The sequence below is a fragment of the Rhodococcus sp. K11/5 genome (genome assembly GCF_055193735.1).
This window is the reverse complement of record NZ_CM143721.1, coordinates 1,204,811-1,260,408: the sequence shown is the minus strand read 5'-3', so window position 1 is coordinate 1,260,408 and position 55,598 is coordinate 1,204,811. Positions and strand designations below refer to the sequence as shown.

55 protein-coding genes, 4 tRNA genes and 3 rRNA genes (1 of these 62 cut by a window edge) are annotated in these 55,598 nt (G+C 66.6%); 26 read left to right on the top strand and 36 right to left on the bottom strand.

What is annotated here, in order from left to right:
• A protein-coding gene (locus ACY466_RS06135) for an alpha-ketoglutarate-dependent dioxygenase AlkB (RefSeq protein ID WP_463250695.1) crosses the window boundary here: on the top strand, positions 1-272 show its end. The gene continues 358 nt to the left of window position 1, outside the view; only the last 272 of its 630 coding nucleotides appear in the window; its start codon lies off the left edge, out of view; it ends in the stop codon at positions 270-272.
• Here ACY466_RS06135 and ACY466_RS06130 read toward each other — a convergent pair.
• Positions 238-1,323: a 3-deoxy-7-phosphoheptulonate synthase gene (locus ACY466_RS06130; protein ID WP_463250693.1), complete on the bottom strand. Its 1,086-nt coding sequence runs from the start codon at positions 1,321-1,323 to the stop codon at positions 238-240. The genes ACY466_RS06135 and ACY466_RS06130 overlap by 35 nt on opposite strands.
• Positions 1,324-1,589: 266 nt before the next feature.
• Here ACY466_RS06130 and ACY466_RS06125 point away from each other — a divergent pair, with 266 nt between their 5' ends.
• The 3 genes from ACY466_RS06125 (at position 1,590) to ACY466_RS06115 (ending at position 3,367) form a co-directional block, all read left to right on the top strand.
• Positions 1,590-2,387, top strand: a complete 798-nt coding sequence (locus ACY466_RS06125) for a DUF1206 domain-containing protein (RefSeq protein ID WP_463250691.1) — start codon at positions 1,590-1,592, stop codon at positions 2,385-2,387.
• 79 nt (positions 2,388-2,466) lie between these two features.
• Positions 2,467-2,910, top strand: coding sequence for a MarR family winged helix-turn-helix transcriptional regulator (locus ACY466_RS06120; RefSeq protein ID WP_463250689.1), 444 nt, complete (start codon positions 2,467-2,469; stop codon positions 2,908-2,910).
• Positions 2,911-2,944: 34 nt separating this feature from the next.
• A complete protein-coding gene (locus ACY466_RS06115; protein ID WP_463250687.1) occupies positions 2,945-3,367 on the top strand; it encodes an organic hydroperoxide resistance protein in 423 nt (140 codons plus the stop codon).
• Between the two features lie 3 nt (positions 3,368-3,370).
• Here ACY466_RS06115 and ACY466_RS06110 read toward each other — a convergent pair whose 3' ends face one another.
• Positions 3,371-4,258: an oxidoreductase gene (locus tag ACY466_RS06110; RefSeq protein ID WP_463250686.1), complete on the bottom strand. Its 888-nt coding sequence runs from the start codon at positions 4,256-4,258 to the stop codon at positions 3,371-3,373.
• Positions 4,259-4,415: 157 nt separating this feature from the next.
• On the opposite strand from ACY466_RS06110, the gene ACY466_RS06105 reads away from it, so the two are divergent.
• The 4 genes from ACY466_RS06105 (at position 4,416) to ACY466_RS06090 (ending at position 7,334) form a co-directional block, all read left to right on the top strand.
• Positions 4,416-5,276: a pseudouridine synthase gene (locus tag ACY466_RS06105; protein ID WP_463252152.1), complete on the top strand. Its 861-nt coding sequence runs from the start codon at positions 4,416-4,418 to the stop codon at positions 5,274-5,276.
• A 111-nt stretch (positions 5,277-5,387) separates the two neighbouring features.
• Positions 5,388-5,849 carry a hypothetical protein gene (locus ACY466_RS06100; protein ID WP_463250684.1) on the top strand — a complete coding sequence of 154 codons (462 nt, stop codon included), beginning with the start codon at positions 5,388-5,390 and terminating at the stop codon, positions 5,847-5,849.
• A gap of 75 nt (positions 5,850-5,924) precedes the next feature.
• Positions 5,925-7,046, top strand: a complete 1,122-nt coding sequence (locus ACY466_RS06095) for a M4 family metallopeptidase (protein WP_463250682.1) — start codon at positions 5,925-5,927, stop codon at positions 7,044-7,046.
• Positions 7,047-7,049: 3 nt separating this feature from the next.
• Positions 7,050-7,334, top strand: a complete 285-nt coding sequence (locus ACY466_RS06090) for a protealysin inhibitor emfourin (RefSeq protein WP_463250680.1) — start codon at positions 7,050-7,052, stop codon at positions 7,332-7,334.
• Positions 7,335-7,353: 19 nt separating this feature from the next.
• Here the strand turns inward: ACY466_RS06090 and ACY466_RS06085 are convergent, their stop codons facing one another.
• Positions 7,354-7,872: an HAAS signaling domain-containing protein gene (locus ACY466_RS06085; RefSeq protein WP_463250679.1), complete on the bottom strand. Its 519-nt coding sequence runs from the start codon at positions 7,870-7,872 to the stop codon at positions 7,354-7,356.
• Complete coding sequence (locus tag ACY466_RS06080; RefSeq protein ID WP_463250677.1) at positions 7,869-8,213, bottom strand: PadR family transcriptional regulator; 345 nt, start codon at positions 8,211-8,213, stop codon at positions 7,869-7,871. The genes ACY466_RS06085 and ACY466_RS06080 overlap by 4 nt, the downstream gene beginning before the upstream one ends.
• 107 nt (positions 8,214-8,320) lie before the next feature.
• Here ACY466_RS06080 and ACY466_RS06075 point away from each other — a divergent pair, with 107 nt between their 5' ends.
• Positions 8,321-8,695 (top strand): DUF1330 domain-containing protein, encoded by a 375-nt coding sequence (locus ACY466_RS06075; protein WP_463250675.1) that lies wholly within the window; start codon positions 8,321-8,323, stop codon positions 8,693-8,695.
• Here the strand turns inward: ACY466_RS06075 and ACY466_RS06070 are convergent.
• The 5 genes from ACY466_RS06070 to ACY466_RS06050 form a co-directional block, all read right to left on the bottom strand.
• The gene (locus ACY466_RS06070; protein WP_463250673.1) at positions 8,684-9,211 is read right to left on the bottom strand and encodes a DUF421 domain-containing protein; all 528 of its coding nucleotides are present in this window, start codon (positions 9,209-9,211) and stop codon (positions 8,684-8,686) included. The genes ACY466_RS06075 and ACY466_RS06070 overlap by 12 nt on opposite strands.
• A gap of 85 nt (positions 9,212-9,296) precedes the next feature.
• Positions 9,297-9,373: transfer RNA gene (locus ACY466_RS06065), tRNA-Phe, on the bottom strand.
• 71 nt (positions 9,374-9,444) lie between these two features.
• Positions 9,445-9,518, bottom strand: a tRNA-Asp gene (locus ACY466_RS06060).
• A 73-nt stretch (positions 9,519-9,591) separates the two neighbouring features.
• A tRNA-Glu gene (locus ACY466_RS06055) sits at positions 9,592-9,664 on the bottom strand.
• Between the two features lie 108 nt (positions 9,665-9,772).
• Positions 9,773-10,420: a ScbR family autoregulator-binding transcription factor gene (locus ACY466_RS06050; RefSeq protein ID WP_463250670.1), complete on the bottom strand. Its 648-nt coding sequence runs from the start codon at positions 10,418-10,420 to the stop codon at positions 9,773-9,775.
• Between the two features lie 321 nt (positions 10,421-10,741).
• Here ACY466_RS06050 and ACY466_RS06045 point away from each other — a divergent pair.
• A tRNA-Lys gene (locus ACY466_RS06045) sits at positions 10,742-10,814 on the top strand.
• 200 nt (positions 10,815-11,014) lie between these two features.
• Here ACY466_RS06045 and ACY466_RS06040 read toward each other — a convergent pair.
• Positions 11,015-12,247 (bottom strand): MFS transporter, encoded by a 1,233-nt coding sequence (locus ACY466_RS06040; RefSeq protein WP_463250667.1) that lies wholly within the window; start codon positions 12,245-12,247, stop codon positions 11,015-11,017.
• Positions 12,248-12,564: 317 nt separating this feature from the next.
• On the opposite strand from ACY466_RS06040, the gene ACY466_RS06035 reads away from it, so the two are divergent.
• The 4 genes from ACY466_RS06035 to phoU all read left to right on the top strand — a co-directional run bounded on the left by ACY466_RS06035 (position 12,565) and on the right by phoU (position 17,767).
• Positions 12,565-13,533: an acyl-ACP desaturase gene (locus ACY466_RS06035; protein ID WP_463250666.1), complete on the top strand. Its 969-nt coding sequence runs from the start codon at positions 12,565-12,567 to the stop codon at positions 13,531-13,533.
• A gap of 127 nt (positions 13,534-13,660) precedes the next feature.
• Positions 13,661-14,800 (top strand): tRNA dihydrouridine synthase DusB, encoded by a 1,140-nt coding sequence (gene dusB, locus ACY466_RS06030; RefSeq protein ID WP_463250664.1) that lies wholly within the window; start codon positions 13,661-13,663, stop codon positions 14,798-14,800.
• Between the two features lie 372 nt (positions 14,801-15,172).
• Entirely contained in the window at positions 15,173-17,011 is a 1,839-nt protein-coding gene (locus tag ACY466_RS06025) for an LCP family protein (protein WP_463252151.1), read from the top strand.
• Between the two features lie 75 nt (positions 17,012-17,086).
• Positions 17,087-17,767: a phosphate signaling complex protein PhoU gene (phoU, locus tag ACY466_RS06020; RefSeq protein ID WP_463250662.1), complete on the top strand. Its 681-nt coding sequence runs from the start codon at positions 17,087-17,089 to the stop codon at positions 17,765-17,767.
• A gap of 181 nt (positions 17,768-17,948) precedes the next feature.
• On the opposite strand, the gene pstB is transcribed toward phoU, so the two are convergent.
• The 6 genes from pstB to ACY466_RS05990 all read right to left on the bottom strand — a co-directional run bounded on the left by pstB (position 17,949) and on the right by ACY466_RS05990 (position 23,929).
• Positions 17,949-18,725, bottom strand: coding sequence for a phosphate ABC transporter ATP-binding protein PstB (gene pstB, locus ACY466_RS06015; protein WP_463250660.1), 777 nt, complete (start codon positions 18,723-18,725; stop codon positions 17,949-17,951).
• A gap of 11 nt (positions 18,726-18,736) precedes the next feature.
• Positions 18,737-19,645 carry a phosphate ABC transporter permease PstA gene (gene pstA / locus ACY466_RS06010; RefSeq protein ID WP_463250658.1) on the bottom strand — a complete coding sequence of 303 codons (909 nt, stop codon included), beginning with the start codon at positions 19,643-19,645 and terminating at the stop codon, positions 18,737-18,739.
• A gap of 2 nt (positions 19,646-19,647) precedes the next feature.
• Positions 19,648-20,625, bottom strand: coding sequence for a phosphate ABC transporter permease subunit PstC (gene pstC / locus ACY466_RS06005; protein ID WP_463252150.1), 978 nt, complete (start codon positions 20,623-20,625; stop codon positions 19,648-19,650).
• Between the two features lie 143 nt (positions 20,626-20,768).
• The gene (pstS, locus tag ACY466_RS06000; RefSeq protein ID WP_463252149.1) at positions 20,769-21,824 is read right to left on the bottom strand and encodes a phosphate ABC transporter substrate-binding protein PstS; all 1,056 of its coding nucleotides are present in this window, start codon (positions 21,822-21,824) and stop codon (positions 20,769-20,771) included.
• 295 nt (positions 21,825-22,119) lie between these two features.
• The gene (gene mshD, locus ACY466_RS05995; RefSeq protein ID WP_463250656.1) at positions 22,120-23,055 is read right to left on the bottom strand and encodes a mycothiol synthase; all 936 of its coding nucleotides are present in this window, start codon (positions 23,053-23,055) and stop codon (positions 22,120-22,122) included.
• Between the two features lies 1 nt (position 23,056).
• Entirely contained in the window at positions 23,057-23,929 is an 873-nt protein-coding gene (locus tag ACY466_RS05990; RefSeq protein WP_463250654.1) for a winged helix-turn-helix transcriptional regulator, read from the bottom strand.
• 113 nt (positions 23,930-24,042) lie between these two features.
• On the opposite strand from ACY466_RS05990, the gene ACY466_RS05985 reads away from it, so the two are divergent.
• The 5 genes from ACY466_RS05985 (at position 24,043) to ACY466_RS05965 (ending at position 27,263) form a co-directional block, all read left to right on the top strand.
• Positions 24,043-24,822: an LmeA family phospholipid-binding protein gene (locus ACY466_RS05985; RefSeq protein ID WP_463250652.1), complete on the top strand. Its 780-nt coding sequence runs from the start codon at positions 24,043-24,045 to the stop codon at positions 24,820-24,822.
• Positions 24,819-25,268, top strand: coding sequence for a thioredoxin family protein (locus ACY466_RS05980; RefSeq protein ID WP_463250650.1), 450 nt, complete (start codon positions 24,819-24,821; stop codon positions 25,266-25,268). Before ACY466_RS05985 ends, ACY466_RS05980 begins: the two co-directional genes overlap by 4 nt.
• Positions 25,269-25,579: 311 nt before the next feature.
• The gene (locus ACY466_RS05975) at positions 25,580-26,035 is read left to right on the top strand and encodes a DUF4395 domain-containing protein (protein WP_463250648.1); all 456 of its coding nucleotides are present in this window, start codon (positions 25,580-25,582) and stop codon (positions 26,033-26,035) included.
• An 80-nt stretch (positions 26,036-26,115) separates the two neighbouring features.
• Positions 26,116-26,952 carry a sulfurtransferase gene (locus tag ACY466_RS05970; protein ID WP_463250647.1) on the top strand — a complete coding sequence of 279 codons (837 nt, stop codon included), beginning with the start codon at positions 26,116-26,118 and terminating at the stop codon, positions 26,950-26,952.
• Positions 26,953-26,954: 2 nt separating this feature from the next.
• Positions 26,955-27,263 carry a DUF1416 domain-containing protein gene (locus ACY466_RS05965; RefSeq protein WP_463250645.1) on the top strand — a complete coding sequence of 103 codons (309 nt, stop codon included), beginning with the start codon at positions 26,955-26,957 and terminating at the stop codon, positions 27,261-27,263.
• 103 nt (positions 27,264-27,366) lie between these two features.
• Here ACY466_RS05965 and ACY466_RS05960 read toward each other — a convergent pair whose 3' ends face one another.
• Positions 27,367-28,950, bottom strand: a complete 1,584-nt coding sequence (locus ACY466_RS05960; RefSeq protein ID WP_463250643.1) for a cutinase family protein — start codon at positions 28,948-28,950, stop codon at positions 27,367-27,369.
• Between the two features lie 329 nt (positions 28,951-29,279).
• Between ACY466_RS05960 and ACY466_RS05955 the strand changes: the two genes are divergently transcribed.
• Positions 29,280-29,975 carry a heme-binding beta-barrel domain-containing protein gene (locus ACY466_RS05955; RefSeq protein WP_463250641.1) on the top strand — a complete coding sequence of 232 codons (696 nt, stop codon included), beginning with the start codon at positions 29,280-29,282 and terminating at the stop codon, positions 29,973-29,975.
• A gap of 1 nt (position 29,976) precedes the next feature.
• On the opposite strand, the gene ACY466_RS05950 is transcribed toward ACY466_RS05955, so the two are convergent.
• Positions 29,977-30,336 carry a hypothetical protein gene (locus ACY466_RS05950; RefSeq protein ID WP_463250639.1) on the bottom strand — a complete coding sequence of 120 codons (360 nt, stop codon included), beginning with the start codon at positions 30,334-30,336 and terminating at the stop codon, positions 29,977-29,979.
• Positions 30,337-30,734: 398 nt separating this feature from the next.
• Positions 30,735-31,586, bottom strand: a complete 852-nt coding sequence (locus ACY466_RS05945; protein ID WP_463250637.1) for an aminodeoxychorismate lyase — start codon at positions 31,584-31,586, stop codon at positions 30,735-30,737.
• Positions 31,587-31,651: 65 nt separating this feature from the next.
• Between ACY466_RS05945 and ygfZ the strand changes: the two genes are divergently transcribed.
• Both ygfZ and ACY466_RS05935 read left to right on the top strand, forming a co-directional pair.
• Positions 31,652-32,809 carry a CAF17-like 4Fe-4S cluster assembly/insertion protein YgfZ gene (gene ygfZ, locus ACY466_RS05940; protein ID WP_463250635.1) on the top strand — a complete coding sequence of 386 codons (1,158 nt, stop codon included), beginning with the start codon at positions 31,652-31,654 and terminating at the stop codon, positions 32,807-32,809.
• A complete protein-coding gene (locus ACY466_RS05935) occupies positions 32,806-33,483 on the top strand; it encodes an MOSC domain-containing protein (RefSeq protein ID WP_463250633.1) in 678 nt (225 codons plus the stop codon). Before ygfZ ends, ACY466_RS05935 begins: the two co-directional genes overlap by 4 nt.
• A 6-nt stretch (positions 33,484-33,489) precedes the next feature.
• On the opposite strand, the gene ACY466_RS05930 is transcribed toward ACY466_RS05935, so the two are convergent.
• The 5 genes from ACY466_RS05930 to ACY466_RS05910 are packed head-to-tail and all read right to left on the bottom strand — an operon-like array spanning position 33,490 to position 36,965.
• On the bottom strand, positions 33,490-34,599 hold the full coding sequence (locus ACY466_RS05930; protein ID WP_463252148.1) for an ArsO family NAD(P)H-dependent flavin-containing monooxygenase: 1,110 nt from the start codon (positions 34,597-34,599) through the stop codon (positions 33,490-33,492).
• Complete coding sequence (locus ACY466_RS05925; protein ID WP_463250631.1) at positions 34,596-35,012, bottom strand: arsenate-mycothiol transferase ArsC; 417 nt, start codon at positions 35,010-35,012, stop codon at positions 34,596-34,598. The genes ACY466_RS05930 and ACY466_RS05925 overlap by 4 nt, the downstream gene beginning before the upstream one ends.
• The gene (locus tag ACY466_RS05920; protein WP_463250630.1) at positions 35,009-35,431 is read right to left on the bottom strand and encodes an arsenate reductase ArsC; all 423 of its coding nucleotides are present in this window, start codon (positions 35,429-35,431) and stop codon (positions 35,009-35,011) included. Before ACY466_RS05920 ends, ACY466_RS05925 begins: the two co-directional genes overlap by 4 nt.
• Complete coding sequence (gene arsB / locus ACY466_RS05915) at positions 35,431-36,561, bottom strand: ACR3 family arsenite efflux transporter (protein WP_463250628.1); 1,131 nt, start codon at positions 36,559-36,561, stop codon at positions 35,431-35,433. Before arsB ends, ACY466_RS05920 begins: the two co-directional genes overlap by 1 nt.
• Positions 36,558-36,965, bottom strand: a complete 408-nt coding sequence (locus tag ACY466_RS05910; protein ID WP_463250626.1) for an ArsR/SmtB family transcription factor — start codon at positions 36,963-36,965, stop codon at positions 36,558-36,560. The genes arsB and ACY466_RS05910 overlap by 4 nt, the downstream gene beginning before the upstream one ends.
• Before the next feature lie 242 nt (positions 36,966-37,207).
• Between ACY466_RS05910 and ACY466_RS05905 the strand changes: the two genes are divergently transcribed.
• Complete coding sequence (locus tag ACY466_RS05905; RefSeq protein ID WP_463252147.1) at positions 37,208-37,396, top strand: DUF3073 domain-containing protein; 189 nt, start codon at positions 37,208-37,210, stop codon at positions 37,394-37,396.
• Positions 37,397-37,500: 104 nt separating this feature from the next.
• On the opposite strand, the gene purM is transcribed toward ACY466_RS05905, so the two are convergent.
• The 7 genes from purM to purF form a co-directional block, all read right to left on the bottom strand.
• Positions 37,501-38,610: a phosphoribosylformylglycinamidine cyclo-ligase gene (gene purM / locus ACY466_RS05900; protein WP_463250624.1), complete on the bottom strand. Its 1,110-nt coding sequence runs from the start codon at positions 38,608-38,610 to the stop codon at positions 37,501-37,503.
• Positions 38,611-38,777: 167 nt separating this feature from the next.
• Positions 38,778-40,415 carry a dipeptide ABC transporter ATP-binding protein gene (locus tag ACY466_RS05895; RefSeq protein WP_463252146.1) on the bottom strand — a complete coding sequence of 546 codons (1,638 nt, stop codon included), beginning with the start codon at positions 40,413-40,415 and terminating at the stop codon, positions 38,778-38,780.
• Positions 40,416-40,456: 41 nt separating this feature from the next.
• Positions 40,457-41,422, bottom strand: a complete 966-nt coding sequence (locus ACY466_RS05890; RefSeq protein ID WP_463250622.1) for an ABC transporter permease — start codon at positions 41,420-41,422, stop codon at positions 40,457-40,459.
• A 1-nt stretch (position 41,423) separates the two neighbouring features.
• A complete protein-coding gene (locus ACY466_RS05885; protein WP_463250621.1) occupies positions 41,424-42,512 on the bottom strand; it encodes an ABC transporter permease in 1,089 nt (362 codons plus the stop codon).
• 2 nt (positions 42,513-42,514) lie between these two features.
• Entirely contained in the window at positions 42,515-44,125 is a 1,611-nt protein-coding gene (locus ACY466_RS05880) for an ABC transporter substrate-binding protein (protein ID WP_463250619.1), read from the bottom strand.
• A 174-nt stretch (positions 44,126-44,299) separates the two neighbouring features.
• Complete coding sequence (locus tag ACY466_RS05875) at positions 44,300-44,884, bottom strand: ASCH domain-containing protein (RefSeq protein WP_463250617.1); 585 nt, start codon at positions 44,882-44,884, stop codon at positions 44,300-44,302.
• Positions 44,885-44,906: 22 nt separating this feature from the next.
• Entirely contained in the window at positions 44,907-46,478 is a 1,572-nt protein-coding gene (purF, locus tag ACY466_RS05870; RefSeq protein WP_463250614.1) for an amidophosphoribosyltransferase, read from the bottom strand.
• A gap of 199 nt (positions 46,479-46,677) precedes the next feature.
• Here purF and ACY466_RS05865 point away from each other — a divergent pair, with 199 nt between their 5' ends.
• Positions 46,678-47,205 carry a DUF427 domain-containing protein gene (locus ACY466_RS05865; protein ID WP_463250612.1) on the top strand — a complete coding sequence of 176 codons (528 nt, stop codon included), beginning with the start codon at positions 46,678-46,680 and terminating at the stop codon, positions 47,203-47,205.
• 7 nt (positions 47,206-47,212) lie between these two features.
• Complete coding sequence (locus ACY466_RS05860; RefSeq protein ID WP_463250610.1) at positions 47,213-47,530, top strand: hypothetical protein; 318 nt, start codon at positions 47,213-47,215, stop codon at positions 47,528-47,530.
• A gap of 14 nt (positions 47,531-47,544) precedes the next feature.
• Here ACY466_RS05860 and ACY466_RS05855 read toward each other — a convergent pair whose 3' ends face one another.
• Both ACY466_RS05855 and ACY466_RS05850 read right to left on the bottom strand, forming a co-directional pair.
• Positions 47,545-47,931 (bottom strand): sterol carrier family protein, encoded by a 387-nt coding sequence (locus ACY466_RS05855; RefSeq protein ID WP_463250608.1) that lies wholly within the window; start codon positions 47,929-47,931, stop codon positions 47,545-47,547.
• Between the two features lie 34 nt (positions 47,932-47,965).
• The gene (locus ACY466_RS05850) at positions 47,966-49,195 is read right to left on the bottom strand and encodes a DUF4185 domain-containing protein (protein WP_463250606.1); all 1,230 of its coding nucleotides are present in this window, start codon (positions 49,193-49,195) and stop codon (positions 47,966-47,968) included.
• A gap of 215 nt (positions 49,196-49,410) precedes the next feature.
• On the opposite strand from ACY466_RS05850, the gene ACY466_RS05845 reads away from it, so the two are divergent.
• A complete protein-coding gene (locus tag ACY466_RS05845) occupies positions 49,411-50,229 on the top strand; it encodes an Fpg/Nei family DNA glycosylase (protein ID WP_463250604.1) in 819 nt (272 codons plus the stop codon).
• 74 nt (positions 50,230-50,303) lie between these two features.
• Here ACY466_RS05845 and rrf read toward each other — a convergent pair.
• From rrf to ACY466_RS05830, 3 genes are all read right to left on the bottom strand, one after another.
• Positions 50,304-50,420, bottom strand: a 5S ribosomal RNA gene (rrf, locus tag ACY466_RS05840).
• A 158-nt stretch (positions 50,421-50,578) separates the two neighbouring features.
• Positions 50,579-53,715: ribosomal RNA gene (locus ACY466_RS05835) — 23S ribosomal RNA — on the bottom strand.
• A 363-nt stretch (positions 53,716-54,078) separates the two neighbouring features.
• Positions 54,079-55,597 (bottom strand): 16S ribosomal RNA (locus ACY466_RS05830).
• Together the 16S, 23S and 5S rRNA genes form the textbook arrangement of a ribosomal RNA operon.
• Position 55,598 lies beyond the last annotated feature (1 nt).

Sequence of the window (55,598 nt, the reverse complement as noted above, 5' to 3'; positions counted from 1 at the left end):
ACGGGCGCGACAGCGTCGCCTGGCACGGGGACGATCTGGGCCGCGGGGCCACCGAGGACACCCTGGTGGCGATCGTGTCGTTCGGCGCGGCCCGCCCGTTGATGTTGCGGCCGCGGGGCGGAGGCCCGTCGATCAGACGGACACTCGGCCACGGCGACCTCCTCGTGATGGGCGGATCGTGCCAGCGCACCTGGGAACACAGCATTCCCAAGTCCACCCGCGCCACGGGACCGCGGATCAGCGTGCAGTTCCGCCCGCCCGGCGTGCGCTGATCGCCTCGGCGAGGGTACGGACGACACCGGCCGTCTCGTCCCATCCCAGACATGCATCGGTGATCGAACGGCCGTAGGTCAACGCCGCGGGGCCCTCGTCGGTCAGATCCTGCCGACCCTCCACGAGGAAGCTCTCGGCCATCACCCCGACGATCCCGGCCTCGCCCGACGCGATGCGCCCGGCCAGGTCGGTCAGCACCCCTACCTGTCTGCGGTGGTCCTTCGCGCTGTTGCCGTGGCTGGCGTCGACCACCACCCGGCGCGGCGCACCGCTGCGTTCGGCGCGATCGAGACAGTCGGCCACGGAACCGGCGTCGTAGTTGGGACCGCGCGCTCCCCCGCGGAGGATGACGTGCGCGTCGAGGTTGCCCGCGGTCCGCACGAGCGCGAGGCGGCCGTCGTCGTCGACTCCGGGGAAGACATGGGGGCTCGACGCCGATCGCACGGCGTCCACCGCGATCTGCACGTCGCCGTCGGTCGCATTCTTGATCCCCACGGGCATGCCGAGCCCGCTCACCAACTGTCGGTGGACCTGACTCGCGGCGGTCCGCGCGCCGATCGCGCCGTAGGTCACGACGTCGGAGAGGTGTCCCGCGGTCATCGGGTCGAGGAATTCGGTGGCGGTCGGCACCCCGAGGTCGGCGATGTCGACCAGCAGGCGGCGCGCGGCACGCAGTCCGGCGTCCAGATCGTGCGAACCGTCGAGGTGCGGATCGCTGAGCAGACCCTTCCACCCGATCGTGGTGCGCGGCTTCTCGAAGTAGACGCGCATGACGAGCTGCACTCGGTCGCCGGCCTCGTCCGCCAGAGCGCGCAGGCGGCGCGCGTAGTCGAGTGCGGCGACCCGGTCATGGACCGAGCAGGGGCCGACGACGACGGCCAGCCTGTCGTCGTGTCCGGCCAGGATGCGGCGCAGCTGGTCTCGGCCGTCGGTCACCGTCTCGGAAGCAACGGCGGACACCGGGAACGCGGCCCGGAGTTCCCGTGGCGACACGAGGACGTCGGCGTCGGCCGCGTCGGATCGGGCGGAGTTGGCGAGTGAAAGCGTCACGTCAGGGATTCCTCGGTCTGGGATGGACCGGCAGTTCCGACGTCCGCATTCCACGCGAGCCGGTTCTGCCGGCTCGTCGGGTGGGGTGGGTCAGCGCATGATTCCGCTGACCGGACCACCGAGGGCCGGTCTGCCGAACCAAAAATACGTGCGCTGCATACGTCCACAGTAGCGCACCGCCTCGCGAGCCGATGTGGGACCATCGGGCGGCGCATCGTGCGGGCGACCCGCTCGCAGGACGAGCGCGGTGGCGTGTGGAGACTTCGATGGACAATGCGGGCACCCGAGCGGCCGACTCGGCGCAGCACAATCCGGCCTTCGAGAAAGCCGCTCGCGCAGGGCATCTCGTCAGCGGGATTCTTCATCTGTTGATCGCCTACATCACGATGCGCATCGCGTTCGGTGAAGGCGGCGACGCCGATCAGTCGGGCGCACTCGCCGAAGTGGCGGCGCGGCCCGGAGGTCCCGTCGCACTGTGGATCGCGGTCGTTGCCTTTCTCGCCCTCGCCCTGTGGCGGCTGGTCGAGGCGGTAGTGGGCAAGAAGCGTGACCACGACGGGGGCAGCGTGCTGGACCGCCTGAAGGCCGTTGCCCTCGCCGGGGTGTATCTGGCGTTCGCGTGGTCGGCGTTCCGGTTCGCTCGCGGCGCCGGTGAGTCCAGCGGCGAGCAGAACGCCGGGATGACCGCGGATCTCATGACGTCCACCGCCGGTCGCATCGTGGTTCTGGCGGCTGCCGCGATCATCGTCGGGGTCGGCGCCTACCACGTCTACAAGGGTGCGTCGAAGAACTTCCTCGACGACCTCGCGGGCGGTCGGTCCGCCACGGTCGAGAAGGTCGGCATCGCCGGATACGTGGCCAAGGGTCTGGCACTGGCGGGCGCCGGTGTCCTGGTCGGCGCGGCCGTCTTCACGTCCGACCCTGCGAAGGCGACCGGGCTCGACGCCGCGATCAAGACCCTGGGGACCCAGCCGTACGGGCGCATCCTGCTCGTTCTCGCCGCCGTGGGCATCGGGCTGTACGGCATCTACGCCTTCGTGCTCGCGCGCTTCGCGAAGATGTGAGTCCTCCGCCGGGCTCGGGTGGCACCCGGTCCGACCAGATCAGTTGTGCACAATTGAATTGTGGGCTACCGTTCAACGCGTGAGCAACCCACTGCGCCTCGATCACCAGGTGTGCTTCGCGCTGTACTCGGCCTCGCGGGCGACGACGGCGGTCTATCGCCCTCTGCTCGACCGGCTCGGTATCACCTATCCGCAGTACCTGGTGATGCTCGCGCTGTGGGAGACCGACGGCATGACGGTCAAGGATCTCGGCGCTCGGCTCGAACTCGACTCCGGAACCCTCTCACCGCTCCTGAAGCGGCTCGAGGGCCTCGGCCTTCTCGCGCGAATCAGATCCGCCGTGGACGAGCGTCGCGTCGAGGTCTCGCTCACCGAGCGAGGACGCGAGCTTCGGGAATCGGCCCTCACCATTCCCGAATGCATCTACGAGGCAACCGATCTCACGGACGACGAGGCGCTCACACTGCTACGACTGCTCCATCGCGCCACCGCATCGCTCCGGGACGTGGCCCGGGCGAGTTGAGCATCACTTCCATCGACGACGAAAGGTCACCGACATGAAGACCCTCTACACCGCAGAAGCACTCGCCACCGGCGACGGCCGCAACGGACACGGCAAGACCACCGACGGCACGATCGACGTGAACCTCGCCGCACCCGCCGAGCTCGGCGGCTCGGGCGACGGCACCAACCCCGAGCAGCTCTTCGCCGTCGGGTACGCCGCGTGCTTCCACTCCGCCCTGCGCATGGTCGCCGGCAGGGAGAAGGCCGACGTGAACGACTCGTCCGTGGGCGCCAAGGTCGCCATCGGCCCCAACGACGCCGGTGGCTTCGAGCTCGCCGTCGTCCTCGAGGTGACGCTGCCGAACCTCGACCACGAGACGGCGCAGGCCCTCGCGGACAAGGCCCACGAGGTCTGCCCCTACAGCAACGCCACCCGCGGCAACATCGACGTGCAGATCACCGTCAGCGACGACTGATCGTCACGCGAGGTACGACACGCCCGTGAGCTCGATGGACCGGTTCCAGAGCTCACGGGCGGTTCGCTCGTCTCGGGACGCCTTGTTGGAGCCGACCTTCTTCGGGTATCCGCCGAGTTCCAGGAACCCGCTCGGACCGAAGTACTCGCCGGACTGCACATCGGGCTCCGTCGCCGCGAACAGCTCCGGTAGCGACCCCATGTAGGCCGATTGCGCCACGACTCGTCCGAGCGACATGACGGCGTCCTGGATCGACTCGGTGCGGCCCTGCAGCTCGGTGTTGGAGTAACCGGGATGAGCGGCGAGGGATTTGACCGACGAGCCCGACGCCCGAAGGCGACGATCCAGCTCGTAGGCGAACAGCAGGTTGGCCAACTTCGACTGGCCGTAGGCACCCCACCGGCTGTACCGGCGACGCTCGAAGTTGAGGTCGGACAACTTCAGTCCCGGCACCTGGTGCATGAAACTCGACAGCGTGACCACGCGGTCGCCGATCTTGTCCAGAAGCAATCCGGTGAGCGCGAAGTGACCGAGATGATTCGTCCCGAACTGCATCTCGAACCCGTCGGCGGTTCTCTTCTGCGGCAACGCCATCACACCCGCGTTGTTGATGAGCACGTCCACCGAGTCGGTGTTCTCGGCGAACTCGCGCACCGACGACAGGTCCGCCAGATCGAGCCGACGCACGACGGCACGATCACCGATCTCGTCCGCGATCGGCTTCGCCTTCTCCACGGTGCGGCACGCGAGTACCACCGTCGCTCCCGCCCGGCCGAGCGCCTTGGCCGCCTCGGCTCCGAGCCCGCTGTTCGATCCGGTGACGACGAACGTCCGCCCGGTCTGATCGGCGATCTCGGCTTCGGTCCACTTCTTCGACGTCGTCGTGGCCATGCGTGTCTCCCCCTGGTGGTTGTCGCGAATGCCTCCCGACCCTACCGAGATGCCGTGTGGTTCGAGGAGGTCCTCGGCGGACCCGGGCGCCGACTAGGCTCGGTGCGTGCCCGCGCCGCTTCCCATTCGCGACGGACTGAACCCCACGCGCGTGCGTATGCCCGATCCCCCGGCCCTCGTCGGTGCTCCGGAGCAGTGGCGCACCGTGGCCGGCTATCTCGTCGACCGCTTTCCGCGCGACGCCCGCCGCCTACGCGAGAAGATCGACGCGGGCAAGGTCGTCGACGCGTCGGGCACGCCCATCGGCATGGACACCGCGCTCGTTCCGCGAGCCGACGTCTACCTGTACCGGGATCCGCCGATCGAGGCGGTCGTACCGTTCGACCTGCCGATCCTGCACCGAGACGACGCCGTCGTGGTGGTGGACAAACCGCACTTTCTCGCGACCACGCCGCGCGGCCGTTTCGTCGTGGAGACCGCGCTCACCCGAGTGCGCCGCCTCCTGGACAACGACGTCCTCTCCCCCGCCCACCGCCTCGATCGACTCACCGCCGGTGTCCTGATCTTCACCGCGCGAGCGGACGTTCGGCGCGCGTACCAGGAGATGTTCCGCGATCGGACGATGAACAAGGTCTACGAGGCGATCGCGCCGTACGACCCGGCTCTCGAGTTTCCTCGCACCGTGTCGAGCCGCATCGTCAAGGAGCGATCGTCGCTGCAGGCACTCGAGATTCCCGGCGAGCCGAACGCGGAGACCGACATCGAGATGATCGGCCGATCCGGAGACCGCGCGCTCTACCGGCTGCGTCCACGCACCGGCAAGACCCACCAGTTGCGAGTGCACCTCGCCTCCCTCGGCCTGCCGATCGAGAACGACCCCCTCTACCCGGTGGTGCGTGATGTCCCCCCGGACGATTTCTCGGCACCCCTGGGCCTGCTCTCGCGCTCGTTGTCCTTCGACGACCCCCTCACCGGCCGTCCCCGTCGATTCGACTCGACGCGACGCCTGCCCTTCTGACCGTCACCGGTCACCGTTGCTCGTGGGGATTGCTGTGGTCACAGCCGGTTTCGACGGCGGCACACCACGACCCGCCGACTCGTGACCACCTTCGGCGGTACTGTTCGACACATGAAAATCGCCACCGGCATCGTCGCCGTCGCCGCCGCCCTCTCCTTCGTCCTGACCGGCTGCAGTTCCGAAGATCAGCAGAACGCCCAGGACACGGCGCAGAACGCCGCCGATTCCCTCGGTGACGCCGCTCAGGGAGCCCTCGACTCCGCGGAGTCCGCCGCGCCGGGACTGCAGTCGACCGCTGCCGACGCGCTCGACAGCGCGGGCAACACCTTCGACGACGCGAAGCGAGCCACGTTCGTCGCGGCCTATCGGGCGCAGTTCGAAACCCTGGCCGAGGGCCGGTCCGACGAGGACATCGAGGCGCTGCTCGGCAGCACGTGCCAGCAGATCGCCGACGGCCGGGACGAGGCGGAGATCAAGACCGAGATCGAATCGCTGGCCACCAACAACGGCAACGCACCGTCGGCGGACGAGGCGAATCGCATCTTCGACCAGGCCGAACTCGCCTGCCCCTGATCGACACGTCTGCAGTCGACGTCGTGTCGGTGGCGCCGGTTAGCCTCGTCGACACCACGAGGAGAGGACCACACCATGTCCGATGGCACCACCGGCCCGTCCTGCAGGCACGGCGTCGTTCCGCCGTTCCTGTTGCAGCGCATTGCTTCTGCGCAGTCCGCACCCAGCGCCCGGCCGAGTACGGCGGCGTCGGTCGCCGCACGCACCCTCGCCATCGACGGCGAGATGCGTCGGCGGCGCGAGAGCATTCCGAGCCGCGAGTCCGGCGCTGCTCCGCGCGGCGTGTTGGCCGGCGGTCTCGATCGCACGATCGCCGATGCGCGCAACACCCAGACCCTGCCCGGGGACGTCGTCCGCACCGAGGGCCGGGATCCCGTGGGCGACGCCGCGGCCGACGAGAGCTACGACGGCCTGGGCTCGACGTACGCCCTGTTCGAGGAGGTGTACGGCTGGTCGAGCCTCGACGGTGCCGGCCTTCCCCTCGACGCCACCGTGCACTACGGCGAGCAGTACGACAACGCGTTCTGGGACGGCAGCCGCATGGTCTTCGGCGACGGCGACGGCGAGGTGTTCGCCCGGTTCACCATCTCGCTGTCCGTCATCGCCCACGAACTCGCGCACGGATTCACCCAGTACACCTCGAAACTCGAGTACAACGGCCAATCCGGCGCCCTCAACGAGTCGGTGTCCGACGTCTTCGGGGCCCTGACCGAGCAGCGAGTGCGGGGCCAGAACGCCGAGGACGCGTCCTGGTTGGTGGGCGAGGGCCTGTTCCTCCCCGCAGTGCAGGGTGAAGCACTTCGCTCGATGCTGCGCCCCGGCACCGCGTACGACGACGACGTGCTGGGAAAGGACCCCCAGCCCGCCGACATGTCGGAGTACGTGGAGACCACCGAGGACAACGGCGGCGTCCACATCAACTCGTCCATCCCCAACCGGGCGTTCGCCGAGGCCGCCGTGTCGCTGGGCGGACCGGCGTGGGAACGCGTCGGGCAGGTGTGGTTCGACACCCTGACCTCGGGAACCCTCTCGCCGACAACCGATTTCGATACGTTCGCGGCTGCCACCGTGTCCGCTACGGCCGAACGGTACGGCGTCGATTCCGACGTTCATCGGGCCGTGGTGGGAGGCTGGGCTACCGTGGGTGTCGATTCGGGTTCGGCGTCGCAGGCCGACGAGGTACAGACGAGGGTGTGACGGATGGTCATCGTGGTGGTCCGCAGCGGTGGGGTCGCGGGGATGACACGGCGAGGGATCGTCGACACCACCACGCTCGGATCGCGCGCGTCCGAGTGGCAGCAGTTGGTCGAACGCGCGCTACCTGTTCTGGACGGTCTCACCGACCGCGACTCACCGGTGCGAGACGGATTCGTCTGGCGCCTCGAAGTGGGCGAGCGGAGCTGCGAGACAGCCGATTCCGAGCTGACCGGTCCGCTCCGTGAACTCGCGGAGCGCACGCTGAAGGAGGGGCGCGTCACCCGTTGACGCCTCTGGGCCACCCGGCTCAGTTCACCAGCTGGATCAGACCCCACGTCGCCAGAACCAGCAACACCGGTAGTCCCACCAGTGTCGCGAGACCCCACGGGGAGGCCGGTGCCATGTCGGCGCCGTTCCGGGGGTCCCGGACCCGGCTGGACCGTCGACGCACGCGCATCGCCGCCGGTATCGCGATCACCACGCCGAGCACCAGCCACAGCCACCCGGTGACTCCGAAATACGTCTGCCCCAGCAGGAGGGACAGCATTCCCTGCGCGACGAACCACCCGGCCACCGCCGCACACCCGGCGGTGATCGCGGTCTGCCACCACGGATCCGGACGATGCTCGTCGGTCAGGGACGCGGCGTACGCGCGGGGTTCCCCGAACGCCGACACCGGATCCTCCCCGGTGTCGGCCACGTGGCTCTCGACCTCGGCGACGATCTCGCCGATGCGATCGCCCGGTACATCCTTCAGACGCAGGGCGAGGATCAGCGACTGCCGGTACTTCTCGATGTCGACGGGTTCGGTGCGTCCAGCGGTCATCGGGTCCTCCTCGGGTCGGCGAGCAGGCGTGCTGCCCGTTGCGTGAAGTCGTGCCACTCCGCCGAGCGGCGGCGGAGATGATCGACGCCGGCGTCGGTGACGGCGAAGAATTTGCGGCCCGGCCCGGCGACGCCCGCGCGCCAGGACGAGACGACGAAGCCGTCGGACTCGAGACGATTCAGCACCGGATACAGCGTGCCGCCCTTCACGGCACCCAACCCGGCGTCCGCGAGTCGCTGAGCCACCGCGTATCCGTACGTCTCCTCCTCGGCCACCGCGGCGAGAACCGCCATGGGCAACACCGCTCGCAGCCATTCGGTGGGAATCACGTCGTCGGCCATGACTAGAAGCTAACACCGACTAGTCAGTCTCGCAATCTAGTGCAGTTCACGGAGAGACCGTCGAGTTTCGGCCTCGCCCGTGGTGAGGCCGTGTCACGATGACGAACATGGCTGTCGATCCCCGCGGTGCCGACCTGAAGCAATTTCTCGACGACGATCCGGGTGGACCCGTCGTGATGCTGAATCTCCTTCGATTCGCGACCGGGGGTCGCGAGCTCTACGCCCAGTACGCGGCGGCGCTGCACGAGACGTTTCTGCCGAAGTACGGCGGAGAGGTTCTCTACGCGGGCGACGCGTCCACGAGCCTCGTCGCCGACGCCGGCCAGGACTGGGATGCCGTGCTGCTGGTGCGATACCCGTCGCGACAGGCATTCAGTTCCATGGTCGCCGACCCCGAGTACCGCGAAGTCACGGAGTTGCGAACTCGGGCTCTGGCCGAGGCGGTGTTGCAGGCGACCGTCCCGTGGCCGTCACCCTCCTGAGGGCATCTCGAATCCGTCCAGATCCGTGAGGGCGGAGCCGTCGCCGATCTTCTCCGCCGAGACGACGCTGAAGCTACCGTCGGTCTCGAGGACCACGGCGCCGACAGCGGCCAGACTTCCGAAACCGGACGCTCGAAGCGCCTGCCGGATCTCCGCGTCGTCGATGCGCTGCTTCGCCATCGCAGTTCCCAGCATTCGTCCACGATCGACGAGCAGAGTCGGACGGGCGGTGAGAACGGTCCGCCCCCACGGCAGACGCGCCGACACCGTCGCTGCGACGAACTGCAGACTCACCAACAGCAGCAGTGCCACCGCGCCCTCGACGTAGGACACGTCGGAGCTCAACAGAATGGTGGCCAGCGTCGAGCCGAGGGCGACGGTCACCACCAGGTCGAACGCGTTCAACTTGGCGAGGGTCCGCTTTCCGGACAGTCGCAGCACGGCGATGAGAGACAGGTACTCCGCAGTGCCCACGAGGAGCACCCGCACGACGTCGGACCAGGTATCGAACGACATCGGAATCGGATACCCGAACCGCCGATCCGGAAGCAGCCCCTCGAAACACGACGAAGCCCCATCCGCGTGCGGATGGGGCTTGGTGTGGTGGCCAGAGCCGGGATCGAACCGGCGACCTTCCGCTTTTCAGGCGGACGCTCGTACCGACTGAGCTACCTGGCCGAGACACCGCGAGCGATGCCGTACTGCGTTTGTGCTCGCATCGTCCGGTGCTCAACACACCCGAACTTCTGCGACCCTGACGGGACTCGAACCCGCGACCTCCGCCGTGACAGGGCGGCGCGCTAACCAACTGCGCCACAGGGCCATGCGTACTGCATGTCCGTGAAACATAGACCACTACATACGAACACACCTCAGCGTTGTCATCCGCTGAAGCGTACCCCCTACGGGATTCGAACCCGCGCTACCGCCTTGAAAGGGCGGCGTCCTAGGCCGCTAGACGAAGGGGGCCCGCCGGATTGCTCCGGAGTTCCCCAACGGCGTTCCGTTGGGAGCTTGGCTAGCTTATGACAATGCCGATGATTTCCCAAATCCGCTGTTCGGGACACCTTTCGGCACCTACTCGGCGCTGACGGCAACCCTCTGCGGCCAGCCGCGAACCTGCCACCGCTCGAACCACTCGGGCGTGGCCATCGCCATGAGAACGACCTCGAGGGACTCCTCGAACAACTGGCGCAGATCGGTGTCGTCCGCCGTCAGGTCTGCCATGTAGCGCTGTCCCGCGATGGAACTGATGAGAACGCGCGTGAACTTCCGCGGATCGACCTCGGGCTTCAGCAGACCCATCTCGTGGGCTTCCACGGCGAGCTTGTGGGTCGTTCGACCCCAGACCGCACCGGCGCCGTCGCGCACGGTGGGATAGAACTCGGGTTCGATGATGAGCCGGAACTCGGCCTGGACCACCACGTTCGCCTTGAACGACGCGGCCAGGTCGACGATCAGTCGATGGAGCCATTCGAGGGCGTCGAGGCCCTCTTCACGTGGGGCGTCCATGACACCGGTGTACTTTTCCACCGCCGTCTGCAGAACCGCACGCGCCAGTTCCTCCTTGGAACTGAAATGGAAGTACATCGCACCCTTCGTGGCGCGCGATCCTTCCAGAATGGTGTTCACCGACGCTGCGGTGTACCCGCGCTTGCTGAACTCGTACGCCGCGGCTTCGACTATCGCTGCCCGGGTGCGTCGAGCACGTTCTTGCTGTGCCATTGCGCTTCATGCCTCCGAAAATGAACACCCGAATGGGCTGGTTCTGTTCGCCAGACTACTCGACGAACCTGTGGTTTCCCTTGGACGAGATCGCCCGTGTGTTGCCTTCGCCGCAGAACACGCCGCCGATGGGTTCGCGTCGTGGGAGTCACGCACTCGAACCCGACTTTTCGACCATTCGATCACTTCTCGCCCAAATGGGAACCAAAACAATGGTGAATAGTCATAAGGCCGATCCGTCGAATCAGGAATGGCTGGTAGCACCGAGCCTCGGCACCCGTCGTCGGTCGCGGCCCGTTGTCCTCTACACTTCTTCTCCGCGCCCCTATAGCTCAGTTGGTAGAGCTACGGACTTTTAATCCGCAGGTCGCAGGTTCGAGCCCTGCTGGGGGCACTTCTCGTGCTCGCGCCTCGCTGCGTCGCCCGGCCCTCGCTGCGTCGCCCGGCCTTCACCGCGTCACCCGGCCCACACCGTGGCTGCGCACCCTCCAGCACTCTGCGCACCGTGCACGGTGCGCAGGTCGCTGCACGGTGCGCGACCCGGCGCCCCGCGACCGGCGACCCCGCACCCCGCACCCCCACTCCCCGCGGCGCTCATTCCGCTGCCGCGGCCCCGACGGGTGTCGACGCGACCGGTCGGCGCCGGAAGGTCGTCGCCGCCAGCACGAGCCCGACCGACACGAGCACGCCGACGTAGATCGCCGCCCCGTCCCATCCGCCGCGCGCGTAGGCCAACCCGGCACCCGCGCCCGCCACGGACGACCCCAGGTAGTACGCGAACAGGTACAGCGACGACGCCTCGGCGCGGTTGGTCACCACGACCCGGCCCACCCATCCGCTCGCGACGGAATGGGCACCGAAGAAGCCCCCGGTGAAGAGGAAGAGGCCGACGAGGATGGCCGGCAGCGAATCCGGGATCGTCGTGGCGAGCCCCAGCCCCATGACCGCGATGGACGATGCCAGTACCGCGGAACGGCCGTACCGATCCGCGGCCCTCCCGGCCACCGCCGAGGTGACGGTCCCGGCCAGATACATCACGAAGATCAGTCCGACCAGGGCTTGCGGTAGCGAGAACGGTGACGCGACCAGCCGAAATCCGATGAAGTTGTACACCGAGACGAAGCCGCCCATCAGGAGGAAACCGAGCGAGAACAGCACTCGCAGCGTCGGGTCCGACAGGTGGCCGACCAGATTCCGCAGCACCGTGCGCGGACGGATGGAACGGCGTTCGAAGTGCCGCGACGGTGGGAGCAGCTTCACGAACACGAGCGCGAACACCAGGGTCGCGATCGCCGTCACCTCGAGCGCCCATCGCCAGGTCGAGATGTCGAGCACCCCGGACGGAACGATCCGTCCGAGCAGGCCGCCGAGCGTCGTTCCCGCGACGTATCGGCCCATCGCGGCGCCGAGGTCGCTCGGCCGCACCTCCTCCGCGAGATAGGCCATGGCCACCGCCGGCACGCCCGCGAGCGCGGCACCCTGCAGCGCTCGGCCCAGCAGGAGCACCTCGATGTTCGGGCTCAGCGGCAGCAGCAGACCGATGGTGCAACACAGTGCAGCGGAGACGACCATCACCCTGGTCCGGCCGTAGCGCTCGGAGAGCACGCTCGCCGGGATGATCGCCACCGCGAGGACGCCGGTGGTGGCGGACACCGCGAGCGCGGCCACCGCCGGCGACAGCGAGAGGTCGTCGGCGAGGGCGGGCAGTACCGCCTGCGCGCTGTACATGGAGGCGAACGTGGCCAGACCCGCGGCGAACAGTGCGAGGGTGATGCGTCGATACCCTGCCGACCCCGCGGCATGCGGTGCGTTCGTGGTTCCGGGCATGAGGCACAGTGTTTCACGCAGAGTGTTTCGCACAACGAACGGTTTGGCCCGTCGCCCGAAACGGGCTGCGAGCGAAAGTCCTCGAGGGTGTTCGTCCTTGTTGCCATTTGTCACAAAAGTGCAGGCGCACCTGGTCGGGCATACTGAAAGACCGACGGCCGACCAGCACGGTCTGTCTCGGCCGTAGATATCCGTCACCGCGCCGACACCGCGAAAATGCCGGTGCAGAGTCGGCCCCGCCCCTGATCGAAGCAATTCACATCGTGGTTACGGTGCCGTAGGCTCGGTGCGGTCGTAAACGAAAACGGAGGACACGCATGGCACGGGATCTGACACAACTGGAGCTGCTCTCGGAGCTGCAGCCGGTTGCGGAGGACAATCTGAACCGGCACCTCTCCATGGCGAAGGAGTGGCACCCCCACGATTACGTTCCGTGGGACGAGGGACGCAACTTCGCGGCGCTGGGCGGCGAGGACTGGTCGCCCGAGCAGTCTCGCCTCGACGAGGTCGCCAAGGCCGCCATGATCACCAACCTCCTCACCGAGGACAACCTCCCGTCGTACCACCGCGAGATCGCGGAGAACTTCTCGCAGGACGGCGCGTGGGGAACCTGGGTCGGCCGGTGGACCGCCGAGGAGAACCGGCACGGCATCGTCATGCGCGACTACCTGGTGATCACGCGAGGCGTGGACCCGGTGGCACTCGAGCAGGCCCGCATGGAGCACATGACCAACGGTTTCTCCTCCGCCGCCGCCGGCGGGATGGACAACCTGGGCTTCCTGCACTCCGTCGCCTACGTGACGTTCCAGGAGCTGGCCACCCGCGTCAGCCACCGCAACACCGGCAGGGTGTGCAACGACCCGATCGCCGACAAGATGTTGCAGCGCATCGCGGCGGACGAGAACCTGCACATGATCTTCTACCGCAACCTGTGCGGCGCGGCCCTCGATATTTCGCCGGACCAGGCTCTGGTCGCGATCGCGGACATCGTGCAGAACTTCCAGATGCCGGGTGCCGGCATGCCGAACTTCCGTCGCAACGGCGTTCTCATGGCCAAGCACGGCATCTACGACCTCCGTCAGCACCTCGAGGACGTGGTCATGCCGGTTCTGCGCAAGTGGAACATCTTCGAGCGCACGGACTTCACCGCCGCGGGTGAGCAGACGCGCGAGGAGCTCGCTGCCTTCCTGGAGAAGCTCGAGAAGGACGTGCTCAAGTTCGAGGAGCAGCGCGACCGCATGCTCTCTCGTGAGGCCGCCAAGCGTCAGGCTCAGCAAGCTTCCTGACCGTTTCTGCGGATTGGCCGAGTCACGGCTCGGCCGGATACCCTCGATGTGCCCGGTAACCGGATCCTCGGCTGCCGGGCACATCGCTTTGTGCCCTGTTCCCTACTCCCCTGGTGCGTGAGAAAAGATGACCTTGCAGATCGGATCGATGACGCTGCGAAGTCCCGTCGTTCTCGCACCCATGGCCGGCGTCACCAACGTCGCGTTCCGCACGCTGTGCCGGGAGATCGAACAGTCCCTCACCGGCAGCACCTCCGGCCTCTACGTCTGCGAGATGGTCACCGCGCGTGCTCTGGTGGAACGCCAGCCCGCCACGCTTCACATGACGACCTTCGGTCCCGACGAATCGCCACGCTCGCTGCAGCTCTACACGGTCGATCCCCAGACCACCTACGACGCGGCGAAGATGATCGTGGACGAGAATCTCGCCGATCACATCGACATGAACTTCGGCTGCCCCGTTCCCAAGGTCACCCGGAAGGGCGGCGGGGCGGCACTGCCCTACAAGCGGTCGCTGTTCGGACGGATCGTCGCCGCGGCCGTGAAGGCCACCGAGGGCACCGACGTGCCGGTCACCGTGAAGTTCCGCATCGGAATCGACGACGAACACCACACTCATCTCGACGCCGGACGGATCGCCGCGGGTGAGGGAGTTGCGGCCGTCGCCCTGCATGCGCGGACCGCGGCCCAGCGCTACTCGGGCACCGCCGACTGGTCCGAGATCGCCCGGCTCAAGGACCACGTCCGCGACGTTCCCGTTCTCGGCAACGGTGACATCTTCGACGCCTCCGATGCGGCGCGCATGATGAACGAAACCGGATGCGACGGCGTCGTCGTGGGTCGCGGTTGTCTCGGCCGGCCGTGGCTGTTCGCAGAGCTCTCGGCGGCTCTCAACGGTCGGCCGCTTCCCACTCCCCCCACCCTCGGCGGCGTGGCCGAGATCATGCGCCGGCACGCCGAACTGCTGGCCGACCACCACGGCGAAACCCGGGGATTGCGCGAACTCCGTAAACACGTCGCGTGGTACCTGCGCGGCTTCCCCGCGGGCTCCGACCTGCGCGTTCGCATGGCCACCGTGTCCACCCTCGCCGAGCTCGACGACCTGGTGGGTCGGCTGGATCCCACCGTTCCGTTCCCCGCCGACGCCGAGGGACCACGAGGCCGCCAGGGCTCGCCCGGCACCGTGTCCCTCCCCGACGGATGGCTCGACGATCCGGAGGACGTCGCGGTCCCCGTCGGCGCCGATCTCATGCACTCCGGCGGATGATCAGTATCATGGCGTCGATCGTTCGAACGGCGGTCGCGCGCCGAGGGAAAGACGGATCGACGAGTGGGTGACGACAAGGACACGGGTTCACCCACGCCCGGTCGCCGCGCCCCGTGGGAACGGCCCATCTCACGGGTGACACGTCCCGACGCCCCGGATTCGGCGTGGCAGACCCCGTCGTCGGACCCCCCGGCCGACGAGTCCACTGCCCGAGACACTCCCGCGGGTGAGCCCTCGAACGACGCGTCGGATGCGGAAGATTCGTCGTCGAATCCGGTTCCGGAACCGTCGGCAGACGCGTCCCGACGCGCCGCGGGCGGTTCCGTCGGCCGCCGGTTGTCGGTGGCCGAGTTGCTCGACAAGGTCTCGCGAATGTCGCACGGCGGCTCTCCCAACCGGCCGGAGACCCCATCGCAGCCCCCGACGCCGAACACCGAAGAACCGAGCACCGAAGAGCCGTCCCCCCGTGACTCCGACTCACGCGAAGTCGACGCCGCACACGATGTTCACGAGGACGACGCCCCGACCGTCGTCCTTCCCTCTGCCACGACCCCCGCAGGCCAGGGCCCGCCGACACCGTCCGCGCCCGGCCCGTCGTCGACACCTCCCCCCTCGATACCTCCCCACTCGACGCCTCCCCCGTCTGCTCGTCGACCCGAGCCCGAAGCCGTCGGCCCGCTGCCACCACCGGCACTCACCCGCCTTGCGTTGAACAAGGCGCGCAAGCGCAAGCGCCTCCGCATCGCCGGACGCACTGCGGTGTCGATGGTCGCGGTCCTGTCGTTGATGCTCACCGGCGTTGTATGGGGTTACCTGCACACCACCGATCGAGGGTTCGCTCAGGTCTCCGCACTGGACACCGAATCCTCCGACGTCGTCGACGCACCCGGTCAGTTCGGTGACGAGACGTACTTGATCGTCGGCACGGACACCAGGGCCGGAGCGAGCGGCGAGATCGGGGCCGGCACCGTCGAGGACGCGGCCGGCGCCCGCTCGGACACCATCATGCTCATCAACATCCCCGCCGATCGCAGTCGCGTCGTCGGCGTCTCCTTTCCCCGTGACCTCGACGTCGAGCGCCCGGTGTGTGAGGGCTGGGACAGCACCACCGGTGACTACGACGGCGAGATCTACCCGGCGGTCGAGGGTGACAAGCTCAACGCCACCTACGCGCTCGGCGGTCCGCGGTGCCTCGTGAAGACCATCCAACGGATTTCCGGCCTGCGCATCAGTCACTTCGTGGGAATCGATTTCGCCGGTTTCGAGACCATGGTGGACGAGGTCGGCGGCGTCGAGGTGTGCACGTCCGTGCCCCTGGAGGACGCGGAGCTCGGGACCATTCTTCCCACGACGGGGGAACAGACCGTCGACGGTCGGACCGCGCTGAACTACGTGCGGGCTCGCAACGTCGCGTCCGAGGGGAACGGCGACTACGGCCGGATCACTCGGCAGCAGCGTTTTCTGTCCTCGCTCCTGCGCTCGGTGCTCAGCAACCGGGTGCTCTTCGATCCGGGCGCGTTGAACGGCTTCGTCAACGCCTTCACGGCCAACACGTTCGTCGAGAACGTCAAGACCGCAGACCTGCTGACGTTGGGCCAGTCGTTGCGCAACGTCGAGGCCGGACGAGTCACGTTCCTCACGACGCCGACGGACGGCACCAACTACTACGGCAACGAGATTCCGCGGACGGACGACATCGACGCCATCTTCCGGGCCATCATCGACGACCTTCCCCTGCCGGGCGAGGAGCGCGGCGACGAACCGGCCGCACCTCCCGTCGCCCCGACGGAACCGTCGACGGCCGTCGATCCCTCGCTGGTCTCGGTGCAGGTCTCCAACGGGTCCGACATCAGCGGGCTCGCCATGACCACGGCCAACGAGCTCGCGAACTGGGGCTTCCAGGTTGTCGGGACCGGAAACGCGGAGTCCCCCGGCCTCGCACAGACCGTCGTTCGGTACGCACCCGGCTTCATCGACGAGGCGTCCACCCTCGCGAGCACACTCGACGGCGCGGTCCTCGAGGAGACGGTCTCCCTCGGAAGCGTCGTCGAGGTGGTCCTGGGAACCGAGTTCCCCGGATTCGTGAACGCTCCCACCCCGGTCGGCGAACTGCTGCCGACGTTCGACACCGGCCTGTCGGGTGCCCCCACGGACGTCGCACTACCGACGGATCTCGCCGTCACGAACGCCGCCGACGACACCTGCCTCTGAATCGCTTCCTCGCATTCACCGGGCGTTCACCGCCTGCCTCCCCACTGCCCATCTACAGCCGAGTAAAATCGCCTCATGCGCGTGGCATACAACGAACAGATGACCGAGCTCGCCGATGTCCTCGGCGAGATGGCCGCTTTGGCCGGAAGCGCGATGGAACGCGCCACGCAGTCTCTGCTGCAGGCCGATCTCCGAATCGCCGAGGAAGTGATCGGTGAGCACGACAAGATCTCCGAGCTGAGCACGCAGGCCGAGGAGCGCTCGTTCGCCCTTCTCGCTCTCCAGGCGCCCGTCGCCGGTGACCTTCGTTCGGTGGTGTCCGGCATCCAGATCGTCGCCGACATCGAGCGCATGGGGGCACTCGCTCTGCACGTGGCGAAGATCGCTCGCCGGCGTCACCCCCAGCACGCACTTCCGGAAGAGGTGAACGGCTACTTCGCCGAGATGGGCCGCATCGCCGTCGCTCTCGGTGCCTCGGCACGCGAGGTCCTCGAGACGCGTGACCCCGAGCGCGCGGCCAAGCTGCGCGAAGAAGACGAGGCCATGGACGATCTGCATCGTCACCTCTTCACCGTCCTGATGGACAAGGAGTGGAAGCACGGCGTCGCGGCGGCCGTCGACGTGACGCTGCTGGGTCGTTTCTACGAGCGCTTCGCCGACCACGCCGTCGAGGTCGGTCGTCGCGTGATCTTCCTCGTGACCGGCAGCCTGCCCAACGACATGGAACCGGCAGCGATCGCCGCTGTCGACAAGTAACTTTCTCCACCCCGAGTGAGGGGCACCCTCGATCCGTCCCACGGGTCAGGGGTGCCCCTCATTCGTGTGTGAACGGCAACGCGCCCACGCACCCACCACGAGTGAGGGCACCCTCGGTCCGTCTCGCGAACCGAGGGTGCCCCTCACTCGTACTGTCGTGCGGTCCCACCCGCACCGCGCTCTATCCGAAGCGACCCGAGATGTAGTCCTCGGTGGCCTTCTCGGACGGGTTGGAGAAGATCTTCTCCGTGTCGTCGATCTCGATGAGGTTGCCGGGCTTGCCGGTGGCCTCGAGGTTGAAGAAGCCGGTCTGATCGCTCACGCGGGCGGCCTGCTGCATGTTGTGCGTGACGATGACGATGGTGAAGTCCTTCTTCAGCTCACCGATCAGGTCCTCGATCGCCAGCGTCGAGATGGGGTCGAGAGCCGAGCAGGGCTCGTCCATCAACAACACGTCGGGCTGCACGGCGATGGCGCGAGCGATGCACAGACGCTGCTGCTGCCCACCCGAGAGGCCGCCACCGGGCTTGTCGAGCCGATCCTTGACCTCGGTCCACAGGTTCGCGCCCTTGAGCGACTCTTCGGCGACCTGGTCCAGTTCTTTCTTGCTCCGCCCGCCCTGCAACTTCAGGCCGGCGACGACGTTGTCGCGAATCGACATCGTGGGGAACGGGTTCGGGCGCTGGAACACCATTCCGATGGTGCGACGCACGCCCACCGGGTCCACGCCGGAACCGTAGATGTCCTCGCCGTCGAGCATGACCGATCCTTCGACGTACGCACCGGGGATGACCTCGTGCATGCGGTTCAGCGACCGGAGCACGGTGGACTTACCGCAACCCGAGGGGCCGATGAAGGCGGTGACGCTGCGCGGCGGAACCGCCAGGGTCACGTTCGCCACGGCGTGGAACTTGCCGTAATAGATGTTGACGTCTTTGAGGTCGAGTCGTTTTGCCATGTCGGCTCCTGTCAGAAATTCTTGGGCGCGAACAAGCGCGAGACGAGCTTCGCGCCGATGTTGAGGACCGCGACGATGATGATGAGCGTCATCGCGGCGCCCCAGAGCCGTTCGGCGGTCAGCGGGGCCGTGCCGGCCTTCTGCAGTTCCACCATCATCAGCGGCAGCGAGGTCTGCGGTCCGCCGAACAGGTCGAAGTTGATGGAGGCCGAGGCGCCCACCAGGATCAGCACGGGTGCCGTTTCACCCATGACTCTCGCCAATCCGAGCATGATTCCGGTGACGATTCCCGACAGCGCCGTGGGGATGACGATCTTGGCGATGGTCTTCCACTTGGGCACACCGAGTGCGTACGACGCTTCGCGCAGGTCCTGCGGCACGATGCGCAGCATCTCCTCCGACGATCGGATGATGACGGGGACCATGAGCAGCACCAGCGCCAGCGCCACCGCGAAACCGGAACGATCGAAGCCGAAGGTCACGATCCACAGCGCGTAGATGAAGAGTGCCGCAACGATGGACGGAACACCGGTGAGGATGTCGACCATGAAGGTGGTCAGCTTGGCGAAGCGCGTGCCCTGGCCGTACTCGACGAGGTAGATCGCCACGAACACACCGATGGGAATGGAGATGACCGCGCAGACGAGGCCTTGCATCAACGTGCCCACGATGGCGTGGTAGGCACCGCCGCCTTCGATGAACTGCGTGATGCCGGACTGCGAGAACGTCCACCACTCGGGTGCGACGACAGCCGACAGGCCACGCGCGACGACGGTGTAGAGGACCCAGACCAGCGGAACCAGCGCGATGAGCACGGCCAGCGACACCAGTACGGTGGCCGCCGTGTCACTCGCCTTGCGGCGTGAACTGACTCCCCTGAAGGTGGGTTCCTTGACGGGACGGTCGGTGGTTGTCGTCATGCTCAGACCTTCTTTCCGGCGATCGCAGCGCGGGCGCCGGCGTTGACGACGAACGTCAGGACGAACAGCACCAGACCCGCGGCGATGTAGGCTCCGGCCTGTAGTTGGTCGTTGAATTCTGCTGCAGCCAAGGCGATCTGGGTCGCGAAGGTCGAGCCGCCGTCGAACAGCGTCCAGCCGAAGGACTCGACCGTGCTGCGGATGATGATGTAGAGCGCGATGGTCTCACCGAGGGCACGACCGAGTCCGAGCATCGACCCGCTCACGAACCCCGACTTGCCGAACGGGATGACCGTCGTGCGGACCACTTCCCAGCGGGTCGCCCCGAGAGCGAGAGCGGCCTCGATCTGCCCGCGCGGCGTCTGGACGAAAACCTCGCGGGTGACCGCGGCGATGATCGGCAGAATCATGACGGCGAGGACGATGCCACCGGTGAAGATGGTGCCGCCGCCCGCGATGGACACGGAGCCGGTGGCGAAGAGGGGGATCCACGCGAGGTTGGTGTTGAGCCAGTCGGCCAGCGGCGCGATGGCCGGGGCCAGGACGTAGAGGCCCCACAGGCCGTAGACGATCGACGGCACCGCGGCCAGCAGGTCGATGACCGAGCCCAGCGGGCCCGCGATGCGGCGCGGCGCGTAGTTCGTGAGGTAGATCGCAATGCCCAGAGCAACCGGCATGGCCAGGATCAGAGCGAACAGTGACACCGCGATGGTCACCCAGAACAGGTTGGCGACACCGAACACCATGGCCGACGTGTCGGTGGTGTTCCAGACGCCGTTGTAGGTGAAGAAATTGACCGTGTTGTTCTGCAGAGCCGGAACGGCTCGCCATACGAGGAAAGCGCCGATCGCGCCGATCAGGACGACGATCAGAACACCCGAGCCGGTGGCCAGACCCGAGAAGATGCGGTCGCCCGGCCGGACTACCGTTCCGCGCGCCTCGTGAGGGGAATCGTTCTGGGGGGATCCTGAAGATTTCATAGCCGAGGACACACTGGGCACAGTAGCCGGAGTGGTCAGGTCGGGCACAGGTCTGGTGGTCATACGCTCACTGTCGTTTCCCTCGGTGGACGTCCACGCCCCCGGCCGGCTGTGGCCGACCGGGAGACGTTTCGGATGTCAGGTCAGGCGATCGCTTCGATCGCTTCCTGCAGGCGCGCGTTGAAGTTCTCCGGAAGCGGGACGTACCCGGCTTCTTCCAGACCCTGCTGACCCTCGTTCGAGGCGGAGGTCAGGAAGGACTTGACCGCTGCCGAGGTCTCGGCGTCGTAGCCGGCCGAGCAGACGATCTCGTAGGTGGCGAGCACCAACGGGTAGGTCTCCGGCTCGCTGCTTCCGAAGAGGGCAGCGATGTCGATGACCAGGTTGTTGTTGTCGTCACCGTTGGCGAATTCCACCGTGTCGATGGCCGCCGCGGCGGTCTCGACGTTCATCTCGACCGGGCCGCTGCCGAAGTCGATGGAGGCTGCCTGCAGGCCCTCCTGCGTGACGAATCCACCCTCGACGTACGTGACGCCGCCGGGGGTCGAGCCGACCGCCTGCGCGACGCCCGAGGAGCTGTTGGCGCCTTCGCCCGCGGTGCCGTTCCAGTCGGAGCCTGCGCCGAGCGTCCACACGTCGGGTGCGGCGTCGGTCAGGAACTCCTGGAAGTTGTCGGTGGTGCCCGACGAGTCGGACCGGTAGATCGGCACGACCGGGGTGGCCGGGAGCTCGACGCCCTCGTTCAGGGCGGCGATGGCGGGATCGTTCCAGGTGGTGATCTCGCCGAGGAACATCTGGGCCACGACATCGGGGGTCAGCACGACGTTGTCGGCACCCTCGAGGTTGTAGGCGACGGCGACGGGGCCGAAGACGAGGGGCAGGTTCCACGCCTCGTTGCCACCGCAGCGGGTGGCGGCCTCGGCGGCCTGCTCGTCTTCGATGGCCGAGTCGGATCCGGCGAAGTCGACGATGTTGCTGACGAACTGGGTACGTCCGGTTCCCGAGCCGCTCGAGGTGTACTCGACGGCCTGGCCGGAGCACACGCTCGCGTACACCGAGGTGAAGTTCGCCATCGCGTTCTGCTGCGCCGACGATCCCTCACCGGTCAGCGGCGTCTTGCCTTCGCAGGTAGCGGTGGACTCGCTGGCCGCTCCGGCTCCCTCCACGTTCGCGTCGCTGCCGCAGGCGGCCAACGACATCGCGCCGGCCGCCAGTACGCCCACTAGGGCAATGCTGCGCTTCACCTGTCTCCTCCGAAAGATTGTCGGCCCGGATTCCGACCGCAGGGTCGGGGGGCACGAGAGATGCGGCTTCGCATCGAGCCGCAACGGGCAACGTCCGCTGCCCGTCAGGAAACATAAGCGGCCGTGGTGGACGGATGACTCCGCCAGGTTGAACGGAAGGTGAACAGACGGACGGAATGCCCGAATTCGCGGGCGGATCGGGGCGGTCGTGTTCGGGAGCCCGGCGGAGCCCCCCGGTCGGTGCGCCCGGTCAGGACCGTCGGGCGTAGACGGCGTCGACGTGGTAGTTCGTGAAACCCAGTCGGTCGTACGTATGCACGGCGGCCTCGTTGTCCGACTCGACGTAGAGCATCACCGCGGGCAGGCCGAGTTCGGCGAGATGGCGAAGTCCGGCCAGAGTCAGGATGCGACCGAGCCCACGCCCCTGCGCGAACGGATCGATTCCCACCACGTAGACCTCACCGATGGCCGGCTCGGCGTCGGCTGCGTGCACCTTGGTCCAGTGGAAACCGAGCACCGTCTCCGGATCGTCGGCGGAGGTCGCCACGAACAACCCCTCCGGGTCGAACCAGGATTCCGCACGGCGAGCGTCGATCTCCGACTGCGTCCAGCCGCCCTGCTCCGGGTGCCAGACGAAGGCCGCGTTGTTGACTCGCAGCAATTCGGCGTCGTCGCTCTCCCGGTAGGTACGCACCACGATGTCGTCGGGAATCACCAACGCGGGCAACGGTTCCGCAGTCGGTCGGCGCATCTGGAGCAACCGCCGAACCACGACGAGATCGAGCGCGGTCGCGACGTGTTCGGCCGCCGGCAGCTGTCCGTGCGCCCAGATGCCGGCGATCGGCGGCGCGAGAGCGCGGTCAACGAGGGCGGTTCCGACGCCGCGTCCGCGGTGATCGGGGTCGACGACGGCCTCGGCCATCGGTCCACCGTCCGCGGAATCGTCACCGGAATCCTCGTCGTGCGAGCCTCGCTCGACCGTGGCGTACCCCACGACCGTGCCGCCGAGCAGCGCGAGCACATGGGCGTCGTCCTCGGTGGCACGGATCGCCCGTACTGCCTGCTCGGACAGGGGGGCGGTGCCGTCGGCGACGGTCGCCCGCTCGATCATCGCCGAGACGGCGTCGATCTCGTCCGGAGTCGGTCGTCGCGCGGCGAACTCGAGGCGGTCGGGTGTGGTCGGCACGTCAGAAGACCGGGCCGCTCAGGGGGGCGAAGGCGTTGCCGTTGGACACCGATCGCCCCGGACCGGGACCCGCATCGACCGAGGGGCCGGACTCGACGGAGGGGCCGCGGTCGATGGCGATGCCGCCGTCGACACCCGTCGCGGCGCCACCGTCACCCGAACCGCCGTCACCCGATCCGTCGTCGGATCCGGGCCTGGTCGCACCTCGACTGGGACGAACCGCCTTGTAACCCACGTTGCGGACCGTGCCGATCAGCGATTCGTATTCGCTGCCGAGCTTCGCCCGGAGCCGACGCACGTGGACGTCGACGGTGCGGGTGCCGCCGAAGAAGTCGTAGCCCCACACCTCCTGAAGGAGCTGGGCGCGGGTGAAAACTCGGCCCGCATGCTGGGCCAGATACTTGAGGAGTTCGAACTCCTTGTAGGTGAGGTCGAGCGGACGGCCGCGAAGTCGCGCGGTGTACGTCCCCTCGTCGATCACCAGTTCACCCAGAGTGATCTTTCCCGACGCCTCGGGGCTGGCCACTCCGCCGTGGCGGCCGACCAGCAGGCGCAGCCGCGCATCGAGTTCGGCCGGACCGGTGGTGGGCAGAAGGATGTCGTCGAGACCCCACTCGGCGTTGACCGCGACCAGTCCGCCCTCGGTCAGGACCGCGACGACAGGGATGGCCGACCCGGCGCTGCCGAGCAGTCGGCACAGCCCGCGGGCGGCGGCCAGATCCGTGCGCGCGTCCACGAGAGCGATGTCGGCACTCCCGGCTTCCAGCAACGAGGAGACCTCGGTGGGCGCGGGGCGCACGGTGTGCGCCAGCAGTGTCAGAGAAGGAAGGACCGCATCGGGATCCGGGTCGGAGGTCAGAAGCAGCAGTTCCATCGTTGCCCCATCTCCTCGTCGACCGTCGAGCGCCATCGCATCGGAAGACAGACTAGCGCGTTGTGGCCGGGTACCGTTTCTACCGACTCACCGAACGGCTCGAGAGGACACGTGTGCGAAAACTGATCGCCGGACTGGTCATCGTCCTCGTGGGGGCACTGGCGATCGATTTCGGTACCGCGGCGTACGCCGAATACCGGGTCTCGCGGGCGCTGCGCGACGGCGGCGATCTCACGTCCGACCCCGAGGTGACGATCTTCGGCTTCCCGTTCCTCACCCAGCTGGCGAACGGCCGGTACGGGCGCGTGGAGATCCGGGCCCAGAACGTCCCCACCGATTACGTCGACCAGGTGACCATCGAGGCCGTACTTCGCGGAGTCGACATTCCCACCGGCGACCTTCTGGACGGTTCGGTCGGCACGGTTCCGGTGGACGAGCTCGAGGGTCGCGTCCGCATCGACGCCACCGATCTCGGTCGCTTGTTGAACGTTCCCGACCTTGAGGTTTCCGCTCCCCCGGCCGATCCTTCGGACGGCACGGGCGGATCCGGTGGGTCCGGGCCGGTCACCGCCGGTTCGGTCGTGCTGACGGGCACCGTCTCCCTGGGGCCCCTCGACACCGAGGTCAGCGTGACGGCCGACCTCGTCCTCGAGGGGACGGCGGTGTCCATCATCGCGTCGGACCTGTACTTCGGTCCCGAGGGTGCGGCCGATTTCACCGTTCCGGAACTGCTGAAGCCGACCGTTCTCGGTCTGTTCACGAGGCGCATCGACAGTCAGGAACTGCCCTTCGGCATCACCCCGACGACGGTGTACGCGGAGGGCGGTCAGATCGTCATCGAGGGCACCGCGACCGACCTCGCCGTCGAGCTCGACACGATGCGCACACCGTGACCGGTCTCACGGTTCTGGCCGTCGTCCTGGTCCTGGCCCTGGTGGTCGGCCTCGTGCTGCGGCGACGCGAAGGCGCCGTCCGCGCGTCGTCGACCGCAGCGGTGTCCGCCACCCGGCAGGCATCCCTGCGAACCGCCGGCATCGAACCGACCCCGGCCGCGATCACGGTTCTGCACTTCTCGGCCACCTGGTGCGGTCCGTGCGCGGCGGTCCGCCGCATCGTCGGTACGGTCGCCACCGATCTCGCCGCGGACGGGCTCGACGTCCGCGACGTCGAGGTCGACATGGACGACAATCCCGCGCTGGCCCGCGAGATGGGCGTCATGTCGCTCCCGACCACATTCGTGCTCGACGCCTCCTTGGTCGAACGCTCACGGGCGTCGGGAGTGCCCACTGCGCGCGACCTGGGCGGCGCGATCCGCGCGGCCGCCGAGCGTTCGGCGTAACCGAGGACACACCCGACGCGACGCGAACCGCCCGGGACTGGGTACGATGTCCTCGTGACCGACAGCCAGGAGCTCATGCTCACCCGACGCCGCACAGTGGACCTGTGTCGCCTCGGTGGTTGTTGCTGCCGTTGCCGCTGACGATTCGCCGACGCCGCGTAGTCCGATCCCCGACGCGTTCTCCTCTCGCGAGAACCGTTCGATCCGTCTCGACGCCCCGCCGACGCGTCGGTGCCACCGATGTCCGGTGTGCCCGTCCCCGGTCGACTTCTTCCCCAATCGCACGCCCTCACACCGCAGGAGCCCGTCGAGTGTCCACTCCCAGTACCGCAACCACCGCGCAGGTGGACGTCCGCGGTCCCCGCTTCGTCGCCTGGGTCACCACCGCCGTCCTGGTGATCACGCTGGTGCTTTCCACGATCAGCGTTCCGGCCGCGGCAGTTCTGATCGCACTCCAGACCGCCGTGTTCGCGTTCGGAGCGGTGCGGGGACCGTCCGCTCACCCCTACGGCCGCTTGTTCGCCGCCGCCGTCAAGCCTCGCCTCGGTCCGACCACGGAGACCGAGCCCACCACTCCCCTGCGCTTCGCTCAGGGACTCGGTTTCGCGTTCGCTCTGGTGGGAACCCTCGGGTTCGCACTCGGAAGCCCGATCGTGGGAACCGTCGCCACCGGCTTCGCTCTGTTCGCCGCACTGCTGAACGCGGCGTTCGGAATCTGCCTCGGCTGCAAGATCTACCCCCTGGTCAGTCGCTTCCGCACGGCCTGACCGACACACGTTCGTTCCGCTGTCAGCACCTCACCTCGACGGACACCGATGTCGAGGGTCATCGCACCGAAAGGAATCACATGGCTCGCTCCGATGTCCTGGTCTCCGCAGACTGGGCCGAGCAGAACCTGTCCGCTCCCAAGACCGTCTTCGTCGAGGTCGACGAGGACGCCAGCGCCTACGACGGTGGCCACATCGAAGGCGCCGTCAAGTTGGACTGGAAGAAGGATCTGCAGGATCCCGTCCGTCGTGACTTCCTGAACCAGGAGCAGTTCTCGGACCTCCTGTCCTCCAAGGGAATCGCGAACGACGACACCGTGGTCCTGTACGGCGGGAACAACAACTGGTTCGCCGCCTACGCCTACTGGTACTTCAAGCTCTACGGCCACGAGAACGTCAAGCTCATCGACGGTGGCCGCAAGAAGTGGGAACTGGACGGCCGCCCCCTCTCCAGTGCGACCGTCACTCGTGAGGGCACGCACTACAGCGCCGGCACCCCGGACCTGAGCATCCGCGCGTTCCGCGACGAGGTCATCGACGCCATCGGCAACAAGAACCTCATCGACGTCCGTTCTCCCGACGAGTTCTCCGGCAAGATCCTCGCTCCGGCCCACCTGCCACAGGAGCAGGCGCAGCAGCGCGGCCACGTGCCGTCCGCGATCAACATCCCGTGGAGCAGCACCGCCAACGAGGACGGCACCTTCAAGACGGACGAGGCCCTCGCGGCCCTGTACGAGGAGAAGGGCTACGACGACTCGAAGGCCACCATCGCGTACTGCCGCATCGGTGAGCGGTCGAGCCACACCTGGTTCGTCCTCAAGGAACTCCTCGGCAAAGAGGACGTCAAGAACTACGACGGCAGCTGGGTCGAATACGGCTCCCTCGTCGGAGCACCCATCGAATTGGAGGTTCGCTGATCATGTGTGGAGCACCGACACAGGGCCAGACCATTCCCGCCGGGGTCGACGTGGAGAAGGAGACGGTCATCACCGGCCGTGTTCTCGCGAAGTCCGACGGCCAGCCGGTCGGCGGCGCGTACGTCCGACTTCTCGACAGCACCGGAGAGTTCACGGCCGAGGTCGTCGCGTCGGGAACCGGTGACTTCCGGTTCTTCGCGGCCCCCGGAACCTGGACGCTGCGGGCACTGTCGTCCACCGGCAACGGTGACGTGACGATTTCCCCCGACGGCGCGGGAATCCACGAAGCGGAGATCAGCGTCGGCGCCTGACGCCTTCGACCAGATCCACGAACGGCCCGGTACCTCGCGGTACCGGGCCGTTCTCGTGCTCGAGACCCGACGTTCGAGACCCCGACGTTCGAGACCCCGACGTTCAGGCTCCGGGGATCGCCGGGATTCCCACGGACCGCAGGAATTCCTCCCAGGAGTACGGCACGGTCTCCGTGTCGGGAGCCGGCGGGGCGAGGTAGCCGGGATTCACGGGCGGAATCACCCGCGGCCGATCGCCCGGCTCCGCGTCGCCCGTGGTCGATGCGGTCGGCTCGGTGGGAGCCGGCTCCACGGTTGTCGGCTCGGCGTCGTTGCGCTCGCTCTGCTCGCGCGCGAGGTCGCTGATCCAGCGAATCATCTTCTCGCTTTCCCAGTCCCGGCCGTTGTCCGGGAAGTTGTCCCAGTAGTAGAGGTGCTGGAGGAACCCGAGCTCGAGGTACGGCTTCTCCCACAGCTGCGGGATGTCGCGGTTGTCCTCGTCGAATCCGACGATCTCGGCGTCGATCTTGGCCGCGATGACGTCGCGTCCCGGGCCGGTCGCCCACTGCAGGGCGTCGGCCACCTCGTCGGGCGTCGGGGCCGGATCCTCGGGCGTCGGCGTCGTCTGGTCCGACAGCCGCACCATGACATCGAGGACCGACTCCTCCGACGTCGCGAACTCGGGGTTCGCGAAGACGTACGCCACCGTGCGCGCCGCGAGCGCCGACGATGCGTCCGCGAGCCCGGTGACCGTCGTACCCGGGTCGAACAGGGTGAAGTGCACCTGGCCGAGAACGTTCAGCGCCATCGGCAGCACCCCGAGCCGCTCCGGGGCGGCGCACGCGATGTCCACGGGACGGCACGCCCACTGGATCTTGTCGGTCAGCGTCCCGTAGTCCTTCTGATCCGAGGACATGAACCCGCCGCCCTCCGGTCCGGGCTCGCCGAGCGAGGGCGTGCCCACCGGCCGATAGGGATCGCCGACGAGCGCGATGCCGGCGATGTCGTCGGCGGTGATGAACGCGTCGTCCGGGCGGGAGCCGATGTCCACCGCCAGCCGTTGGACGACCTCGGCCCCCACGCTGTAGCCGAACATGACGTACTTGGTGCGCTCACCGCACTTCGTCTTGTTCTCCTCCATCAGGCGTGTCGTCGACGCCATGCCCTCGCGCACCGAATCCTGATACGTCGGGTTCGGTGTCTCGATACCGATGCCGTACTCGGACGCGTACGGAACGTAGACCCACCCGACCCGGCCCGGATACTCGGCGTTGGCCTGACCGGCCGGGACGGTCACGTTCCCCACCCAGTTCGACCACGGCAGACGATCTTCCTCGTCCAGCGGATTGCGGTCGCTCGACGAATCGGTGGCCCCGGTGATGGCGACGACCAGGACATCGGGGCAGTCCTGCGCGTAATTGTTCGGATCCAGGTCGATGCGATCCCCACGTCCGACGATGCCGTCTCGCAGATCTTGCTCGATCGACTCCGGACTGATCGCCTCCAGCCCCTGCTCGCGCAGACCCAGCGGGTCCGGATACGGCGCCGGCCGGGGGTAGTACCCGTCGGCATCGGGGCTCGACGGCTCCGCCACCACCACGGCGCTGCCGCCGGCCATGGCCAACGCTGCCGCGCACGCCACCACCACGCAACGGACGGCTACCCGTCCGCGGCCCTCACGGGCACGCATCACCTCGCGAATCGGCATCCGCCCACGCATCACTGACCCCCATGGTTCGCGCGCACCGACTCGGGCGCGATCGTTCGCGTGTGCCGACGTGATCCGCGAGTGCCGTAGTCGGCACGCTTCGTCGGCAACGAGATCCGACCCTACGAGACCGGCCGGGCCTGCGGAGGCAGACGAGGTTGTCACCCGTCACAGCGTCCACGCGCGAGCCGACCGGCGTCCGCGAGTCCCCGGGGCCCGGTCTACAATCGAAACGTGGTCATCTTCTTCGAAGCTCTGCTGGTCCTGGCGTCGATTCTCATCGCCTGGTTCTCGCTGTACGTCGTGTACCGCTTGGTCACCGACGAGTCGTGAGCCAGAGCCCGGAGGACAGCACTCCCGCCCGGGTCCCGGCCGACGCCAACCCCTCCGCCCTCAGTGGTACGGAGGCGGTGGCGCATGCCGAGGATCGCGCGCGGCTCACCGCTGCACGCAACATCCCGCCGATCCCCGATCTCGCGGCGCCCGACGACACGGCCAACGTACGTCTGGGTGAGGACATCGCCCACGACATGCTCGCGCTGCTTCCCCTCGTCGGGGTGTGGCGTGGCATCGGCGAGGGCCACGACGAGCAGACCGGTGACTACCCGTTCGGTCAGCAGATCGTCGTCAGCCACGACGGCGGGCCGTACCTGAACTGGGAATCACGAACCTGGCGCCTCGGTGACGACGGAGCGTATGCGGGGGCCGATCTGCGCGAGTCCGGCTTCTGGCGCGTCAGCGGAACCGGTGCGCCCGGCGCCGAGGACGAGGAGACCCTCGAACTTCTCCTCACCCACGCGTCCGGTCTCATCGAGCTGTACTACGGACGCGCTCTCAATCAGGCGTCGTGGGAACTCGCCACCGACGTGGTCATCCGATCCACGTCGGCCGCCGTCGTCGGTGGGGCCAAGCGTCTCTACGGCATCGTCGAGGGCGGAGACCTCGCGTACGTCGAGGAGCGTGTAGGCGCCGACGGCGAACTCGCTCCGCGGTTGTCGGCGCGGCTGTCGCGCTACGTGGGCTGAGTCAGCCCGCCGCCTTCTCGTCGTCGTTCTCCGACTTCTCGTCACGCGATGTCGCCGAGCCGGATTCCTCGTCCCAGTCCGCGAACGCGGTACCGGACACGGTGCCGCCGGTTCCCTCCACCGTCACGCATTCGCGGGCGCCGGTCTCGTAGCGCGCGTTGAGCCCGTCCATCTTCTCACCGGCCCGGTCCAGGTCCTCCTGGCTGATGTCCGGTCCCACGGTCTCGTCCTGAGCCGTCGATCGCGTGCGCGTTTCGTCGGTTCCGTTCGTGGCCTGGTCGTCCATGGCCTGGTCGTCCATGGCCTGGTCGTCCATGGCCTGGTCGTCGTCGTGGCTGCGTTCTGCGTCGTTGCTCCCCATGTCCGTCAGCGTGACACACGAGCACCCGGCCGGAGGGCGAACGAGCAACTCCGCAGCAGCCGGCCGGTCCCGAGATCGACGGTCCCCGTCCACGAACGACAGCGACCCCCGAGCCCTACCGGAGCGAACGAAAGTCGTTGCGCCGGTCTCGGTCTGGACGGACCGAGGGCTCGGGGGTCGGGTAGCTGCCTGGTATTCGCTGCGCCGCTCGCGCGGTGAGCAAAGAACCGTCAGCGGTTGCGGCTAGCGGGCAGCCACCTCACGCGTCCTAGAGTCATACAATCTCAGACCACCTCCTCTCTCGTGTACGGACAACGGTACGCGCGGATCGGCGAGGGCGGCAACGAATTTTTCTCGAAGCGAACGTCACCGTGCTCGTCGGCGGTCCGAGCACCGGTTCAGACCGTGATCGCGGCGTCCACCAGAGCGCGAATGTCGTTGTCCGCGTCCGAAGCTCGGTAGTGCGTTGCGTCGAGTCGTTGCACCTTTGCGGCCAGCGTCACCGAGGACACCAGCCAGACGCTGTCGGCGAGCAAGAGATCGGCCACCCGCAGGGGTGCGTGGGAGCATTCCCACCCCTCACCGCGGGCCGCGTCGAACAGAGCATCCACGGTGGTGCCACGCAGGACGCCGTGCTCGGTCGGCGGTGTCACCATCGTCTGCCCCGTCACCGCCACCACGGTCGATCGTGGACCCTCGAGGACGAACCCTTCGGTACTGCGGAACACCACGTCGTCGAAGCCGATCTCCCGAGCGTGGCGCAAGGCCGCCATGTTGGTGGCGTACGACAGGGTCTTGGCGCCGAGCAGTTGCCAGGGCGCAGATTCGGCGAGCGTGATCGAGAAGCCGCGGGGAAGCACGGTCGCGGACACGCCCTCGGCCCGAGCGCGGTGCACGCGGTCGGGTACCGACGCGATGGACACGAACGCCGTCACCCCGCCGTCGCCGCCTTCACGACCCCGGCTCAGGAACAGTCGAATAGCACCCTCGTGGTCGGACGGCCACTCGCCGATCGCGGTGGCCACCGCGGTCGACCACTGTCGGTGATCGGGTTCGGGAAGATCCAGCATGCGCGCCGACGCGGTCAACCGATCGAGGTGCGCCTGGAGTCGACACGGCGTGCCCCCACGCAGCAGAACGGTCTCGAACGCTCCGTCGCCGCGCACTCCGCCGAGGTCGTCGGCGTGCAGGATCGGCGCCTCCGGGTCACGAACATCACCGTCGAGCGAGACGAGTACCCGTGCAGTCATGCTCCGAGGGTAGTGGCGCAACCGGTCCCCTCCGCACATGGTCGGTGTACTCGTAGACTGGAGCCGTGTCCGACACCGCGAACGTTCCGGCCTCCTCCTCCCCCGCGACACCGAGTCCCTCCCCCATCACGCGTCGTCCCGGCGCCGTGAACAGCCCGTCGGACAGCCCCGACACCGGTACCGCCTGGCACTACGGCGATCCGTTCGGCGAACAACGCGCCGCGATCACCACCGCCGCCGTGATCGACCGATCCACTCGGTCGGTCATCGCGATCACCGGTGAAGAACGTCTGACCTGGCTGCACACCATTTCCAGCCAACACATCGCCGAGCTCGCGGACGGGCGGTCGGCGGAGAACGCGAGTCTGGATGTCAACGGACGCGTCGAGGACCACTTCGTCCTCACCGACCTCGCGGGCACCACGTGGATCGACACGGAGCCGTCCCGCGGCCCCGGGCTCCTGGGGTTCCTGAAGAAGATGGTGTTCTGGGCGAAGTCCGCTCCTCGCGACGGCGCCGAGCTCGCCGTGTTGTCGCTGATCGGGCCGAAGGCGCCGTCCATCCTGCGCTCGATCGAGATCGACGTACCCGAGGCCCCGTACGACGCCGTGCCCCTGGGCGCCGACACCACGGGATTCGTCCGCCGGATGCCGTGGCCCTCGCGCACGGATTCGTTCGACCTCCTCGTACCGCGCGCCGACCTCGAGGAATGGTGGGCCCGGCTGGTCGTCGCCGGGGCACACGAGGCCGGAAGCTGGGCGTACGAGGCGCTGCGCGTCGAGGCCGTACGCCCGCGCGTCGGCCGCGACACGGACGAGCGCACCATCCCGCACGAGGTCGGCTGGATCGGTGGGGTGAGCGAATTCGGCGCGGTCCACCTCGACAAGGGGTGTTACCGAGGTCAGGAGACCGTCGCTCGCGTGCACAATCTGGGCAAACCGCCGCGGCGCCTCGTATTGTTGCACCTCGACGGGTCGGCCGACGGACGCCCGGAGACCGGCGACGACGTGACCTTCGGCGGCCGGAACATCGGTCGCATCGGCACCGTGGTCGACCACTTCGAGCTCGGCCCCATCGCGTTGGCGTCGATCAAGCGGTCGGTACCGCAGGACACCACGCTCGACGCGGGCCCGTGCGCGGCCTCGATCGATCCGGACAGCTACGCGGAGGATTCCACCGTGCAGGCCGGGCGAGCCGCGGTCGACAGGTTGCGTGGACGGTGACCACCGTGCCTGGAGAAGGCCGGATCCTCGCGGTCTGCGTCGTCCACGAGGTGCTTCCGCTCAGCCGACCCGCCGTGGTCGATTCCGCGATCGACAAGCGTCCCGTCGCAGGACCCGTACCCGTCGGTGAACTCGGTTTGACCGGAGATCTGTCCTGCGACACCGACTTCCACGGCGGGTCCGAACAGGCCGTGTACGCCTACGCCGAATCGGAAGCGCAGCGGTGGTCGACGGAACTGGGCCGCGAACTCCCACCGGGGTGGTTCGGCGAGAACCTTCGCGTCGACGGTGTTGCAGTGACCGATGCCGTCGTCGGATCGCACTGGGACGTGGGTACCGCGGTCCTCGAGGTCACCATTCCGCGGTATCCGTGCGGCACCTTCGCCAAGTGGAGCCACGAACCACGATGGGTCACCCGTTTCACCGAGCGTGCCGACGTCGGCACCTACTTGCGGGTGGTGCGCCCCGGCATCGTCTCCGCCGGCGACGCGGTCCGCGTCACCCGTGTCCCCGACCACGGGGTCACGGTGCGGAACGTGTTCACCGGTGAGCGCCCCGACGAACTCCGACGGCTCCTCGAGATCGAGGGGTTGACGCCGAAGGTCTACCGGGACGCTCGGCGCGCGCTGGACCGCGTGGCGCGAGCAGCGCGCAAGGCCGCTCCCGCCCCGTGATTCTGATTACTGCCCGCGTCCGAGGGTGATCGGCTCCAGAGATCGTGCTGACAGATGCGCGTCGAGATTCCGCACCGCATCGCGTGCAGTGCGGCCGACGCCGATGAGCGTCGCGGATGCCGGGCCGGTCCAGTCGCCGTAGCCGAGGAAGATCAGGGTGGGTTCGCCGCGGAGGTGGTTGTCCTCCAACGCGATTCCCTGCGTGCCGCTCGACTGCCCCTCGGTCGATTGCAGGTGCAGCGGTCGCAGATGCCGGAGCGCGGGACGAAAACCGGTGCACCAGATGATCACGTCCACCGCCTCCACGTGATCGCCGCTCGTCACGCCGTCCGGTACCAGGGCGGAGAAGATGGGGGTCGCGCGGAGCACGCCGCGGTCCCGCGCGTCCTTCACCGGCGGGACCATGACGATGTCGCCGAGTCCGGCGACTCCGGACGAATCCGGGTCACCCGCGGCGAGCGCCCGGGATCGTTCGCTCGCGACGTCGAACAACACTCGACCGTCCACGTCGTCCGGGAGGAATCTCGGTTCGCGTTCGGTGAACCACACCGTGTCCGTCACGGTGGAGACCTCGGCGAGGATCTGCGCGGCGGAGTTTCCTCCACCCACCACGGCGACTCTCCGTCCGGCGAAGGCATCCGGAGCGACGTACGCCGCGGCGTGCAGTTGTGTTCCGGCGAAATCTCGCATCCCGGGGTACGTCGGCCAGAACGGACGCGAGAAGGTGCCGGTCGCGTTGATCACCGCTGCGGCGGTGAAGGATTCGACATTCGTCTCCACTCGGTAGCCCGTGTCGGTCCGATGCACCGCCTCCACTCGCACGGTACGCCGTACCGGTAGGTCGTATCGCTCCTCGTACCGGGTGAGGTAATCCACCACGTGCGATCCGGGCGGGAATCCACGTGGCCACGGCGGCATCGGCCACCCCGGCAACCGGGAGTGCTCGGCCGGGGAGAACAGGTGCAGTGATTCCCAGTACCGCGACCACGACCCACCGGGCTCGGGTCGATCGTCCAGAATCACGAAACTCGAGCCGGCCCGCCGCAGGTAGTACCCGGCGGCCAATCCGGACTGGCCGCCGCCGATCACCACCACGTCCACGGACGTGCCGATCAGATGGTCCGTTCGAGAAGGCGGGCGGCCAATTCGTCGACGCGCGCGGCGATGTCGTCGCGAACCAGTCGCATTCTCTCGATACCGTCGATGCCGCGCTCCGACGGCTCGTCGGTGTCCCAGTTCAGATACGTGGGACCGTCGACCACGTCGACGCGCGCTTCGCCGCCGAGGGTGACGACGTAGTCCATCCGCGCCAACAGTTCCGGGTCGATCGGCTTGGGCTGCTCACCGGTCAGGTCGACGCCGACCTCGAGCAGGGATTCGGCGGACAGGGCGTTGACCGCGGTCCCCGGCTTGGTCCCCGCAGAGTGCACGTCGACGGTGCCCCCCACTGCGTTGCGCATCAAGCCGGCCGCCATCTGCGACTTGCCGCCGTTCTTGACGCAGACGAAGAGGACGCTGGGAATGCTCATGCGCGCGAACCCGTCTGCGCCGGAACCAGTTCGGCGATCAGGTCCTCGACCATGACCTTGATCCGGTCGCGGATCGGCCGCACCGCCTCGACGCCCTTGCCGGCCGGGTCGGGCAACGCCCAGTCGCGGTAGCTGACACCGGGGAACACCGGGCACGCGTCGCCGCAACCCATGGTGATGACGACGTCGGAGGTCTGGACGGCGTCGGAGGTGAGAACTTTGGGTGACTGCGCCGAGATGTCGATGCCGAGTTCGGCCATCGCCTCGACGGCGGCGGCGTTGATCGAGTCCGCCGGAGCGCTTCCGGCGGAACGGACCTCGACGGTGTCACCGGCGAGGTGACCGAGGAATCCGGCGGCCATCTGGGACCGTCCCGCGTTGTGGACACAGACGAACAGCACGCTGGGGGTGTCGGACATCAGGACTTCCTCGTCTCCGGTGGTGTGGCCGACTCCGATGATGTGGCCGGGGTGGAAGAGAGCTGGGGATGAAAACGCTTGCGCAGCGCGAGCGAGACGTAGACCAGACCCACCAGCACCGGTACCTCGATCAGCGGACCGACGACGCCCGCCAGCGCCTGCCCCGAGGTGGCTCCGTACGTCGCGATGGCCACCGCGATCGCCAGTTCGAAGTTGTTACCGGCCGCGGTGAAGGCCAGGGTGGTGGTGCGCTCGTACCCCAGCCCCATCGCGGCACCCAGGGCGTAACCGCCGCCCCACATCACCGCGAAGTACACGAGCAGAGGCAGGGCGATGCGGACGACGTCGAGGGGCTGCGAGGTGATCTGGTCGCCCTGCAGGGCAAAGAGGATGACGATGGTGAACAGCAGGCCGTAGAGCGCCCACGGTGCGATCCTCGGGATGAACTTGGTCTCGTACCACTCCTGCCCCTTGGCCTTCTCACCGAAGTAGCGCGACGCGAAGCCGGCCACGAGCGGTATCCCCAGGAAGATCAGGACCGACTTGGCGATCTGCCACGGCGACGCCTCGATGGTGGACTGCTCGAGCCCCAGCCAACCGGGAAGCACGGACAGGTAGAACCAGCCGAGTATCGCGAACATGAAGACCTGGAACACGGAGTTGATCGCCACCAGGAAGGCGGCGGCCTCGCGGTCGCCACAGGCGAGATCGTTCCAGATGATGACCATGGCGATGCAGCGCGCGAGGCCCACGATGATCAGGCCGGTGCGGTATTCCGGGAGGTCCGGGAGGAAGAGCCACGCCAGGGCGAACATCAGGAGCGGTCCCAGGATCCAGTTCAGGACCAGGGATCCGACGAGCAAGCGCTTGTCGCCGGTGATGGCGCCCATCCGGTTGTAGCGCACCTTCGCCAACACCGGGTACATCATGACGAGAAGTCCGATGGCGATGGGGAGCGAGACACCGTCGACCGAAATCGTCGACAACGCTTCGTCGAGTCCGGGGATCAGGCGACCGAGCAGAAGGCCTGCGACCATCGCGACGCCGATCCACACCGGCAGGTATCGATCCAGGGTGGACAGTTTGCCGACGACGGCGGGTTGTTCCGCGGTGTTCGTGTCGGTGCTCATCCGGCCACCGCGATTGCGTCGTCGTTCACGGCGATACCGTCCGGCTGCTCGACCATCAGCGGCTCGGTGTCCACCAGGACGGCGGCGAGCTGGCGGAGGGCGGACGGCGCCGCCCGGTAGTACACCCAGGTCCCGCGACGCTCGCACTCGAGGATGCCGGCGTTCCGCAGCACCTTCAGGTGGTGGGAGATGGTGGGCTGCGACAGATCGAACGAGTCGGAGATGTCGCACACGCAGGCTTCGCCGCCGTCGTGGCTCGCGACCAGCGAGAGAAGCCGCAGCCGGACGGGGTCACCCAACGCCTTGAACATGCCGGCGAGATCGTCGGCCCAGTCCTCGGTCAGCGGTTCTCGGGTGAGCGGGGAGCAACAGGGCGCGGACGCCACCGCCTCTGAATTCGACATGCGTCTATATTGACGTTTGTCGAATCAATCCGCAACCGCCGGCCTCCCCGCCCTCCGACGTGGCGTTACGCCGTCGCGACGTGCCCGCGCCCACTCCCGCTCCCGAATCGCTCGCGGGACACCGCTCACCGTGGAAGCGCAGAGTCGTTTCGCACGCTAGAGTGTCCTACAGGAAGAACACACAATCAGACGGGGCCGCCAAAAATTCCCAGGCCGCCCCGCTATTCGCGAGGGGGTTAGCCATGGGCCGCGGCCGGGCTAAGGCAAAACAGACCAAAGTTGCGCGTGAGCTGAAGTACAGCTCTCCGTCGACGGACTTCGAGAGCCTCCAACGAGAGCTCGCCGGATCCCCTGACTCGCACCTCCACGGCATCGCCGAACGGGACACCTCCCGCCAGGACGATGACGAGTACGAAGACTGGCGGCGCTGATGACCGACGCGTCCACCGCGCTGCCGTAAGTCGGCTGAATCCACGAATGCGGGGCACCCAACGGGTGCCCCGCATTCGTCGTCTCCTACTTCGGGTCTGCCCGCTCAGAACCGGGGGTGATTACCCGCCAACACCGCTCGTTCCTCGGCGTCGGCCGACCGACGCACGGAGCCGAGCGTCCAGCAGTCGATGTGCCGAGCGGTGAGCACGGCCAGGGCCCGGTCGACGTCTTCCGGTGCCACCACCGCGACCATGCCGACGCCCATGTTGAACGTCTTCTCCATCTCGACCCGCTCGACACGGCCGCGCTGGGCGATCATCGCGAACACCGGAGCCGGACTCCAGGTCCCGCGGTCCATCTCGGCGGTCAACCCGGCCGGCATGACGCGGGCGAGGTTGGCAGCCAGTCCGCCGCCCGTGACGTGGCAGAACGTGCGGACGTCGGTCTCGGCCGCCACCGCCAGGCAGTCCTTCGCGTAGATACGCGTCGGCTCGAGCATCTCCTCGCCCAGCGTGCGCCCGAACTCCTCGACGTAGCCGGTCAACGACATGCGGCTGATGTCCAGCAGAACCTTGCGGGCCAGCGAGTATCCGTTGGAGTGCAGACCCGACGATCCCATGCCGATGATCACGTCGCCCGGGCGTACCCGGTCCGGTCCGAGCACCGCGTCGGCCTCGACGACGCCGACTCCGGTGGCCGACAGATCGTATTCACCGTCGGACATCATGCCGGGGTGCTCCGCGGTCTCCCCACCGAGCAGGGCGCAACCCGCGGCGATGCAACCGTCCGCGATGCCCTTCACCAACTCGGCGACGTGCTCCGGGACCACACGGCCCACGGCGATGTAGTCCTGCAGGAACAGCGGTTCGGCTCCGCAGACCACGAGGTCGTCGACGACCATGGCCACGAGGTCGAGTCCCACGGTGTCGTGCTTGTCCAGAGCCTGAGCGATGGCCAGCTTGGTACCGACACCGTCCGTGGACGCCGCGAGCAGCGGCTCCCGGTACCCGCCCTTGAGCGCGAAGAGACCGGCGAATCCACCGAGTCCGCCCATGACCTCGGGCCGGGTGGCGCGCTTGGCCATCGGTGCGAACAGTTCGATGGCCCGATCACCGGCCTCGATGTCCACCCCCGCCGCGGCGTACGACGCGCCCCCGCTTCGCGAGGCGCTCGCATCGTCGGTCGCGCCGTGCTGGTGGGTCTCATCGGTCATGGGTGTACTGCTCCAGCCTGTGTCGCACGCTCGACGCGCACTGTGGGGTGTCCGGTCAGGGCGTTCGCCCGCCCGATTGCGCCCTTACGGTACCGGAGGAGGCCGACCTCGCCACACGGCCGGGACGCGGTGTCGACGGGCATCAGAGCCTCGCGCGAGCGGCCACGTCATCGCGGTGGCCGGCTTCGGTCCACCTCCGGCCGCGGAATGGCCGCGATCAGGCGTCGGGTGTACTCCTGCTCGGGTGAGCGCAGGATCTGCCACGGCGTTCCGAGCTCCACGAGGGCACCGTGCCGCAGGACCGCGACGCGGTGGGCGAGCCGGTCCACCACCGCCAGGTCGTGACTGATGAACAAGCACGCGAAGCGCAGCTCGCGCTGCAACTCCTCGAACAGGTCCAGCACCGCCGCCTGCACGGACACGTCGAGCGCACTCGTCGGTTCGTCGGCGACCAGCAGGTCCGGCTTCAACACCAGTGCACGGGCCAGAGATGCGCGCTGACGCTGCCCGCCGGACAGCTCGTGCGGATACCGCCGATCGGTCCCGGCCGGCAGTTGGACGGCGTCCAACCACTCGGTGACGGTCTTCTGGATCTCGGCTCGCGGTACCCCGTGCACGATCATCGGCTCCGCGACGCATCTTCCGACGGTCAGTCGCGGGTTCAGAGAAGTCGACGGATCCTGGAAGACGAACCCGAATCGCCTTCTCAGCTCCTTGAGCTGCGCGCGTTTCAGGGACGCGACGTTCTGCCCGAGCACGTCGACGCGTCCTCCAGTGGGCTTCTGGAGCGCGGCGACGCAGCGTCCGATCGTCGATTTCCCCGATCCGGATTCCCCCACCAGCCCGAGCGTCTCACCGGACCGCACGTCGAAGCTCACCGAGTCGACGGCTCGGAATCGCGGCTGCCCGACGCCACCGGGGAACTCCACGACCAGATCGCGCACCGAGAGGACCGGGGCACCGCCGAACTCGGCCTCCGCCGTCGGCGGCGCGGCACTCAGCGTCGGCACGGCGGCCAGCAGGGTGCGGGTGTATTCGGCCTTCGGCGCGTCGAACAGGTCGTGGACCGTGGCCTCTTCGACGATCTCACCGTCCTTCATCACGATCACACGGTCCGCCAGGTTCGCCACGACGCCCATGCTGTGCGTGATCAGCACGATCGCGCACCCCAATCGATCCTTGAGGTCGCGCAGCAGATCCAGGATCTCCGCCTGCACGGTCACGTCGAGCGCGGTGGTCGGCTCGTCGGCGATGATCACCTTCGCGTTGCCCGAGACGGCGATCGCGATCATCACCCGCTGCTTCTGCCCTCCGGACAACTCGTGCGGGAAATATCCGAACCGACGCTCCGGGTCGGGTAGTCCCACGAGATCCAGCAGTTCGATCGCCCGCTGCCGCGCGGCCTTCTTGTCGGGGACCCGACCGTCGGGACCGGGGTGCGCCCGTAGCGCCTCGACGATCTGGAAGCCCACCGTGAAGAGCGGATCCAGTGCGCTGCCTGGTTCCTGGAAGATCATCGCGATGGCGGAGCCGCGCAGATCCCGCCACTGCTTGCTCGTCAGTGCGGTCACGTCGCGATCGGCGAGCGTGACCGTGCCCCGGACCTGCGCGGTGGTCGGCAGCAGACCGATCGCGGATCGCACGCTGACCGACTTGCCGGACCCCGACTCCCCCACCACCGCGACGACTTCCCCCGGCACCACGGAGAACGAGACCCCGCGGACGGCGTTCACCGGCCCGGCGTCGGTGTCGAAGGTGACCGACAGCGCGTCCAGGGCGAGCGCCGGCCCGCTGTCCTGTCTCACGGCGTCCTGTCCCCCGGCATCCTGTCTCACGGCGTCCTGGTTCACGATTCCACCTTCGTCCTGCGGCGCGTGCGAAGCACCGGATTGAGTGTCTCGGAGACGCTTTCGCCGACCATCGTCATCCCGAGCACGACGAGCACGATGGCGAGCCCGGGAAAGATCGACGTCCACCAGATCCCGTTGGAGATGTCCGGGAGAGCCTTGTTCAGGTCGTATCCCCACTCGGACGCCGAGGTGGGTTCGATGCCGAATCCGAGGAAGCCCAGACCGGCGAGGGTGAGAATCGCCTCCGCCCCGTTGAGGGTGATGATGACCGGCAGCGTCTGCGTGACGTTGGCGAGGATGTGGCGGAACAGGATTCGCGTCGTGCCGGCTCCGGTCACCCGGGCGGCGTCGACGTACGGTTCGGTCTTCACCGACACGGTCGCGTTGCGCACCACCCGGAAGTACTGCGGGACGAAGACCGCGGTGATGGCGATGGCCGCGGACAGGATTCCGCCGAAGCTGCTGGACTGGCCACCCGCCACGACGATCGAGACCACCACGGCCAGAAGCAGACTGGGGAACGCGTACATCGCGTCCATGAACAGGACCAGAACTCGGTCGAGCCAGCGGCCGAGGTAGCCCGACGCCAGGCCCAACGGAACGCCGATCGCGATGGACAGCACCAGCGAGGTCGCGATGACCATGAGCGCGGTACGAGCGCCGTACACGACGCGGGAGAAGACGTCCTCGCCGCGCACCGACGTCCCGAAGAGGTGCTCCGCGCTCGGACCCGCCTGGCGGGCGAACTCCACTCCGTCGGCGGACGTCTGGGCGAAGCCGTAGGGCGCGATCAGCGGAGCGAAGAGCGCGGCGACGAGGAACATCGCGATGAGCACCAGGCCCACGACGATCGTCACCCGCTGCAGTCCCACACTCGATCGGATGACGGACAGGCCCGGCACTCCGCGGCGCCGACCCGGTGGCGGCGGCGCAATGGTGCCGACCGTGGTGTCGATGGTCATGTCAGAACCTCACTCGGGGGTCGACGAGCGCGACGATCGCGTCCGTGAGGAAGCTGATCACGGCGACCACGATGGCCAGGAAGGTCACGATCCCCTGCACCGCGATGAAATCACGGGCCCGAAGGTATTGCGCCAGTTGATACCCCAAGCCCTGCCATTCGAAGGTGGTCTCGGTCAGCACGGCGCCTCCCAGCAGCATCGCGATCTGCAGACCCATGACCGTCACCACCGGAATGAGGGCGTTGCGGAACGCGTGTCGCCGGGTCACCACCGCGTCGGAGACACCGCGAGCGCGAGCGGCCTCGACGTATCCGGACTGCAGCGTCTGCAGCAGATTGACGCGGACCAGGCGGAGGAAGACCCCCGCCGTCAACAGTCCCAGAGCGATCGCGGGCAGCACGGCGTGCTTCAACACGTCGATGGTGTAGGAGGTGTCTCCGTACAGGATGGAGTCGATCAGCAGGATGTTGGTCTTCGGTGACACGTTCTGCAGGGCCAACTCCACGTTGGTGCTCGCCCGCCCGGCCACCGGTAGCCAGCCGAGCTGCACGGCGAACACCAGTTTGAGCAGCATGCCGACGAAGAACACCGGAGCGGCGTAGAACAGGATCGCGAGGATGCGCAGGACCCCGTCGGAGAACGAATCACGATGCGTCGCAGCGTAGAAGCCCAGCGGAATGCCGACCGCGAACGCCACCAGCAGGGCCCAGAACGCCAACTCCAGGGTCGCGGCTCCGTTGACCACCAGCACATCCGCGATCGGCACGTTGTTCGTGGCGGCATTGCCGAAGTCCCCGCGCAGAAGACCGGTCAGGTACTCCCAGTACTGGACGAGGATCGGCCGGTCGTACCCTGCTGCGGCCCGGCGCTCGGCGATCTGATCGGCGGGAAGCCGACCTCCGAGGGCCGCGCTGATCGGGTCACCGAGCACGCGCATGAGGAAGAAGACGACGGTGACCAGGATCCATGCCGTCGGAACGATCAGCAGGAACCGGATCACGAGATAGCGGGCGAGCGCGCCGTAGCGTGACGACGCACTCGCCCGTGACTTCCTCCCCACCGACGCCGCGTCGGGCGCGGTGGTGGTCATGCTCAGCCCTTCGAGATCGGGGTGAAGCGGAACTTGAACGACGCGTCGAGGGTCTCGTCGACGCCGGACACCTCGTCGGTGGACACGGCGATCTGCTTGCCCTCGAGCAGCGGCAAGGTGGAGACGAAATCGGTCGCCATCCGGGTCTGGATGTCGCCGATGATGCGCATCCGCTCGTCCTCGTCGGCCGTCGTGCGCTCGGCGTCGATCAGTGCCGAGATCTCCGCGTTCTCGAAGTGGTTCTGCAGGAAGTTGTCCGCCGAGAAGAACGGGGTCAGGTAGTTGTCCGCGTCCGGGAAGTCCGGGAACCAGCCGAGCTGGTAGACGGGATAGGTGTCCGCGACGCGTTCCTTGTTGTACGTGTTCCACTCGGTGGACTGCAGGTTCACCGCGAACAGGCCCGTGCTCTCGAGCTGGGACTTCACCGCGGCGTACTCCTCGGACGAACTCGAGCCGTAGTGGTCCGGGTTGTACTGGAGGTTGATCGCGACCGGGGTCTGCACTCCGGCCTCCGTCAGGAACGCCGCGGCCTCGTCCGGGTTCGGGGTGTCGCCGTACACGTCCTGGAACGCGGTGTTGGCGCCGTCGAGCCCGCTCGGAACCACGGACCACGCCGGGGTGAAGGTGCCCTTGTAGACGTTGTCCGACAACGCCTGACGGTCCACCGACGCGGACACGGCCTTGCGGATGGCGAGCTTCTGCTCGGGGGTGTCGCCGGGCATCGTGTTCAGGTTGAACACGATGTAGCGGAGCTCGCCGCCCGGACCCTCGTGCACCGTGAGACCGTCGACGTCGCCCAGCGATTCGATGTCGGTGGGGGTGAGCGAGCGCCACGCCACATCGATGGACTTGTTCTGCATGTCCAACTTGAGGTTGTCGGCGCTGGTGTAGGTACGCAGCGTGACGGAATCGGTGCTCGGCGCACCGAGCGCGCCCTGGTAGCCGTCGAACGCGGAGAACGACACCAGCGAGTTCTTCTCGTAGGTGTCGATGGAGTAGGGCCCGGCGAACGGCTTCGCCGCGACGATGGCGTTGTCGTCGAGGATGCTGTCCGCGGGGAAGACGGTCTCGTCGATGATCGGTCCGGTGTTCGTGGCCAGGGTCTGCGGGAAGGTCTGGTCGTTCGCGGACCTCAGGGTGAACTCGACGGTGGCCGGATCCGGTGCCGCGACCGACTCCAGATTGGCGAGCAGGGACGCCGGCCCGTTGGGGTCGTCGATGGACACGATGCGGTCGATCGAGAACTTGACGCTCTCGCTGGTGAGCGGGTTGCCGTTGGCGAACGTCAGGCCCTCCTTGATCGTGCAGGAGTAGACGGTCGGTTCGGTGAACTCACAGCTGTCGGCGGCGTCGGGAACCAGCTCGTCGCTGCCGGGCGCGTAGTTCATCAGGAACGGATAGACCTGGTTCATGATCGTGAACGAGCCGTTGTCGTACGACGCGGCCGGGTCCAACGCGTAGACCTGGTCGGTGGTCCCCACCACCAATGCCTCGCCGCCGCCGGCGGCGGCACCGTCGTCGGTTCGACCCGAACCGCAGGCAGCGGCCGCGAGCGCCGCGACGGACAGAACTGAGACGAGTGCAGTGGTGCGTCCTCGTGAGGGCACGCTCATGGGAATACGTCCTTGTCAGGAAGCCGGAACGCAGTACGGCGCTCCGATCGGGTCATTCGGTGAGCGGCACGTTACCCGGGGTTCGTGTCGTGCGTGTCACGAATTCGGGGATTTTTTAACATGACCGGTACTTACCTGTCCGACCACCGGGTCACCGGATGACCAAGGATGTCCTTATTGCCCGTTTCGGTGCGCCGTCAGCACCGTCTCGCCGCGCGGAGACAGCCGATAACCCACCTTCAGGCTCTCGGTCAGCCCGAGCGCTTTCAGCCGGCGAACACGCGGCTTGAACACGTCGCGCGTCGATCCGATCTCCGTCGCGAGGTCGGCCGCGAGGACTGCGGGGCTGCGATCGATGATCGCCAGCGTCGCCCACACCCACGGTTCGCCGGACCGGGCATCCATGCGCTCGAGCCGAGCCAGAATGTCCGCGAGCTCGTCCGGGCCGAGGTCGTCGTCCTCGCGTAGCGCGACGCGTGGATCCGCGCCGGCGAACGTCACTCCGATGGCGAACACCGGATCCCGGTCGCCACCCCGAAATCCGCGCATCATCGCGTCGAGAGACTGCGCCCCGGCCGCCCGCGCATCGGCATCGGTGAGTGAGGTGGGGTCGATCTCCTCGATCGAGTCGACCACGATCACCCCGACGGGAGTGTGGATCCACGTGCCGACCTTCACTCGCCGCCGGGACCACCGGCGGTACTGCACTCGAACGGTTCCCGCCGCGATCGCCTCCGCCACGGAGCGCTTGATCAGCACGGAACCGACCGGTCGTCGCTCGTCAGGGTCGCGAGAGCGCGCTGACGTTGTCGTCGTCGAGAACCAGCGGCTCCCCGGCGGTGCGACCCAGCAGGCCCTCCAGGACGTTCTTCCCCATGGAGGTGTCGCTCGGCAGCTCGATCGGGTACTTGCCGTCGAAGCACGCGGAGCACAGTCGGCTCGACGGCTGTTCCGACGCGGCGACCATGCCGTCGATCGAGATGTATCCCAGCGAGTCGGCGCCGATGGCGTGACGCACTCCCTCGAGCATGCCGTCCTCGGAGTCCATTCCGTTGGCGATCAACTCTGCCGGTGACGCGAAGTCGATGCCGTAGAAGCACGGCCAGCGTACGGGCGGCGAGGCGATGCGCACGTGAATCTCGAGCGCGCCCGCTTCGCGCAGCATGCGAATCAGCGCCCGCTGGGTGTTTCCGCGAACAATGGAATCGTCCACCACCACAAGCCGTTTCCCGCGGATCACTTCCTTCAACGGATTCAGCTTCAGGCGGATACCGAGCTGACGAATGGTCTGCGACGGCTGGATGAACGTGCGCCCCACGTAGGCGTTCTTCATCAGACCCTGGCCGTAGGGGATCCCGGATCCCTGGGCGTACCCGACGGCCGCCGGCGTGCCCGATTCCGGAACGGGGATCACCAGATCCCCCTCGGCCGGGTGTTCCTCGGCGAGGCGACGGCCGATCTCGACGCGCGTCGAGTGCACGGAACGACCACCGATGACGCTGTCGGGCCGAGCGAGATAGACGTACTCGAAGATGCAGCCCTTGGGCTCCGGTGCCGCGAACCGGGAGGATCGCACGCCGTCCGCGTCGATGGCGAGCAGCTCGCCGGGCTCGATGTCCCGCACGAACGACGCTCCGACGATGTCCAGCGCCGCCGTCTCCGACGCCACCACCCATCCCCGATCCAGACGACCGAGAGACAGCGGCCGCACACCGTGGGGATCGCGAGCGGCATAGAGGGTGTGCTCGTCCATGAAGGTCAGACAGAACGCGCCCTTGAGGGTGGGCAGCAACTCCATGGCGGCCTGCTCGATGGTGCTGTCCGCCGCCCCGTGCGCGAGGAGAGCGCCGACCACGTCGGAATCCGAGGTGGCGCTGGTGCTGCGTTGACGACCCATCAGACCGGCGGCTCGCGCTCGCTCCGACAGCTCGGTCGTGTTCACGAGATTGCCGTTGTGACCGAGAGCGACTCCGCTGCCGGCCGCGGTCGTCCGGAAGATCGGCTGCGCGTTCTCCCAGGTCGTCGAACCCGTCGTCGAGTAGCGACAGTGGCCGATGGCCACGTGGCCGGACATCGCGCCGAGGGTCTGTTCGTCGAAAACCTGGCTGACCAGTCCGAGATCCTTGAACACCAGGACCTGGGATCCGTCGGCGACGGCGATTCCGGCCGCTTCCTGACCGCGGTGCTGCAGGGCGTAGAGGCCGTAATAGGTCATCTTGGCGACGTCTTCGCCCGGAGCCCACACTCCGAACACGCCGCATTCCTCGCGCGGTTCGTTCTCCGGGACATCCGGATCGGAACCGGCGGCATCGAGCAGATTCGGGCTGTTGACCGACAGGGCGGCACGAGTCACGACAGGCTCTCCCTAGAGATGGCGAAGTGGCGCTTCGGTGGGTGCGGTGTGGACGCCCGACGGACCGTGCGCTTCGGTCACGCCCGATGCACTCACGTCGGTGAGTCTACGGCCAACAGGGACCACAACACGCCCCGGCGAACGATCGATACCGTCGGCGGTCTGTGACGCGCGACTCGCCGAATGCGGAGCGCAGGGCATGATGGACCGCATGGGCAGCAGACTTCCGCACGGTGTCGTCCCGGAACAACCCTCACAGGGCCAGGAATCGGTGTGGGACTACCCGCGCCCGCCCCGGCTCGAAGCGTCGGGAAAGCGGTTGGTGGTGCGGTACGGCGACGTGGTGATCGCGGACAGCACGTCCGCCCACCGCGTGCTCGAGACCAGCCATCCGCCCACCTGGTACATCCCCCGCGGCGACGTCGTGGAGAGTCGCATCCGGCGCTCGCGGGCACGGTCGACCATGTGCGAATGGAAGGGGTCGGCCACCTACTGGGACATCATCGGAGACGACGGGTCCATCCTCGAGGCGGGCGGGTGGAGTTACGAGAGCCCGACGCCGTCCTTCGCGCCCATCGCCGGTGCACTGTCCTTCTCGCCCGCCCAGCTGACGTGCGAACTCGACGGAGAGGTCGCCCGAGCACAGGAAGGCGGGTTCTACGCGGGATGGATCACCCGCGACGTCGTCGGACCGTTCAAGGGCATTCCCGGGTCGTGGGGTTGGTGAGTCCGCGGTGGACAACCACTACGCACACTCCGACTCCGCGGAGAGATCCCGCCGCGCCAAGGCCGTGGAACTGGCCCGGTACCTGTGGGACCGCGACATCTCGGCGGACGAGCTCGCCGGTCTGAGCCCGGAGGTGCGCCGGAAGCTGGCGCGCACGGCCGGGATCAATCCGCCGAGCACCGACGAGACGTGGAACTCGGTGTCCGCGCTCCTCGCCGACAAGGCCGACTGGGCGAGAACTCACCCGGACCACCCGGCCTCGAACCACGCCCACGCGGACGAGAAGATCCTGTGGGTCAAGCCGCCGGTACGACCCTGGCGGTGATCATCGGTCGCCGATCAGGTCGTGAGCAGTGGCAGCCAATGGGCGATCTCGCCGGCCCGTCCCCCCGACGCCGTCATCGTCGACCCGCCGAGAGCCTCGGCGAACGTGGCCTTCCCCGTCACCAACCGCAACCAGGTTCGCGCATCGCATTCCACGACGTTCGGCGGGGTGCCGCGGGTGTGTCGCGGGCCGACGATGCACTGCACGGCCACGAACGGGGGAACCCTCACCTCGACGCTCGACCCCGGAGCCGTCTGCTCCAGGGTGCGAGCGCTGAGCCGAACCGCTGCGGCGAGCTCGGGTCGCGCGGGCTTCGGCACCTCGGGGTCGTCGAGCCACGCGGAGACGGCCAGCAGCGCGGAGCGGAGCTCTGCGGGATTCACGGGTTTCGACGGTGCCACCGCATCAATATGCCACCACCACGGGTCGGCGGACTCAGCGGTTCAGCGCGTTCAGATCCGTCCGCAGCAGCATCACCTGATACGACGACATCTGCGACGCGGTGAAGTACAGCTCGGCGCCGGTGGACCGTGGGTGGATGTACGGCGCGTACAGACCACTACCGGGTATCGAGCCGATGTCCGAGCTGCGCACCACCGTGGTCGGTGCACTCCAGGGCCCCTGTGGCTCCACCGCGGTGCGGGCGACGATCCGGCCCTCGATGTCGTTGCTGTGCAGCATCACGTAGCGACCGAGATACTCGCTCCACGCGACGGACATCTCTCCCACCGGTTGTTCGACGACCGGCACCGCCGCGGCCAACTCCGTCGACCACCCGCTACCGGTGAAGTACTCGTATCGCGTCAGGTCGAGAATGCCGTCGGCCGGAACGCGTGACACGTAGGCGGCGCCGAGCCGGCCGTTGGGTGTGCCGTACTGGTACACCAGACCGTCCCGGCCTCGCACGAACGCGGCCTGCTGGAAGCGGGCGTCCAGTTGCTCGGTGCCCGGTACGGTCACCCCGGTGTTGAAGCGGTAGGTGCTCGGATGCGGCGTCCATGTCTGACCGTTGTCGGCCGACGTGGCGATGCCGGCGAAGTTCGTCGACCAGACGCTGCCGTTCCAGTTTCGAACCGACATGAAATGCATGTACTGGACACCGTCCACCGCGATCGCGGCCGTCGGAACGACGGTCAGCTCCACCGGGGCGACTCCGAGCGCCGGAAGCAATTGCATCGCGAACGTCGGTGCGTTCGCGGAGACGACCGAGCCGGAGCGCACGTCACCGGGGATCGCATCGGCGATATCGATGCCGTCGGACAGATCCGTGTCGTTCGAGCGCACCAGGGTGTTGTGTCGCCACTGCCCACCGGGGACCGTGCACGCACCGAAGGTGTCGCCGAACGCCATGAGTGTCTGACCGTCGCCGTTGTCCCAGCTGATCCCGAGATCCGTTCCGGAGATACCGAAACGATCGAACGTGCGGTTCGGACTCGACTGCCCGGTCACCCAGGACACCACGTCGGTGGTGGGCCCGGCGTTGGTCGGCAGGGGTGCGGCGAGACCGGCGGGCGGCACGCCGAGGACCCCGACACCGGTGATGCCGGTTCCGGGAACACCTCCGCACGGCTCCGCCGACGCGGTCGGTGCGCCCACCGTGGCCACGGCTCCCCAACTCACCATCAGAGCCGTCACCAACATCGTGCTTCGGCGGTCGAACCGCATCGTCATCTCCTCGAGTGCCTGCGCACCTGTTCACATTCCGGGCATTGCCGCCGACATCGATACGTCGACATCGAAACGCAATGTAGCAACGGATCTCCGGTCGTCCGAACCGTTGTTGACCTGCGAATACGGTCTCCGAAAATGTTTGGGCACATTCACTGAAACGGACCGACTGCCCCTTGTGACGACGCCCGAAAACGGGGTAATCGGAACACATGCCAGAACTTCCCGAAGTCGAGAATGCCCGCCAGATCGTCGAGAAGGCCCTCGACCGAACCATCGTGGAGATCGACGACACCGACACGTACGAGTGCCGCCCACACGCCCCCGGAGACATCTCCCGAGCCCTCGAGGGCGGCCGACTGATCGCTGCCCACCGGCGCGGCAAAGCGATGTGGTGCGACACCCGACTTTCCGACGGCTCGTCGGGACCGACGCTCGGTATCCACCTGGGTATGGGCGGACGCGTCATCGTCACCACTCCCGACGGGGAATCCGCTTCGGAGTACGGCGGCGGCGATCCGCATGTGGGGCAGAGAGATTCCGACAAGCCGGAATGGACTCGGTTCACCATGACCTTCGACGACGGAGGACAACTGCGGTTGTTCGACAAGCGCCGCCTCGGACGGGTGCGCCTCGAGCCGGACATCGATGCTCTGGGAACGGACGCCGCCGAGATCGGGCGCGACGAGTTCCGGGACCGCATCTCCTCCAGCACCGCACCGATCAAGGCGCGTCTACTCGATCAGGCGGTGGTCTCGGGCATCGGCAATCTCCTCGCGGACGAGGTGTTGTGGCAATGCGCGCTGTCCCCGTCTCGCCGCTCGAACACGCTGACACAGGACGAGATCGACGAGTTGCGAGTGGTCCTGCGACGCTGTATCAGAGCGGCCATTCGCCATGGAGGAGTGCACACCGGCGAGATCATTCCGTCTCGCCGAACCGACGCGACGTGCCCGCGGTGTGGAGCCCCGATGTCACGCGGAACCGTGGGCGGTCGGACCACGTGGTGGTGCTCCCGCGAACAGCAATAGCGGGCCGATATCGATGGGCCCGGGAATGCGAAAAGCCCCCCGACCTGGTGGTCGGGGGGCTTTCGTTTGGTTATGTACGGCGGTGTCCTACTCTCCCACACCCTGTCGGGTGCAGTACCATCGGCGCTGGAGGGCTTAGCTTCCGGGTTCGGAATGGGACCGGGCGTTTCCCCTCCGCTATGGCCACCGTAACTCTGTGAAACACAGTGCACGAGGCACACATCCCCTGGTTACCGGGTTCGGGTGTCGGCGGTGTGCCGGCATCCGGGGTCGGTGATCGGGGGTGGTGCTGTTCATCTGAACACTCGTGTGTTGTTTCAGATACTGCACAGTGGACGCGTAGCTTCTTCGGTGTAAGTCCTCGGCCTATTAGTACCAGTCACCTGCATACATTGCTGTACTTCCAGTTCTGGCCTATCGACCCGGTGGTCTGCCGGGGGCCTTACCCCCTCGAGGGGGTGAGAAACCTCATCTTGGAACAGGCTTCCCGCTTAGATGCTTTCAGCGGTTATCCCTTCCGAACGTAGCTAACCAGCGGTGCTCCTGGTGGAACAACTGGCACACCAGAGGTTCGTCCGTCCCGGTCCTCTCGTACTAGGGACAGCCTTCCTCAAGTTTCTGACGCGCGCGGCGGATAGAGACCGAACTGTCTCACGACGTTCTAAACCCAGCTCGCGTGCCGCTTTAATGGGCGAACAGCCCAACCCTTGGGACCTACTCCAGCCCCAGGATGCGACGAGCCGACATCGAGGTGCCAAACCATCCCGTCGATATGGACTCTTGGGGAAGATCAGCCTGTTATCCCCGGGGTACCTTTTATCCGTTGAGCGACACCGCTTCCACTTGCCGGTGCCGGATCACTAGTCCCGACTTTCGTCCCTGCTCGACGTGTCAGTCTCACAGTCAAGCTCCCTTGTGCACTTGCACTCGACACCTGATTGCCAACCAGGCTGAGGGAACCTTTGGGCGCCTCCGTTACATTTTGGGAGGCAACCGCCCCAGTTAAACTACCCACCAGGCACTGTCCCTGAACCAGATCATGGTCCGAGGTTGAGGTATCCAATACGATCAGAGTGGTATTTCAACAACGACTCCACAACCACTGGCGTGGCCGCTTCACAGTCTCCCACCTATCCTACACAAACCGAACCGAACACCAATACCAAGCTGTAGTGAAGGTCCCGGGGTCTTTTCGTCCTGCCGCGCGTAACGAGCATCTTTACTCGTAATGCAATTTCGCCGAGTCTATGGTTGAGACAGCTGAGAAGTCGTTACGCCATTCGTGCAGGTCGGAACTTACCCGACAAGGAATTTCGCTACCTTAGGATGGTTATAGTTACCACCGCCGTTTACTGGGGCTTAAATTCTCAGCTTCACCACCGAAGTGATTGACCGGTCCTCTTAACCTTCCAGCACCGGGCAGGCGTCAGTCCGTATACATCGTCTTACGACTTCGCACGGACCTGTGTTTTTAGTAAACAGTCGCTTCTCACTGGTCTCTGCGACCCACACCAGCTCGGGAAGTAAATTCCGTCACCGGCAGGGGTCCCCCTTCTCCCGAAGTTACGGGGGCATTTTGCCGAGTTCCTTAACCATAGTTATCTCGATCGCCTTGGTATTCTCTACCTGATCACCTGTGTCGGTTTGGGGTACGGGCCGTGTACCAGCTCGCTAGAGGCTTTTCTCGGCAGCATAGGATCACTGAATTCGCCTCATTCGGCTATGCATCACCTCTCAGGCTTGTGTGAGTGACGGATTTGCCTATCACTCGCCCTACGGGCTTACACCAGTGTTACCACTGACTGGCTCAGCTACCTTCCTGCGTCACCCCATCGCTTGACTACTACCAGAGAAGGTCCCGTGCATCACCTCCACGGCACCCGAAGGTGCTCCAGAAGGCTCTGGACGGTTAGTACCCCTGATTCGTCATGGGCGCGGATACACGGGTACGGGAATATCAACCCGTTGTCCATCGACTACGCCTGTCGGCCTCGCCTTAGGTCCCGACTCACCCTGGGCGGATTAACCTGGCCCAGGAACCCTTGATCATTCGGCGGACGAGTTTCTCACTCGTCTTTCGCTACTCATGCCTGCATTCTCACTCGCGTGGCCTCCACACCTGGATCACTCCGGCGCTTCCCTGGCCACACGACGCTCCCCTACCCATCCACACACCTGGCACACACCCCGTAGGGCATGCGCGGGCTATCGTGTGAATGCCGCGGCTTCGGCGGTGTACTTGAGCCCCGCTACATTGTCGGCGCAAAATCACTTGACCAGTGAGCTATTACGCACTCTTTCAAGGGTGGCTGCTTCTAAGCCAACCTCCTGGTTGTCTTCGCGACTTCACATCCTTTTCCACTTAGTACACGCTTAGGGGCCTTAGCCGGCGATCTGGGCTGTTTCCCTCTCGACCACGAACCTTATCGCCCGCAGTCTCACTGCCGCGCTCTCACACCCTGGCATTCGGAGTTTGGCTGATTTCGATAAGCTTGTAGGCCCTCTAGACCATCCAGTAGCTCTACCTCCAGAGTGAAACACGCGACGCTGCACCTAAATGCATTTCGGGGAGAACCAGCTATCACGGAGTTTGATTGGCCTTTCACCCCTACCCACAACTCATCCCCTCAGTTTTCAACCTAAGTGGGTTCGGGCCTCCACGACGTCTTACCGTCGCTTCACCCTGGCCATGGGTAGATCACTCCGCTTCGGGTCCAGAGCATGCGACTCAAACGCCCTATTCGGACTCGCTTTCGCTACGGCTACCCCACACGGGTTAACCTCGCCACATACCACTGACTCGCAGGCTCATTCTTCAAAAGGCACGCCATCACCACCCACAGCAAAACTGTGCAACGGCTCTGACGGATTGTAAGCGCACGGTTTCAGGTACTATTTCACTCCCCTCCCGGGGTACTTTTCACCTTTCCCTCACGGTACTAGTCCGCTATCGGTCACCAGGGAGTATTCAGGCTTATCGGGTGGTCCCGACAGATTCACAGCAGATTTCACGGGCCCGCTGCTACTTGGGCATTCACTTCGACAGTCGCGCAGTTTTCGTCTACGGGATTCTCACCCTCTACGACAGGCCATCCCAGACCACTTCGACTAACCACACGATTTCTCACTGTCGGCCGATCCGGCAGAATCGACAAAAACAAACCCCACAACCCCACACGCACAACCCCTGCCGGGTATCACATGCACATGGTTTGGCCTCATCCGCGTTCGCTCGCCACTACTGACGGAATCACTGTTGTTTTCTCTTCCTGTGGGTACTGAGATGTTTCACTTCCCCACGTTCCCTCCACACACCCTATATATTCAGGCGCGGGTAACACGACATCACTCGTGCTGGGTTTCCCCATTCGGACACCCTCGGATCTCAGCTCGGTTGACAGCTCCCCGAGGATTATCGCAGCCTCCTACGTCCTTCATCGGCTCCTGGTGCCAAGGCATCCACCGTACGCTCTTCATTACTTACAACAAAGATGCTCGCGTCCACTGTGCAGTTCTCAAACAACACACACACAACACTGTTCACGCTGCTCTCAGACACCCCCACGACACCGACCGAAGCCGACACCACGAAAGCCGATAGACACAACCAGCATTGCCTGTATTCGTTCTTGCCATGAAAAAACACACTCACGCGTGTTCTCTCAGGACCCAACAGTGCATCGATATAGAACCAGCGGACCACCACAAGGGATGCTCGCTACTGCCGGTTCCGGTTGTCAGTGTTCCACCCATGAGCGTCCACCCGACCCACGAACGGGGCCGGCATGGTCTCTGCACCGTTTCCCTCCCACCTGTGTGAGTGGTACTCCAGCGAGATGTGCTCCTTAGAAAGGAGGTGATCCAGCCGCACCTTCCGGTACGGCTACCTTGTTACGACTTCGTCCCAATCGCCGATCCCACCTTCGACGGCTCCCTCCCACAAGGGGTTAGGCCACCGGCTTCGGGTGTTACCGACTTTCATGACGTGACGGGCGGTGTGTACAAGGCCCGGGAACGTATTCACCGCAGCGTTGCTGATCTGCGATTACTAGCGACTCCGACTTCACGGGGTCGAGTTGCAGACCCCGATCCGAACTGAGACCGGCTTTAAGGGATTCGCTCCACCTCACGGTATCGCAGCCCTCTGTACCGGCCATTGTAGCATGTGTGAAGCCCTGGACATAAGGGGCATGATGACTTGACGTCGTCCCCACCTTCCTCCGAGTTGACCCCGGCAGTCTCTTACGAGTCCCCACCATCACGTGCTGGCAACATAAGACAAGGGTTGCGCTCGTTGCGGGACTTAACCCAACATCTCACGACACGAGCTGACGACAGCCATGCACCACCTGTACACCGACCACAAGGGGGGCCGTATCTCTACGGCTTTCCGGTGTATGTCAAACCCAGGTAAGGTTCTTCGCGTTGCATCGAATTAATCCACATGCTCCGCCGCTTGTGCGGGCCCCCGTCAATTCCTTTGAGTTTTAGCCTTGCGGCCGTACTCCCCAGGCGGGGCGCTTAATGCGTTAGCTACGGCACGGATCCCGTGGAAGGAAACCCACACCTAGCGCCCACCGTTTACGGCGTGGACTACCAGGGTATCTAATCCTGTTCGCTACCCACGCTTTCGCTCCTCAGCGTCAGTTATTTCCCAGAGACCCGCCTTCGCCACCGGTGTTCCTCCTGATATCTGCGCATTTCACCGCTACACCAGGAATTCCAGTCTCCCCTGAAATACTCAAGTCTGCCCGTATCGCCTGCACGCCAGCAGTTGAGCTGCTGGTTTTCACAGACGACGCGACAAACCGCCTACGAGCTCTTTACGCCCAGTAATTCCGGACAACGCTTGCACCCTACGTATTACCGCGGCTGCTGGCACGTAGTTGGCCGGTGCTTCTTCTGCAGGTACCGTCACTCACGCTTCGTCCCTGCTGAAAGAGGTTTACAACCCGAAGGCCGTCATCCCTCACGCGGCGTCGCTGCATCAGGCTTGCGCCCATTGTGCAATATTCCCCACTGCTGCCTCCCGTAGGAGTCTGGGCCGTGTCTCAGTCCCAGTGTGGCCGGTCGCCCTCTCAGGCCGGCTACCCGTCGTCGCCTTGGTAGGCCATTACCCCACCAACAAGCTGATAGGCCGCGGGCCCATCCTGCACCGATAAATCTTTCCACCACAGCACATGCATGCTGCAGTCATATCCGGTATTAGACCCAGTTTCCCGGGCTTATCCCGAAGTGCAGGGCAGATCACCCACGTGTTACTCACCCGTTCGCCACTCGTGTACCCCGAAGGGCCTTACCGTTCGACTTGCATGTGTTAAGCACGCCGCCAGCGTTCGTCCTGAGCCAGGATCAAACTCTCCGTTGAA

What these genes read in the sequence shown, in the direction of transcription:
- ACY466_RS06125 (WP_463250691.1), top strand. Translation starts at nt 1,590, where the DNA reads ATGGACAATGCGGGCACCCGAGCGGCCGACTCGGCGCAGCACAATCCG.
- ACY466_RS06115 (WP_463250687.1), top strand. Translation starts at nt 2,945, where the DNA reads ATGAAGACCCTCTACACCGCAGAAGCACTCGCCACCGGCGACGGCCGC.
- ACY466_RS06110 (WP_463250686.1), bottom strand. Translation starts at nt 4,258, where the DNA reads ATGGCCACGACGACGTCGAAGAAGTGGACCGAAGCCGAGATCGCCGAT.
- ACY466_RS06105 (WP_463252152.1), top strand. Translation starts at nt 4,416, where the DNA reads ATGCCCGATCCCCCGGCCCTCGTCGGTGCTCCGGAGCAGTGGCGCACC.
- ACY466_RS06100 (WP_463250684.1), top strand. Translation starts at nt 5,388, where the DNA reads ATGAAAATCGCCACCGGCATCGTCGCCGTCGCCGCCGCCCTCTCCTTC.
- ACY466_RS06095 (WP_463250682.1), top strand. Translation starts at nt 5,925, where the DNA reads ATGTCCGATGGCACCACCGGCCCGTCCTGCAGGCACGGCGTCGTTCCG.
- ACY466_RS06090 (WP_463250680.1), top strand. Translation starts at nt 7,050, where the DNA reads ATGGTCATCGTGGTGGTCCGCAGCGGTGGGGTCGCGGGGATGACACGG.
- ACY466_RS06085 (WP_463250679.1), bottom strand. Translation starts at nt 7,872, where the DNA reads ATGACCGCTGGACGCACCGAACCCGTCGACATCGAGAAGTACCGGCAG.
- ACY466_RS06080 (WP_463250677.1), bottom strand. Translation starts at nt 8,213, where the DNA reads ATGGCCGACGACGTGATTCCCACCGAATGGCTGCGAGCGGTGTTGCCC.
- ACY466_RS06075 (WP_463250675.1), top strand. Translation starts at nt 8,321, where the DNA reads ATGGCTGTCGATCCCCGCGGTGCCGACCTGAAGCAATTTCTCGACGAC.
- ACY466_RS06070 (WP_463250673.1), bottom strand. Translation starts at nt 9,211, where the DNA reads ATGTCGTTCGATACCTGGTCCGACGTCGTGCGGGTGCTCCTCGTGGGC.
- ACY466_RS06050 (WP_463250670.1), bottom strand. Translation starts at nt 10,420, where the DNA reads ATGGCACAGCAAGAACGTGCTCGACGCACCCGGGCAGCGATAGTCGAA.
- ACY466_RS06040 (WP_463250667.1), bottom strand. Translation starts at nt 12,247, where the DNA reads ATGCCCGGAACCACGAACGCACCGCATGCCGCGGGGTCGGCAGGGTAT.
- ACY466_RS06035 (WP_463250666.1), top strand. Translation starts at nt 12,565, where the DNA reads ATGGCACGGGATCTGACACAACTGGAGCTGCTCTCGGAGCTGCAGCCG.
- dusB (WP_463250664.1), top strand. Translation starts at nt 13,661, where the DNA reads ATGACCTTGCAGATCGGATCGATGACGCTGCGAAGTCCCGTCGTTCTC.
- ACY466_RS06025 (WP_463252151.1), top strand. Translation starts at nt 15,173, where the DNA reads ATGTCGCACGGCGGCTCTCCCAACCGGCCGGAGACCCCATCGCAGCCC.
- phoU (WP_463250662.1), top strand. Translation starts at nt 17,087, where the DNA reads ATGCGCGTGGCATACAACGAACAGATGACCGAGCTCGCCGATGTCCTC.
- pstB (WP_463250660.1), bottom strand. Translation starts at nt 18,725, where the DNA reads ATGGCAAAACGACTCGACCTCAAAGACGTCAACATCTATTACGGCAAG.
- pstA (WP_463250658.1), bottom strand. Translation starts at nt 19,645, where the DNA reads ATGACGACAACCACCGACCGTCCCGTCAAGGAACCCACCTTCAGGGGA.
- pstC (WP_463252150.1), bottom strand. Translation starts at nt 20,625, where the DNA reads ATGAAATCTTCAGGATCCCCCCAGAACGATTCCCCTCACGAGGCGCGC.
- pstS (WP_463252149.1), bottom strand. Translation starts at nt 21,824, where the DNA reads ATGTCGTTGGCCGCCTGCGGCAGCGACGCGAACGTGGAGGGAGCCGGA.
- ACY466_RS05990 (WP_463250654.1), bottom strand. Translation starts at nt 23,929, where the DNA reads ATGGAACTGCTGCTTCTGACCTCCGACCCGGATCCCGATGCGGTCCTT.
- ACY466_RS05970 (WP_463250647.1), top strand. Translation starts at nt 26,116, where the DNA reads ATGGCTCGCTCCGATGTCCTGGTCTCCGCAGACTGGGCCGAGCAGAAC.
- ACY466_RS05965 (WP_463250645.1), top strand. Translation starts at nt 26,955, where the DNA reads ATGTGTGGAGCACCGACACAGGGCCAGACCATTCCCGCCGGGGTCGAC.
- ACY466_RS05960 (WP_463250643.1), bottom strand. Translation starts at nt 28,950, where the DNA reads ATGCCGATTCGCGAGGTGATGCGTGCCCGTGAGGGCCGCGGACGGGTA.
- ACY466_RS05950 (WP_463250639.1), bottom strand. Translation starts at nt 30,336, where the DNA reads ATGGGGAGCAACGACGCAGAACGCAGCCACGACGACGACCAGGCCATG.
- ACY466_RS05945 (WP_463250637.1), bottom strand. Translation starts at nt 31,586, where the DNA reads ATGACTGCACGGGTACTCGTCTCGCTCGACGGTGATGTTCGTGACCCG.
- ACY466_RS05925 (WP_463250631.1), bottom strand. Translation starts at nt 35,012, where the DNA reads ATGAGCATTCCCAGCGTCCTCTTCGTCTGCGTCAAGAACGGCGGCAAG.
- ACY466_RS05920 (WP_463250630.1), bottom strand. Translation starts at nt 35,431, where the DNA reads ATGTCCGACACCCCCAGCGTGCTGTTCGTCTGTGTCCACAACGCGGGA.
- arsB (WP_463250628.1), bottom strand. Translation starts at nt 36,561, where the DNA reads ATGAGCACCGACACGAACACCGCGGAACAACCCGCCGTCGTCGGCAAA.
- ACY466_RS05910 (WP_463250626.1), bottom strand. Translation starts at nt 36,965, where the DNA reads ATGTCGAATTCAGAGGCGGTGGCGTCCGCGCCCTGTTGCTCCCCGCTC.
- ACY466_RS05905 (WP_463252147.1), top strand. Translation starts at nt 37,208, where the DNA reads ATGGGCCGCGGCCGGGCTAAGGCAAAACAGACCAAAGTTGCGCGTGAG.
- purM (WP_463250624.1), bottom strand. Translation starts at nt 38,610, where the DNA reads ATGACCGATGAGACCCACCAGCACGGCGCGACCGACGATGCGAGCGCC.
- ACY466_RS05890 (WP_463250622.1), bottom strand. Translation starts at nt 41,422, where the DNA reads ATGACCATCGACACCACGGTCGGCACCATTGCGCCGCCGCCACCGGGT.
- ACY466_RS05885 (WP_463250621.1), bottom strand. Translation starts at nt 42,512, where the DNA reads ATGACCACCACCGCGCCCGACGCGGCGTCGGTGGGGAGGAAGTCACGG.
- ACY466_RS05880 (WP_463250619.1), bottom strand. Translation starts at nt 44,125, where the DNA reads ATGAGCGTGCCCTCACGAGGACGCACCACTGCACTCGTCTCAGTTCTG.
- ACY466_RS05865 (WP_463250612.1), top strand. Translation starts at nt 46,678, where the DNA reads ATGATGGACCGCATGGGCAGCAGACTTCCGCACGGTGTCGTCCCGGAA.
- ACY466_RS05850 (WP_463250606.1), bottom strand. Translation starts at nt 49,195, where the DNA reads ATGCGGTTCGACCGCCGAAGCACGATGTTGGTGACGGCTCTGATGGTG.
- ACY466_RS05845 (WP_463250604.1), top strand. Translation starts at nt 49,411, where the DNA reads ATGCCAGAACTTCCCGAAGTCGAGAATGCCCGCCAGATCGTCGAGAAG.